Source organism: Siphonobacter sp. BAB-5385 (assembly GCF_002261125.1).
GTDB lineage: Bacteria > Bacteroidota > Bacteroidia > Cytophagales > Spirosomataceae > Siphonobacter.
This window is the reverse complement of the sequence record NZ_NMPS01000176.1, coordinates 1-52,699: the sequence shown is the minus strand read 5'-3', so window position 1 is coordinate 52,699 and position 52,699 is coordinate 1. Positions and strand designations below refer to the sequence as shown.

41 protein-coding genes and 1 pseudogene are annotated in these 52,699 nt (G+C 49.4%); 17 read left to right on the top strand and 25 right to left on the bottom strand.

Translation table 11 applies throughout. The annotated features are described in order from the left end of the window. Nucleotides 1-612: 612 nt before the first annotated feature. Nucleotides 613-1,620 carry a hypothetical protein gene (locus BWI93_RS17575; protein ID WP_094813612.1) on the bottom strand — a complete coding sequence of 336 codons (1,008 nt, stop codon included), beginning with the start codon at nucleotides 1,618-1,620 and terminating at the stop codon, nucleotides 613-615. A 128-nt stretch (nucleotides 1,621-1,748) separates the two neighbouring features. Continuing rightward, nucleotides 1,749-3,881 carry a DNA helicase RecQ gene (gene recQ / locus BWI93_RS17570; RefSeq protein ID WP_094813610.1) on the bottom strand — a complete coding sequence of 711 codons (2,133 nt, stop codon included), beginning with the start codon at nucleotides 3,879-3,881 and terminating at the stop codon, nucleotides 1,749-1,751. Between the two features lie 302 nt (nucleotides 3,882-4,183). Here recQ and BWI93_RS17565 point away from each other — a divergent pair, with 302 nt between their 5' ends. The 3 genes from BWI93_RS17565 to BWI93_RS17555 all read left to right on the top strand — a co-directional run bounded on the left by BWI93_RS17565 (nucleotide 4,184) and on the right by BWI93_RS17555 (nucleotide 6,513). After that, nucleotides 4,184-4,879: a response regulator transcription factor gene (locus BWI93_RS17565; protein ID WP_094813608.1), complete on the top strand. Its 696-nt coding sequence runs from the start codon at nucleotides 4,184-4,186 to the stop codon at nucleotides 4,877-4,879. A 109-nt stretch (nucleotides 4,880-4,988) separates the two neighbouring features. Then, nucleotides 4,989-6,041 carry a cell wall metabolism sensor histidine kinase WalK gene (locus BWI93_RS17560; RefSeq protein ID WP_094813606.1) on the top strand — a complete coding sequence of 351 codons (1,053 nt, stop codon included), beginning with the start codon at nucleotides 4,989-4,991 and terminating at the stop codon, nucleotides 6,039-6,041. Between the two features lie 79 nt (nucleotides 6,042-6,120). Next, nucleotides 6,121-6,513 carry a hypothetical protein gene (locus BWI93_RS17555; protein WP_094813604.1) on the top strand — a complete coding sequence of 131 codons (393 nt, stop codon included), beginning with the start codon at nucleotides 6,121-6,123 and terminating at the stop codon, nucleotides 6,511-6,513. 138 nt (nucleotides 6,514-6,651) lie between these two features. Here BWI93_RS17555 and BWI93_RS17550 read toward each other — a convergent pair whose 3' ends face one another. From BWI93_RS17550 to BWI93_RS17535, 4 genes are all read right to left on the bottom strand, one after another. Then, nucleotides 6,652-7,602 (bottom strand): energy transducer TonB, encoded by a 951-nt coding sequence (locus BWI93_RS17550; protein WP_176454261.1) that lies wholly within the window; start codon nucleotides 7,600-7,602, stop codon nucleotides 6,652-6,654. Between the two features lie 161 nt (nucleotides 7,603-7,763). Continuing rightward, complete coding sequence (locus BWI93_RS17545; RefSeq protein ID WP_094813600.1) at nucleotides 7,764-8,717, bottom strand: toxin-antitoxin system YwqK family antitoxin; 954 nt, start codon at nucleotides 8,715-8,717, stop codon at nucleotides 7,764-7,766. A gap of 102 nt (nucleotides 8,718-8,819) precedes the next feature. Next, nucleotides 8,820-9,155 carry a translation initiation factor gene (locus BWI93_RS17540; protein WP_094813598.1) on the bottom strand — a complete coding sequence of 112 codons (336 nt, stop codon included), beginning with the start codon at nucleotides 9,153-9,155 and terminating at the stop codon, nucleotides 8,820-8,822. 119 nt (nucleotides 9,156-9,274) lie between these two features. Beyond that, nucleotides 9,275-10,903, bottom strand: coding sequence for an ABC-F family ATP-binding cassette domain-containing protein (locus tag BWI93_RS17535; protein WP_094813596.1), 1,629 nt, complete (start codon nucleotides 10,901-10,903; stop codon nucleotides 9,275-9,277). A gap of 202 nt (nucleotides 10,904-11,105) precedes the next feature. On the opposite strand from BWI93_RS17535, the gene BWI93_RS17530 reads away from it, so the two are divergent. The 3 genes and pseudogenes from BWI93_RS17530 to BWI93_RS17520 all read left to right on the top strand — a co-directional run bounded on the left by BWI93_RS17530 (nucleotide 11,106) and on the right by BWI93_RS17520 (nucleotide 14,150). Next, nucleotides 11,106-11,579 carry an NUDIX hydrolase gene (locus BWI93_RS17530; RefSeq protein ID WP_094813594.1) on the top strand — a complete coding sequence of 158 codons (474 nt, stop codon included), beginning with the start codon at nucleotides 11,106-11,108 and terminating at the stop codon, nucleotides 11,577-11,579. A gap of 147 nt (nucleotides 11,580-11,726) precedes the next feature. Next, nucleotides 11,727-13,162: pseudogene (locus BWI93_RS17525) on the top strand (ATP-dependent RecD-like DNA helicase). A 193-nt stretch (nucleotides 13,163-13,355) separates the two neighbouring features. Continuing rightward, nucleotides 13,356-14,150 carry an O-methyltransferase gene (locus BWI93_RS17520; protein WP_094813592.1) on the top strand — a complete coding sequence of 265 codons (795 nt, stop codon included), beginning with the start codon at nucleotides 13,356-13,358 and terminating at the stop codon, nucleotides 14,148-14,150. Nucleotides 14,151-14,218: 68 nt separating this feature from the next. On the opposite strand, the gene BWI93_RS17515 is transcribed toward BWI93_RS17520, so the two are convergent. Then, a complete protein-coding gene (locus BWI93_RS17515) occupies nucleotides 14,219-14,737 on the bottom strand; it encodes a MarR family winged helix-turn-helix transcriptional regulator (protein ID WP_158242677.1) in 519 nt (172 codons plus the stop codon). Between the two features lie 454 nt (nucleotides 14,738-15,191). On the opposite strand from BWI93_RS17515, the gene BWI93_RS17510 reads away from it, so the two are divergent. The 3 genes from BWI93_RS17510 to BWI93_RS17500 all read left to right on the top strand — a co-directional run bounded on the left by BWI93_RS17510 (nucleotide 15,192) and on the right by BWI93_RS17500 (nucleotide 19,273). Then, complete coding sequence (locus tag BWI93_RS17510; protein WP_094813588.1) at nucleotides 15,192-16,235, top strand: HlyD family secretion protein; 1,044 nt, start codon at nucleotides 15,192-15,194, stop codon at nucleotides 16,233-16,235. Between the two features lie 93 nt (nucleotides 16,236-16,328). Further along, nucleotides 16,329-17,885 (top strand): DHA2 family efflux MFS transporter permease subunit, encoded by a 1,557-nt coding sequence (locus tag BWI93_RS17505; protein ID WP_094813586.1) that lies wholly within the window; start codon nucleotides 16,329-16,331, stop codon nucleotides 17,883-17,885. A gap of 86 nt (nucleotides 17,886-17,971) precedes the next feature. After that, nucleotides 17,972-19,273 (top strand): TolC family protein, encoded by a 1,302-nt coding sequence (locus tag BWI93_RS17500; RefSeq protein ID WP_094813584.1) that lies wholly within the window; start codon nucleotides 17,972-17,974, stop codon nucleotides 19,271-19,273. 524 nt (nucleotides 19,274-19,797) lie between these two features. On the opposite strand, the gene ald is transcribed toward BWI93_RS17500, so the two are convergent. Next, nucleotides 19,798-20,928 carry an alanine dehydrogenase gene (gene ald / locus BWI93_RS17495; protein WP_094813582.1) on the bottom strand — a complete coding sequence of 377 codons (1,131 nt, stop codon included), beginning with the start codon at nucleotides 20,926-20,928 and terminating at the stop codon, nucleotides 19,798-19,800. A 365-nt stretch (nucleotides 20,929-21,293) separates the two neighbouring features. Between ald and BWI93_RS17490 the strand changes: the two genes are divergently transcribed. Together BWI93_RS17490 and BWI93_RS17485 are read left to right on the top strand one after the other, a co-directional pair. After that, the gene (locus BWI93_RS17490) at nucleotides 21,294-21,752 is read left to right on the top strand and encodes an Lrp/AsnC family transcriptional regulator (protein WP_094813580.1); all 459 of its coding nucleotides are present in this window, start codon (nucleotides 21,294-21,296) and stop codon (nucleotides 21,750-21,752) included. A gap of 231 nt (nucleotides 21,753-21,983) precedes the next feature. Further along, nucleotides 21,984-23,309 carry a TolC family protein gene (locus BWI93_RS17485; RefSeq protein WP_094813578.1) on the top strand — a complete coding sequence of 442 codons (1,326 nt, stop codon included), beginning with the start codon at nucleotides 21,984-21,986 and terminating at the stop codon, nucleotides 23,307-23,309. A gap of 67 nt (nucleotides 23,310-23,376) precedes the next feature. On the opposite strand, the gene BWI93_RS17480 is transcribed toward BWI93_RS17485, so the two are convergent. The 4 genes from BWI93_RS17480 to BWI93_RS17465 form a co-directional block, all read right to left on the bottom strand. Then, the gene (locus tag BWI93_RS17480; RefSeq protein ID WP_094813576.1) at nucleotides 23,377-26,334 is read right to left on the bottom strand and encodes a glycoside hydrolase family 3 N-terminal domain-containing protein; all 2,958 of its coding nucleotides are present in this window, start codon (nucleotides 26,332-26,334) and stop codon (nucleotides 23,377-23,379) included. 170 nt (nucleotides 26,335-26,504) lie between these two features. Continuing rightward, complete coding sequence (locus BWI93_RS17475) at nucleotides 26,505-27,341, bottom strand: glutaminyl-peptide cyclotransferase (RefSeq protein ID WP_094813574.1); 837 nt, start codon at nucleotides 27,339-27,341, stop codon at nucleotides 26,505-26,507. Nucleotides 27,342-27,479: 138 nt separating this feature from the next. After that, complete coding sequence (locus tag BWI93_RS17470) at nucleotides 27,480-27,677, bottom strand: CsbD family protein (protein WP_094813619.1); 198 nt, start codon at nucleotides 27,675-27,677, stop codon at nucleotides 27,480-27,482. 83 nt (nucleotides 27,678-27,760) lie between these two features. Further along, nucleotides 27,761-28,444: an SDR family NAD(P)-dependent oxidoreductase gene (locus tag BWI93_RS17465; RefSeq protein ID WP_176454260.1), complete on the bottom strand. Its 684-nt coding sequence runs from the start codon at nucleotides 28,442-28,444 to the stop codon at nucleotides 27,761-27,763. Between the two features lie 175 nt (nucleotides 28,445-28,619). Between BWI93_RS17465 and BWI93_RS17460 the strand changes: the two genes are divergently transcribed. Continuing rightward, nucleotides 28,620-29,399: a porin family protein gene (locus BWI93_RS17460; RefSeq protein WP_094813570.1), complete on the top strand. Its 780-nt coding sequence runs from the start codon at nucleotides 28,620-28,622 to the stop codon at nucleotides 29,397-29,399. 68 nt (nucleotides 29,400-29,467) lie between these two features. On the opposite strand, the gene BWI93_RS17455 is transcribed toward BWI93_RS17460, so the two are convergent. The 4 genes from BWI93_RS17455 to BWI93_RS17440 all read right to left on the bottom strand — a co-directional run bounded on the left by BWI93_RS17455 (nucleotide 29,468) and on the right by BWI93_RS17440 (nucleotide 35,521). Then, nucleotides 29,468-30,472 carry a hypothetical protein gene (locus BWI93_RS17455; RefSeq protein WP_141217507.1) on the bottom strand — a complete coding sequence of 335 codons (1,005 nt, stop codon included), beginning with the start codon at nucleotides 30,470-30,472 and terminating at the stop codon, nucleotides 29,468-29,470. A 114-nt stretch (nucleotides 30,473-30,586) separates the two neighbouring features. Continuing rightward, complete coding sequence (locus BWI93_RS17450; protein WP_094813566.1) at nucleotides 30,587-31,249, bottom strand: HAD family phosphatase; 663 nt, start codon at nucleotides 31,247-31,249, stop codon at nucleotides 30,587-30,589. A gap of 98 nt (nucleotides 31,250-31,347) precedes the next feature. Continuing rightward, nucleotides 31,348-32,256 carry a glycerophosphodiester phosphodiesterase family protein gene (locus BWI93_RS17445; protein WP_094813616.1) on the bottom strand — a complete coding sequence of 303 codons (909 nt, stop codon included), beginning with the start codon at nucleotides 32,254-32,256 and terminating at the stop codon, nucleotides 31,348-31,350. Between the two features lie 64 nt (nucleotides 32,257-32,320). Then, nucleotides 32,321-35,521, bottom strand: coding sequence for a carboxypeptidase regulatory-like domain-containing protein (locus BWI93_RS17440; RefSeq protein WP_094813564.1), 3,201 nt, complete (start codon nucleotides 35,519-35,521; stop codon nucleotides 32,321-32,323). Nucleotides 35,522-35,675: 154 nt separating this feature from the next. Between BWI93_RS17440 and BWI93_RS17435 the strand changes: the two genes are divergently transcribed. After that, a complete protein-coding gene (locus BWI93_RS17435) occupies nucleotides 35,676-36,470 on the top strand; it encodes a polysaccharide deacetylase family protein (protein WP_176454259.1) in 795 nt (264 codons plus the stop codon). 268 nt (nucleotides 36,471-36,738) lie between these two features. Here BWI93_RS17435 and BWI93_RS17430 read toward each other — a convergent pair whose 3' ends face one another. The 7 genes from BWI93_RS17430 to BWI93_RS17405 all read right to left on the bottom strand — a co-directional run bounded on the left by BWI93_RS17430 (nucleotide 36,739) and on the right by BWI93_RS17405 (nucleotide 46,589). Further along, nucleotides 36,739-37,854, bottom strand: a complete 1,116-nt coding sequence (locus BWI93_RS17430) for an acyltransferase (protein WP_094813560.1) — start codon at nucleotides 37,852-37,854, stop codon at nucleotides 36,739-36,741. Between the two features lie 8 nt (nucleotides 37,855-37,862). After that, nucleotides 37,863-39,158 carry a hypothetical protein gene (locus tag BWI93_RS17425; protein WP_094813558.1) on the bottom strand — a complete coding sequence of 432 codons (1,296 nt, stop codon included), beginning with the start codon at nucleotides 39,156-39,158 and terminating at the stop codon, nucleotides 37,863-37,865. Beyond that, nucleotides 39,155-39,901: a hypothetical protein gene (locus tag BWI93_RS28975; RefSeq protein ID WP_255157936.1), complete on the bottom strand. Its 747-nt coding sequence runs from the start codon at nucleotides 39,899-39,901 to the stop codon at nucleotides 39,155-39,157. Before BWI93_RS28975 ends, BWI93_RS17425 begins: the two co-directional genes overlap by 4 nt. Further along, complete coding sequence (locus BWI93_RS28970) at nucleotides 39,862-40,425, bottom strand: hypothetical protein (RefSeq protein ID WP_255157935.1); 564 nt, start codon at nucleotides 40,423-40,425, stop codon at nucleotides 39,862-39,864. Before BWI93_RS28970 ends, BWI93_RS28975 begins: the two co-directional genes overlap by 40 nt. Before the next feature lie 351 nt (nucleotides 40,426-40,776). Next, nucleotides 40,777-42,087, bottom strand: a complete 1,311-nt coding sequence (locus BWI93_RS17415; protein ID WP_094813556.1) for an efflux transporter outer membrane subunit — start codon at nucleotides 42,085-42,087, stop codon at nucleotides 40,777-40,779. 95 nt (nucleotides 42,088-42,182) lie between these two features. Beyond that, on the bottom strand, nucleotides 42,183-43,247 hold the full coding sequence (locus BWI93_RS17410) for an efflux RND transporter periplasmic adaptor subunit (RefSeq protein WP_094813554.1): 1,065 nt from the start codon (nucleotides 43,245-43,247) through the stop codon (nucleotides 42,183-42,185). Between the two features lie 132 nt (nucleotides 43,248-43,379). Beyond that, the gene (locus BWI93_RS17405) at nucleotides 43,380-46,589 is read right to left on the bottom strand and encodes an efflux RND transporter permease subunit (RefSeq protein WP_094813552.1); all 3,210 of its coding nucleotides are present in this window, start codon (nucleotides 46,587-46,589) and stop codon (nucleotides 43,380-43,382) included. 815 nt (nucleotides 46,590-47,404) lie between these two features. On the opposite strand from BWI93_RS17405, the gene BWI93_RS17400 reads away from it, so the two are divergent. Further along, entirely contained in the window at nucleotides 47,405-48,076 is a 672-nt protein-coding gene (locus tag BWI93_RS17400) for a superoxide dismutase (protein ID WP_094813550.1), read from the top strand. 185 nt (nucleotides 48,077-48,261) lie between these two features. Beyond that, nucleotides 48,262-48,483 (top strand): hypothetical protein, encoded by a 222-nt coding sequence (locus BWI93_RS17395; RefSeq protein WP_094813548.1) that lies wholly within the window; start codon nucleotides 48,262-48,264, stop codon nucleotides 48,481-48,483. Between the two features lie 65 nt (nucleotides 48,484-48,548). Here the strand turns inward: BWI93_RS17395 and BWI93_RS17390 are convergent, their stop codons facing one another. Both BWI93_RS17390 and BWI93_RS17385 read right to left on the bottom strand, forming a co-directional pair. Beyond that, on the bottom strand, nucleotides 48,549-48,953 hold the full coding sequence (locus tag BWI93_RS17390; RefSeq protein WP_094813546.1) for a DUF983 domain-containing protein: 405 nt from the start codon (nucleotides 48,951-48,953) through the stop codon (nucleotides 48,549-48,551). Nucleotides 48,954-49,056: 103 nt separating this feature from the next. Continuing rightward, nucleotides 49,057-49,914: an AraC family transcriptional regulator gene (locus BWI93_RS17385; protein ID WP_094813544.1), complete on the bottom strand. Its 858-nt coding sequence runs from the start codon at nucleotides 49,912-49,914 to the stop codon at nucleotides 49,057-49,059. 225 nt (nucleotides 49,915-50,139) lie between these two features. Between BWI93_RS17385 and BWI93_RS17380 the strand changes: the two genes are divergently transcribed. Both BWI93_RS17380 and mnmA read left to right on the top strand, forming a co-directional pair. Continuing rightward, the gene (locus BWI93_RS17380; RefSeq protein ID WP_094813542.1) at nucleotides 50,140-51,129 is read left to right on the top strand and encodes an isopenicillin N synthase family oxygenase; all 990 of its coding nucleotides are present in this window, start codon (nucleotides 50,140-50,142) and stop codon (nucleotides 51,127-51,129) included. A gap of 158 nt (nucleotides 51,130-51,287) precedes the next feature. Next, nucleotides 51,288-52,400 carry a tRNA 2-thiouridine(34) synthase MnmA gene (gene mnmA / locus BWI93_RS17375; RefSeq protein ID WP_094813540.1) on the top strand — a complete coding sequence of 371 codons (1,113 nt, stop codon included), beginning with the start codon at nucleotides 51,288-51,290 and terminating at the stop codon, nucleotides 52,398-52,400. Nucleotides 52,401-52,699: the final 299 nt, after the last annotated feature.

Below are 52,699 nucleotides of genomic sequence, written 5' to 3'. Positions count from 1 at the left end.
ATGGCCCCCATGGAATGGCCCCCATGGAATGGTAAGCGGCTTGAAATTCCGGCATGGAATGCGATAGGACGGGGTTTGGTTTTATACCGTCCCTGTAGTTATCCGGCTATACTTTAACAACTAGCAACGAATAACCATCAACAAACAACTACTATACCCAGTCTGGGTGAATAGCGAAACTCAAAAAGGTAAAGCTTTTGATAGGATATGGTCCACTATCGAATGGGGTAAAGTCTCCAACCAGCCTAAACTCGGTCTGTTCAGCGACGTAAGTAAACAATCCTTTCTCCTGACTGCTTATAAACCTTCCTGTCAAGCAGCCAGTACCGGAAAAAACAGGAAGTGTATACTTACCTCATTTTTACAAAAAACCGACGGCATCGTTGACATTGATAGTAACGAATCGGCATGAAAAAGAATAGATAGCGAAAGGCCACAGGTCGCTGACGACGCTCGATGGACGTAGACTGGCAATAGGGGCATTGCCTCTGGAAAGTGATGGGAAACATGGTGAGATAAAGCGTTGGCGGATAGAGTGTAAAGCTATTAAAAAGCCGGAAACGTTTGTTTCCGGCTCAGCATATTTTCCCGTGATCTTTAATTAATTATCTTTTAATAAGTATTGGCCCACTCTAACACCTCAGGAGTACGCCCACTACTGGAAAGAATACCCAAACGAAGCTCACTCCCCAAGCCTTCGCTAGCGAGTGGAGCTACCTTGAAAACTGCCGCCCGGCGTCCCAGGGTTTGTTTGAGAGCCTGGATAATATTGCGAATTTCGTGCGTATTCAGGGCCTGAAGCGGATCATACTGTACGACGAGCAAAATACGCTGGGCTTCGTGCGGCAACGTACGCTGATTTCCAAACGTTTGCTTGATTTTTGCCACACTGGCTTCTAATCGCTGCTGACTGCCCTTAATCGATAATTGCGTGTAAAAGGCCAGACCGCTTGCTTCCAGTACCGTTTTCAGTTCCTGAATGTCCGAATCCGGAGTTTCGGAAGGTTTCAGAATATCCGGAACGATGCGAGCCGTCTGGCAAAGTAACTCATCGGCGGCGGCGTAAAACTCAGCGATACTCAGATCATCATTCAGATTCTCAGCAAGTTTATCCAGAGAAAAAGCCACCACTGAATCGCAGGACTGCGTGAGTTGCTTCAGACCCCGCTCGGCCATCTGCATCGTTTCGTACCCTTCGGAAGCAAAGGGCATCATCACACACGCTACCACCAATAGTCCTCGCTGCCGGGCCATTTCGGCAATGACCGGAGCCGCTCCAGCCACCGTACCATCCCCCAACCCACCTACCAGAATGACAATTTTTGTTTCTGGATTGAGCACGGAGCTAATGACTGCCTGCTGGTCCAGGGTCCACTGTCGGGCTTGCTCAGCCGTAAGTCCTAGTCCCAGATCCCGCATTCCGAGCGGAATGGCCTGTGGAAAGGTCACTAACTGCGTAAAGTCCGTGTGACAGGGAATCAGGTGTAAACCTGTATACGCCTGGTCGGCCATTTTTTTGAGGACCGAACAACCGGCCCCACCAATACCAATCATTTTCACGCCGTAGCAATTTGACACCGTTGGTAAGGCATCTTGCGAGGATAAAACCGTTTCTTCCACAACAGGTATAAGGCTTAGCTTTGGCGTAAATTACCGCAATTTTTTGAACAATTACTAGGCCGTTCGCGGGGGTAATCCATGTTCTTGCCGCCAGGCCTCCACGTCCATCCGTATCCCTTCGCCCGCAATCAAAAACGCCAGCCGTAGTTGCCAGGCTGATAGGTCTCCCCAAAACTTTCCAGCAAGGGTGCAATCGGAGCGTTTTCGGCAACGGGGATGTCCAGTTGCCGGGCCGCTTCCAGAATGGCCTCTCGCGTAGCTTCCGGCAGCAGTCGTTCGTAGGCAATGTCCTCTCCGTCCGTTTTCAGTTTGTGTAAGTGGCTCAGAATGGTCGTGGGCGTTAGGTTTCGTTCGGTAGCAATCCGTTCAATATCGTACCCTTGCTGGTAGAGTTGCAGCGTCTGTACGTAGGTCAGACCCTTGGCCATCTTCACGCCAGACTGATTATTTTCCTGGACAAAGGCCAGAATTTCATTGATGAATACATCCCCGAATTGCCGGTTTTTCTGCTCGCCTACGCCCGAAACCTGCAGGAACTGAGCATGATTGATCGGCCGTTTCTGAGCCATATCCGAAAGCGTAGCATCGCTGAATACCTGAAAAGGCGGAATCCCCAGGGAGTCGGCGAGTTGTTTTCGTAAAAGTCGTAACCGTTCGAACATGGCATCGCGAACCACCTCTCGTTTGCTTTTTGGAGCCTGTACGTTTTCTTCTTCCGCCCGGGCTCTTCGTTCTTCCAGGGGAATGAATTTCACTACGGATACGTTTTTGCCTTCCCGCAGTACCTGCTGACTGACCGCATTGAGTTTGAAGGCGTGTCCTTCATCGTAGGCAATGTCCATAATGCCCGAATTGAGCAGTTGACTGATGTACTCAGCCCATTCTTCGTACCGCAGCTCATGCCCTGCCCCAAACGTTTTTAGCTGATCGTAGCCGTGCCGAATGATATTCTGGTTTCGGCTACCCCGCAGGATGTCAATGAGGGTACCCATGGCTACTTTCTGCTGGGTACGGGCAATTGCCGAGAGTACTTTCTGAGCCATGACCGTCCCATCGATTTTGGTACGCGGATTGCGGCAGACGTCGCAGTTCCCGCAGTCTTTTTCTACCGTTTCATTGAAATAGCTAATGAGAATACGTCGTCGGCAGATATCCGCCTGAGCGTACTGCTTCATGCGGTCAAGCTTGGCAATGAGCAGATCTTTCTGGTCCTGGGATAGCTCCGATTTCAGAATCATGTCCGTTTGCTGGGATACGTCCTGGTAACTGTAAAAAAGTACCGTATCGGCGGGTAAGCCGTCCCGCCCGGCCCGACCGATCTCCTGATAAAAGCTTTCGACGTTTTTGGGCAAATTGTAGTGCATGACCCAGCGAACATTCGATTTATCGATCCCCATACCAAAAGCAATGGTGGCTACGATGATCTGAATGTCGTCCCGGAGAAACTCCGCCTGCGTATGGTTTCGGTACAGAGCATCACAACCGGCGTGGTAATGGCGGGCGTTGAAGCCCATGTACTGCAGATTGGCCGCTACGCTTTCGGTGGTTTTTCGACTGAGGCAGTAAATGATTCCCGGCTGGCCGGGATGGGCATTCAGAAAATCCACCATCTGCTCCATGCGTTTCCGCCCCGGCAGTACGGTGAGATTGAGATTGGGACGATCAAAACTGGCCAGAAAGGTACGAGCCTGCGGAATGGCGAGTTGTTGAAGAATATCCTTCCGGGTCACATTATCCGCCGTGGCCGTCAGTGCAATGATGGGTACGCGGGGGAAATGTTCTTTCAGTCGGTGCAGTTGCGTGTACTCGGGCCGGAAATCATGCCCCCAGAACGAGATACAGTGGGATTCGTCTACGGCAAACAGACTGATCTTCTGCCCCTTTAACCAATCCAGAAAGTTTCCCGAAAAAAGCCGTTCGGGTGAAATATAGAGAAGCTTCAGCTCGCCCAGTTTGATTTTCCAGATGACGGATTCCTGCTCGGACTGATTTAACGTAGAATTCAGAAAAGCGGCGGGTACCCCATTGGCTTTCAAACCCTGTACCTGATCCTGCATCAGGGCAATGAGCGGTGAAATTACCAGCGTTAATCCATCCAATACCAAAGCCGGCACCTGATAACAAACCGATTTCCCGCCCCCGGTGGGCATGAGTACCAGAGCATCTTTTCCGGCTAAAACGGTATCGATCACCTCCGCCTGCAAGGGCCGAAAGACATCGTACCCGAAATATTGTTTAAGAACTTGTTCCTTTGTAAGCATTCGTAATTCTTTTTACCAGAAATAATCAGACAGCATTCTGATTATCAACAGGTTTATTCATCAATAGAGCATACCTGTTGCACGGTTTAAGTTACACCATTTATGGGACTTTTCAAAGATATTTCTTCCCGGCCATCGACCTCACACCATTCCCTAAAAACTATACCGAACGGCCGTATTAAGTTTTTGTGAACTTTCTGTGTCTGAATTGTTAATCTTTACTTCCAGAAGCGGCACAGCAAGCCAACATTTCCTGTCAACCGTAAATTCACGTACTTTTGTATAAAGCAACAGACACCCCCATGAGCACTACGCCCGCCTACAAAATTTTACTGGTGGACGATGATCCCGACATCATTGAATTACTTCATTATAATCTTGAGAAAGAGGGGTACGACATCGAGTCGGCTTCGGATGGCCGCAAAGCCGTTGAAATAGCCCGGACGTTCGCTCCGGATCTCGTATTGCTCGACATTATGATGCCCCAGCAGGACGGCATTGAAACGGCTCGCCAACTACGGGAGTTACCCGAGCTGAAAGGTAGTTACATTCTTTTCCTGACGGCCCGTTCGGAAGAGTACTCCGAAATTGCCGCTTTTGAAATTGGAGCCGACGATTACATCACCAAACCCATCAAGCCCCGGGCTTTGATGAGCCGTATCAAGGCTCTGTTTCGCCGGGAAGCCCAGAAAACCGATCCAGGTGACCGGATCGAGACGGCGGGACTGTCGATCAACCGCCAGAATTACACCGTCACGGGCGGTTTTGGTTCGGTCGTACTGCCTAAAAAGGAATTTGAATTACTGTTTTTCCTGGCCCAGCACCCCGACAAAGTATTCAATCGCGAAGAACTCCTCCAGCGAATCTGGGGAGCGGATATCTACGTACTCGAACGTACCGTCGACGTTCACATTCGGAAGCTTCGCGAAAAAATTGGCGAAACCTATATCAAAACGCTCAAAGGCGTAGGGTATATGTTTAATGGCGAAGGAGAATAAGGATAGTTATCCGTTTGCTGTTTTCAGTTGACAATTGAATATCACTCAGCCTTTGCCGAGCACCGATTACAACTGAAAACAGTAGACGGACAACTGAGAACTCGTACCCATGTCCCCTTTAAATCCCAAAGTAATTTCTGTTATTCTGGCCCTGTTGATTTCGGCCATTACGAGTGGTTTTCTCTGGTTCGTGCCGGGTACGCCCGGTGGTACCATCTTCATTGCGGGAGCCACTACCTTCTTCGCGACGCTCATCCTGGTTTTCTACGTACTGGATTACCTGATTTTCGAAGAAATCAATAAAATCTACGATACCATTCAGCGGCTGAAGCTGAAAGATTTTAACCTCTCCCGTAAAAAAATTACCAAGAGCGTCAACCCCCTGAAGAAACTCAACAACGAGATTTTCGTATACGTTGCCAAAAAGCAGCGGGAAATTGATGAGCTCCGACGCATGGAGCAGTTTCGGCGGGAGTTTCTGGCCGATATTTCGCACGAACTCAAAACCCCCATCTTCGCCGCTCAGGGCTTCATTCATACCCTCATTGACGGAGCCAAGGACGACGAACGGGTACGGGATAAATTTCTGCAAAAAGCCGCAAAAAGCCTCGATGGCCTCGACGCTCTGGTGGCTGACCTACTCACCCTCTCGCAAATTGAAGCGGGCGAAATCAAGATGCACCGCGAGCGGGTGGATCTGGTAAAAGTTACCCACGAAGTCATTGAACAGCTGGAACCCCGGGCCAATCAGCGGGAAATTAAAGTAAAGCTTCATACCCCGCAGGATCAGATCTTTGTGAAAGCCGATGCCTATCGCATTTCCCAGGCTCTCACTAACCTCATCGACAATGCCATTAAATACGGTCGCGACGGTGGGAAGGTGAATGTGACGTTTACGGAGGATAAGAAAGACTGGGAAATTGAAGTGAAAGACGACGGTCCGGGCATTCCTCCCGAGCACCTCAACCGGATTTTCGAACGCTTTTATCGGGTGGAAAAGTCCCGTTCGAAAGAAAAAGGTGGTACAGGCCTGGGATTGGCCATTGTCAAACACATTGTCAACGCCCACAAATCCAAGATTACGGTCATGAGTCGCGTGGACAAGGGTACGACCTTTAGCTTCAAGCTGGATAAAATTGAAGAGAAACTGGCCGGATTTTAAGCACGCACGGAATACCCGAACCTTCATTTTTTGCGGGTGGTATTGATTTTTCATAACGGCTAGGTAAACACACACTGCTATGAAAACAGAAACCCTTCAAAATGTCGCCCGTATTGGTTTAGGAAGTATGCTGGTTTTTGCCGGCGTCAGTCACCTGACTTTCGCCCGAAAAGAGTTTCAGGCTCAGGTTCCTGACTTTGTACCTTTGGAAAAAGATGATACGGTGGTCTACTCGGGATTAGCCGAAATCGCTCTGGGTGCCAGCCTGATTTTAGCCGGAGAAAAACGCAAGGAAGCCATTGGCAAAATCGCGGCTTCGTTCTTCGCGGCCGTTTTTCCCGGTAATATTTCCCAATACACCAACGAACGCGACGCCTTTGGTTTGAATACCGATAAAAAACGATTTACCCGACTGTTTTTCCAGCCTGTACTCATGTACTGGGCTCTCAAGAGTACGGAAAAGAGCAAGTGATTTTGCTTAAAAACCAAACCGGCTGTACCGATGGGTACAGCGGTCTGGTTTTTAAACGGTTCGGGCTACCTGGCCTCAACTATCAGTAGTAATCTTATTTTTCTCTTCAGTAGCTAATACGGTCGCCTTTACCAACAATTAAATCAACTTGAAAGGAATCGGAATGGTGAACCGATTCGCTACGGCTTTCCCCCGCTTCGTCGCTGGTTTCCACTTGCCTTTACTAAGCTGGATGACCCGTATGGCTTCTTTGGTCAGAACGGGGTCGGGCGAAGAACTGACCCGAATATCCTGTGGTACGCCCTGCGTATCGATCAAAAAATTCAGGATGACCGTACCCTGGCTTTCTGCCCGCTGAGCCGCTGCTGGGTAGCGAACCGAGGAGGCAATGAAATTCACAACTCCCTCTGCATCAAAACCAATGGGCGTTTCCAGAGCCGTATATGGATAGGTTTTCCCCTGGGCATCGAAACTGCGGCCTTCCTGTAATACGCCTGCAACATAGGTTTCTTCGTAGGCTTTAATTCCATTTTCCTGATAACCTACCCATACGGAATCTTTCAAGCCTTCGTGATAGGAGCCTACTTCCTGCACTCTTCCCTGCGGATCATACAGGCTCACGGTTCCGTGGCCCTGCGTTACCAGCATCTGGCCCGTACTATCCGCGTAAGTAGTTAGAAGATAACGCAAGGGGGCTTCGTAAGGTCGGGGATTTTTTGACCATACGCCCATTTCCTGAAGTTTCCCATTGGGATAGTACGTTCGCCAGATGCCCATCGGCTGATTTCTGAAATACCGACCTTCGCGATGCTTTTGTTGATTCGGATAGAAAGTCGTATACCGATCATGTCTTTCCAGCATGGGCGTAATTCGGATCGCAAACCCTTCCGCCCGTCGTACGCCCGCTTTATCATATTCCGTGTATTGATACAGGGTATCGCCCTGTACGGTTAGGTCGAGATAAAAACGGGCGGAATCAGGAGTACTCGTAGCCACTTGCGTATCCAGGTAATAAATCCGGGTGACGTTTTGAGCGAAAAGGAAGGGAGTAAGGAAAGCGATTAAGGCGGTCAGGAGGTATTTCATCATCTTCATTTATTGGATGCTTTTAACGCAGGACTTTTCTAGTGGTAATTCATCTAACGTTATCTGGAAGTAGATCCGTTCATTCTTTTGGTGTACTGTAACTTCTCGTGAGTAACACGATGCTAAGTACCAACAAAATACTAAACAAACGCAGCTAAATGGCTTTAAAGTCGAACAGGAATATGAAGTTGGGTACTTGTGCATTGGCCGCGATGTTTAGAAGCCTGCCACTTGCCATTCATTCGATTCATAATTCGAATGATTTCTTCCCTTACATAGCGATCACGCAAAGAAGGAACCTGCACTTCCGTAATGTTTCCTTTCGTATTAACAACGCATGATACTAAGATTTCTCCCCTAAAACTACGGGTCCGGATCGTCAAAGATTTAGTAAAGGCCCGGCGTAGAAATGCTTCCAGCGTTTTTTCCTTCCCCGTAAATACGGCGACTTCATCCAGCTTCTTATAGCGATACGGCTGAGCCAGAGCATCGTAGCTAATGCCTTGTGTTAGTACACCTTTTTCGTAGATTTCATTGTAAAAAATAATCGATTGCTCACTGGGATATCCCTCCCATACGCCATCCTTTAACCCATTGAGGTATACGCCTTCTTCAATCAATTCCTCCGCTTCATTCCATCGGCTACACGGCCCGGTACCTTTTTCAACCACTAGCTTACCTTTGGTATCGAAATAGCTTTCAATTTGATAGCTCGTAGCATACCTACCCTTTTCGTCTACCGAATTGCTGTCTTTTACCCAGTAACCTACTTCCTCCAGTTTGTGGTCTGAATAATATTTTTTTTGTAAACCTTCTGGTTGACCGTTTTTGTATTCCGTTTCTTCTCTGATGGTTTGATTGGTATCGTAAACAATGTACTTGCCTTCTCGTATTAGGGGAATAATTAAGTGGGTATCTCCCTCGCATTCTTTCATTCCATTCATGGCGTATTGAACGAAATGAAACACCTTATGATCCTTTATGGAATAATCCCTGAAAAACTGGGCAATATCGGGGTTTAACGTTTCCTCGCCATTTTCCTTAAAATAATGTCGTTCAAACGATTGAGCCTGTAAAGCATGGATTGCTAGTAGAAAAAAGAATAAATAGTACTTCATCCAAATTGGTTTTAATCACAATAATAAAAAAAACGGCTAGTATGAACTAGCCGTTTTTTCTCAGATAAATGAAAAATAATTTATTTTCAGAACGCCCAAATCTTACCCTACTTTCTTCGCCTTATATCCTTTTTCAATCAACCACTTTAATACCTTATCCCGCTGATCGCCCTGCACTAAAATTTCACCGTCTTTGGCCGAGCCTCCTACGCCACAAAGCGTTTTCAATTTCTTGCCTAGATCCGCTAAGTCGTCTTCCGTACCGATGAATCCAGTAATCAAAGTAACCTGCTTCCCACCGCGTTGTTTCTTATCCAGTTGTACCTTCAGATTCTGCTGGGCAGGGTGCAAAGTGTCCACTTCGGACGGCTCGTCGTTCTGGTATTGAAAATCCGGATCGGTGGAATACACCACACCCGTATAGTTTTTCTTAGCCATGCTGGTTTGGTTGTTGGTTAGTAGTTGTTAGTTGATGGTTATCTGATCCTTATTTACCAAATATCCTGACGTAGAATCTGGTTAACGAACCATCTAGCAACTAACAACTACTAACTGCATTATACTTTCTCTCCGTACAATTCTTCCCGTTGCTCCTTAATACGGTTATCGGTCAGGTAATCGTCGAAGGTCATGAGTTTATCCAGGCAACCTTTAGGCGTTAATTCCACAATACGATTCGCAACCGTCTGCGTCAACTGGTGGTCATGGCTGGCAAACAACATCACGCTGGGGAAATCCTCCATGCCTTTGTTCAAAGCCTGAATGGATTCCAGGTCCAAGTGGTTGGTCGGCTCGTCCAGCAGCAGTACGTTGGCTCCTGAAAGCATCATTTTCGAGAACATACAGCGTTGTTTCTCTCCCCCGGATAATACCGTACACCGTTTCAAAGCTTCTTCGCCCGAGAACAACATCCGGCCCAGGAAGCTCCGAATAAAGGTTTCATCCTTTTCAGCGGAGTACTGACGCAGCCAGTCTACCAGATTCAGACTGGCATCCGAAAAATATTTGCTGTTGTCGTTCGGCAGGTAGCTCTGCGTCGTCGTTACGCCCCACTTGAAAGTACCCGTCGTTGGTTGGCGTTCGCCCATTAAAATGTCAAACAGAGCAGATACGGCCAGACCATCTTTGCTCAGGAAAGCAATTTTCTGATCGTTCATCACGCTGAACGTCAGGTTTTTGAACAGTACCGTACCATCTTCCAGTACGTAGCTCAGGTTTTCTACATTCAGTACCTGATCGCCAATTTCACGTTCGGGTTTGAAACCAATGTAGGGATAGCGACGGCTGGAGGGTTTAATTTCATCCACCTGAAGCTTGTCCAGCATTTTCTGACGGGCGGTCGCCTGCTTCGATTTAGCCACGTTGGCCGAGAAACGGCGGATAAACTCTTCAAGCTCTTTCCGTTTTTCGTCGGCTTTCTTGTTCTGATCCGCTTTCTGACGGGCCGCCAGCTGACTTGATTCGTACCAGAAAGTATAGTTACCACCGTAAATCTGAATCTTGGCAAAGTCAAGGTCAGCAATGTACGTACAAACGTTATCCAGGAAGTGACGGTCGTGGCTGACCACAATTACCGTATTCTTGAAACTCATCAAAAAGTCTTCGAGCCAAAGGATGGAATCAATGTCCAGGTTGTTGGTAGGCTCATCCAGCAACAGAATATCGGGGTTACCAAACAGGGCCTGAGCTAACAGTACCTTCACTTTTTCGGAAGGGTTCATGTCAGCCATCAGCGTGTAGTGGCTTTCTTCCTTGATACCCAAACCCGAAAGCAGCGAAGCCGCGTCGGATTCGGCTTCCCAACCGTTCATTTCAGCAAACTCGGCTTCCAGATCAGCGGCCCGGTTACCATCTTCTTCGGTGAAATCAGCCTTCGCGTAGATGGCGTCTTTCTCCTGCATTACTTTATAAAGCTTGTCGTTCCCCATGATGACCGTGTTCAGTACGGTTTCGTTATCATAGGCATTCTGGTTCTGGTTCAGAAAGGACATCCGCTCGCCCGGATCGAGCGATACTGAACCCGTAGTGGGTTCAATTTCACCGGAAAGAATTTTAACGAAAGTAGACTTACCGGCTCCGTTGGCTCCAATGAGGCCGTATACGTTGCCCGGTACAAATTTTAAGTTAACGTCTTCAAAAAGAACCCGCTTCCCAAAGCGGAGCGAAATATTACTTACGGATAGCATTCGTATATCTGGTTTTCTAGTTGCAAAGGTACGGATTTTCAGGCGTTTTTCGGGCAGAAAATGGATTTACTACCGTTCGCCAAACCGCATTTTTATTGATTTTTAAAACGTTTTCGGGCTTACCAGGGTACCCCCTAAAATCTAGGTGTTGTCACTTTTGTACCCAGCAAACGTATATATTGCCCGAAAAGACGATCTTACGATGAGTACCGAAGTTTTAGAGAAATTTGGAGGGTACGTACGGGTACGGGTCTGTGGTATTGCCGTGGAGGACGACCGAATCTTACTCATTCGCCATAAAGCCCTGTTTGAAGATGGCCCTTTCTGGGCTCCACCGGGCGGTAGTCTGGAGTTTGGCGAATCCATCCCTCAGGCTCTGGTACGGGAATTCAACGAAGAAACGCAGCTTCAGGTTCGCGTGGGCGAGCTTTTGTACGTCAATGAGTTCATTCGCTCCCCTTTACATACGCTGGAAGTCTTTTTCCGGGTGTTTATTGAATCCGGTCAGTTGCAGTTGGGCCACGACCCCGAATTTCAGCAGCAGATCATGGAAGAAGCCGCCTGGCTTTCCTGGGAAGAACTTCAGGCCCTCCCCGATGCTCAGGTGCATTCCGTCTTTCGAAAGTATACGCAGCTATCGGATTTGTTACGACCAGGTGGTTACGGATTACAGTAACGGAACTTCACTATTTGCCCGAAAATGACGATCTTTACGTAGTAATTTTTTGTTTCTGAAAACCATACGTCAGCCCCAAGGTGAGGCGTTGGTACGCAGGAGACGCATCGTTGAACGACCGTACGCGGCTCGTTTACTACTCGTTATTTGATTGTGAATACATCCGATACGCCCACCCCCGCGTTTCTGTTACGACAGAAATTTCCCTTTCAGCCCACGAAAGGTCAGCTGGAGCTATTCAATCACATGGAGAAATTTCTTTCCAATGATGATGCTCAGACTTTTTTGCTGAAAGGATACGCCGGTACGGGGAAAACTACGCTCATTAGTACGCTGGTCAAAAGTCTGCCCAAACTGGGTTTCCGCACGGTACTGCTGGCTCCAACCGGACGAGCGGCCAAAGTGATGGCGACCTACTCCCGGAAAAAAGCCATGACGATTCATAAAAAAATCTATCGTCAGGTTGCCAATAAGTTTACCGGAGCCCTGGAATTTCGCCGCCAGAATAACTACCATACCAATACGGTTTTCATCGTGGATGAGGCTTCCATGATTCCCGATGAAGCGGATTTTGGCGGAATGAATGGCCTGCTTACCGACCTGATCGAATACGCCTTTGGGAACGAGGAAGGCGGACCCAATAAACTGCTGTTCGTGGGGGATCTGGCCCAGTTGCCGCCCGTCGGTAAAGACGACAGTCCGGCTCTGGATGCCAAGTACTTGCGGGACAATTTTCACATGGACGTCATGGAAGTAGAAATGACCGACGTCATGCGGCAGGACAACGATTCGGGCATCCTGGCGAATGCCACGCGATTACGCGAAATTCTCTGGGACAAAATTCCGGAGATCCGACTCAGTACCCGTGGCTTCCGCGATTGCTTCCGCATGACGGGTGAAAAACTCGAAGACGGCATCAATTACGCCTACCGCAAATACGGCGAGGAAAACACCATTGTCATTACCCGTTCGAACAAAACGGCCGTAGCTACAATCGTTACATTCGGACTCGCATCAAATACCAGGAAGACGAAATCTCGACGGGCGACCGTCTGATGGTCGTCCGCAATAACTATACGGCACTCGATGAGGATTCGCCCGCGGGCTTTCTGGCGAACGGCGATTTTGTGGAAGTGCTGAAAATTCGTGGGTACGAAGAACAGTACGGCATTCGCTTTGCCAACTGCTTGTTACAACTTTCGGACTATCCCGATCAGCCGCCCTTCGACGCAAAAATTACGCTCAATACCCTCGACAGTGCTTCGCCCTCGCTAACCCGCGAAGAAAGTAAAGCTCTGTACGACGGCGTCGCGGCGGATTACGAACACATCGCCTCTAAACGCGAGCGTATGCAGGAAATCCGGAAAGATCCGTATTTAAATGCCTTGCAGGTGAAATTCGCGTATGCCCTCACCTGTCATAAATCGCAGGGTGGGCAATGGAGTGCGGTTTTCATTGATCAGGGCTATCTGACCCTTGAACAGGTCAATCAGGAATTTGTGCGATGGCTATATACCGCTATGACCCGGGCCAGTCTGGAGGTATTTCTGGTCAACTTCCACGGTGATTTTTTCGAATCCTAACATCGGCCGGTACACATGTACCGGCTTTTTTTATGCCTTGTGTTTCATTGTTTTAGAATCAGGATTTGTGTGATTAAATCCTTTCCGTATTTTAGACACCTGATCAATCTATAAGGAACTAATCGTAGTACAACCGCCAGCTTTCATTGATTTTCAGTTTTAGTAAGAATCCAAGACCTCTACTTTGAAATTCATGAATACAGCTTTGTTTACTTTGTATCTGGGAGTATTTAAACGCATCGCCCGCACGGCTGCCCTTAGCCCTTTTGACGCCCAGGAACGCCATCGACTCGGCGAGCTGTATGCTCTGTATAGTCCACCCGCTCCCAGCTCAGACCTGCCCGAAGACCCTTATAAACTGCCGAAAACGGATATTTTGGAACTGGCTCACCTGGACAAAAATCTTCTCCTCGAAGGGGTGAACGAATGCGGTTTCGGACACGTGACTGAATTTGAGGTAAAGGTGATCAGTCAGTTAGTTAATCAGTTACAGCCCCGACGGATTTTCGAAATCGGTACCTTTCAGGGGAGAACTACGTTAAATATGGCCCTGAATAGCCCGGCGGACGCCCAAATCGTGACGCTGGATTTACCGCCTTCGGAACTGAGCCAGACGCAGATGCAGATTGAAAAAACGGAGGAGATGTACGTGAAGAAAGCCGAATCCGGCGAACGCTTCAAAGGGCATCCGTTAGCATCCAAGATTACCCAGGTCTTCGGCGACTCCGCTACGTACGATTATTCCCCCTACCATCATCAGATGGATCTGGTTTTCATTGATGGCTCACACGCTTACGAGTACGTGCTGAGTGATACGGAAAACGCTCTGCGGCTGGTTCGCAAGGGCGGCACCATTCTCTGGCACGACTATACCAACTGGGAAGGCGTTCGGCGGGCTCTCAATGACTATTATCAGTCCGGAAATCCAGTGTTCCGAAACCTTCGGCACATTGGCGGTACGAGCATTGCCGTACTGACCGTTTCCTGATCCGTACTTCATAAAAAAAGCGGCTCTTCGAAGGAGGAGCCGCTTTCGTATTCGACAAAGCTTGAGGGTTATTTCTTCTTCGTGGATTGCAGCGGATAGTTAGCCGTTTTCTGCTGTAACATATCCAGCCACTGAGTACGCCGGCCTTCCGAGGCTTCCGTCAGTTCTTCTTTGAGTTTATTTTCGTGATAATCCGCCAGATCCAGCAGAATGTCCTTGAGTTGTTCGAGGCGTTCCGTACCGAGGATTTCTTCAAATTTCTGATCTACGACTTTCGTACAGTACTGCCATTCCAGGGTAAACCGAGCCCCTTTATTGGTAATCTTCACGAGTACCGAGCGGGCATCATCGGGATGTTTCTCGGTTTCCACGTACCCCTGCTCCTGCAGTTCCTTCACGATTTTGCTCACGGCCTGCTTGGTAATGCCCAAACTCGCCGCCAGTTCATTAATCGTAGAGCCATCCACCTGAATATGTACCATCAGCACCAGATGACTGAGCCGATACGACTCGTAACCTGCTTCTGCCAGTTTCTGACTTGATACGTCTACTACAATCCGAAAGGCCCGGCTCAGGAGTCGGCCCATAATCCGGTTTCGCTGAACTTTAAACGCTTCAAGCTTTTTTCTTAGTTCCTTATCCATCATTCTCGTCGTCCAAGAAAGAAGTCGAAGTGTTCTTCTCCCCTCCCTTTTCCATTTTAACGTAAATTTAATACAAATTAAAAAAGTACAACATCTCGCCCATACATTTCAATTTGTTTTTAGTAGTCTAACGCATAAAATAGTCAAAACATTATCCACAAAATACTAAAAACCAATAACTTAACCCTAAATCTCTGTGAATTATTCTAAAATAATTCGGGTTATCGTATTGATTAAGTGACTATCTCCATGCAAAAATAGTTATAAAAAAATAATAGTCAACTAACTTGACTTTTTTAGTCAACTAAGTTTACATTTGCATCGTCAATTTAGTTGACTAACTCCAAACGACACGGGTCCGCATCCCATTTGATCACCACTAATAAATAATTGAATCATGGCTACGCCAGAACAATCTTCATTCCGTAAAATGTTACCCCGGATTATCCTGCTTGTTGTGCTAGGTGTGGGAGCATGGTTCGGATTTTCCGCTTACCAGCACGCCCAAACGCACGAAGAAACCGACAACGCCCAGATCGAAAGTTACATGGTGCCGGTACTACCCCGTATTGCCGGATACGTGAAAACGGTGGCCGTTAATGACTACGACAAAGTAGAAAAAGGTCAGTTGCTGATGGAAATCGACGACGCTGAATATCAGCTGCAACTGGCTGAAATGGAAGCGACGTATCGGCAAATGCAAACCGATGTCGAAAACGCTAAAGCCAGTCTGCGTAACGCGGAACTGACCATCAAAGCTCAGGAGTCGAACCTGAAAGCAACGGCCCTGCGTCGCGATAAGGCCAAATCGGATGCCGAACGCGATGCCCGTTTGCTGGCCGATAAAGCCATCACCCGGAAGCAGTCGGACGACAGCCGCAACAACTCCGAAGTACTGGAACAACAATACGTAGCTGGTCAGGCCGATGTACTGGCCTCCCGCTCCCGCCTGGACGTGCTGCGTTCGGCTCTGCACAAAGCGGAAGCGTCTCTGGATGTACAAAAGACGCGTATTGATCAGCAGAAACTAAAGCTGACCTATTCTAAAGTATACGCTACTTCATCGGGCCGGATTGGCCGCAAGAGCGTAGAGCCTGGCCAGTACATTCAGAATGGTCAGACGACGATGACCATTGTACAGGACAGCACGCTTTGGGTAGTTGCCAACTTCAAGGAAACGCAGGTAGAGAACTTACGCATTGGTTCAGAAGCTACAGTGACCGCGGATGCCTTCCCGAATACACCCATGAAAGGTAAAATCGTATCCTTCAGTGAAGCGACGGGTGCCAAATTCTCCCTGCTGCCCCCCGATAACGCCTCCGGTAACTTCGTGAAAGTAACGCAAAAGATTCCGGTGAAAATCGAGATTGAGAACTTACCCCAATACCGCAACCTCCTCCGGGCCGGTATGAACGTAGAAGTGAGTGTAAAAACGAAATAGTTTTCAGTTGTCGGTTTGCAGGAATCAGTTCAGACAATACCGTTGATCGCTGAACCTAAAAACCGACAACTAACAACTGCAAACTAAACACACATGGCAACCTATCCAACCGGATTTAAGCGGGCTATTATTGTGGCTACGGCCATTTCCGCTGCCATCATGGAGCTGATTGACACCACCATTGTCAACGTAGCTCTGAACCAGATGGCCGGATCGCTGGGAGCAACCATCGAGGACATTGCCTGGGTAGTGACTTCGTATGCCATTGCCAACGTTATCATCATTCCGATGACGAGCTTCCTGGCCGAGTACTTTGGCCGGAAAACCTATTACCTGGGTTCCATCATTCTCTTTACCATCGCTTCGTACTTCTGCGGTCAGTCGACGGATTTATGGGAGCTGGTATTCTGGCGGTTCATTCAGGGGGTAGGCGGTGGTGCCCTGCTTTCGACCTCGCAAGCCATTATTTTCGATGCCTTTCCGCCACAGCAACGCGGGATTGCCTCGGGTATTTTCGCCATGGGTATCATCCTGGGTCCTACGTTCGGTCCTGTACTGGGTGGGATCATCGTGGAAGATTACCACTGGGCGAATATCTTCCTGGTGAACATTCCGGTCGGTATTCTGGCCTCTATTCTGACGATCCTTTACATTGATAAAAAGGAAGGAGAAGGTCAGCATAAAGCAGATATCAAAATTGACTACGCGGGTATCCTTTTGCTCATGCTGGGCGTAGGTTCGCTCCAATTCATGCTTGAAAAAGGCGAATCCGAGGACTGGTTTGAATCCCGACTGATTGTATACACGGCCATTGCCGCGGCCGTCGGTATGATTGGGTTCATCTGGCGGGAACTGACCACGGATCACCCCGTCGTGGATCTGCGGGTGATGAAACGGGGTACCTTGGGAATTACGACTATTTTCAGTTTCGTCGCCGGGATTGGTCTGTTTACGGCCATGTTTGTCTACCCGGTGATGGTACAGCGAATCATGGGTTATACGCCCACGATGACTGGTCTTTCGCTGCTTTGGCCTACGCTGATTGGCGTATTCATGATGCCCATCGTAGGTCGGCGGCTGTCGGCGGGAGCTTCTCCCCTGCCGTTTATCATTTCGGGTATTTTGCTGATGATTGCCTTTGGATTCTATGGGGGTACATTCAACGCCGACGCCAGTCAATGGCAGTTTTTCCCGGCACACATGCTACGGGTATTAGGCATTTCGCTGTTACAGCTCCCCCTGACGAACCAGGCCGTAGCCGGTCTTTCTCCGAAAGAATACCCGAATGCCATTGCCATCAATAATATGATCCGGCAGTTGGGCGGTGCCTTTGGTGTAGCCCTCGCCAACAACTTTGTGGCGATTCAGTACGCCCAGCACCGTTCGGATCTGATGGCGAATTTGTACCCCGGCAATCCGCTGCTGACGGAACGCTTGCAGTCGATGGGCGGAGCCAGTATGCGGGCCTACCGGATGCTCGAAGCCGCCGTCGATAAACAGGCGTATCTGCTTTCGTACCTGGATACGTTCCGGATTGTCGGTTTCTTCTTCGTGCTCATCCTGCCCCTGACGGTCATTCTTCGTCAGAAAAAGAAAAAGACTCCCGAAGAAATTGCAGCAGCGGCAGCAGCCATGGCCGAAGCCCATTAAGGTGTTATCAGTTTACCGTTGTCAGTTTTCAGAATATTCGCTGAAAACTGGCAACTGAAAACTAAAACTCATTCAATTCTCCCAACATGAAATCCATATCAGTACTGGCCCTCGCGTTGCTTACGAGTTCGCTGGCCTTTGCTCAGCAGCAGCCCAACGACGAGGTGCTCAACGGATTAATTCGTCAATCCATTCAATACTACCCCCAGTTAAAACAGCAACAGCAAGCCCTTTCCCTGAGCGAAAGCCGTACGCAGATGGCCGAAGCCGCTCGTAAGCCTTCCGTGAGTGGCGACGCTTCGTATCAGTACATCTGGCCTTTGCAACGCGTAACGTTCGAAATTCCGGGTCTGGGTTCGAATGCGATTCAGTTTGCTCCGCGGAATAACTACAACGTGGGTGTTTCGGTGAGTCAGACCGTCTACGATTGGGGAAAAGATGCGGCTAACATCGACAAAGCCCGCACCGAGAGCCTACTTTCCCAGCAAAACGTTGAGTTGGCCACGCATCAGCTGGCCTATCAGGTAGCTCAGGTTTACTTTAGCATTGTGTACCTGCAGAAAGCCATTACCGTACAACGGGCCCAGGAATCACTCGTGGGTGAGACGGCTAAAGTGATCGAAAACCGGATCAAGAGTGGCGATGAAATTGATTACAATTTGGTCGCTACGAACGTTCGGTACAAAAACGTCCGGACGCGTATCGTTGATCTGCAGACGCAGCTCGATCGGCAGTTCATTCTATTGAGCTCGCTGGTGGGTAAAGATGTTCGGTCTACAGTCAACGCTGAGGCTGGCTTTTCCTGGTCTTCGCTGGTTACGCCCCAGGATTCATCGAATGTGAATAACAACTGGGATTTGCGTTTGGCCAAAACCCGTGAGTTAGTCGCTGAAAAAGACATTCAAATTGCGAAAGCAGCGAAATTACCCACTTTTTCGTTCAACGGATCGACGGGTTTCCGCAACGGTTTCCAGCCCGAAATCCAGGAGTTTCGCTTTAATGGCGGGTTAGGTTTCCGTCTGTCGGCTCCCATTTACGCGGGTGGTCGTCACCAGATTCAGGAAGACATCGCCCGCAAAAACCTTCAGTTGAGCCAGTACGGAACGGAAACGGCTTCCGTACAAATTCGTACCCAACTTGAACAGGCTCAGTCCGAATTACGTTCTACGACCGAGAAGCTACGTTTGTCAGAAACGCAGCTTCAGGAAGCTCAATACGGCCTTCAACTTGCGAATGTTCGCTTCCAGAATGGAGTCATTACCCAGCTTGAAATCCAGTCGGCACAAACCGCTCTGGAGGAGGCTGAATTCCAGCGAATTCAGTACCAATATCAGCAGGCACTGGCCCGTCTGGAATTAAATCGTCTGATTGGTACCAAAATTTGGTAATGGATTTATCCGTGGTACGAAATTTTGATCTAGTCTATGTAAACTATTTTTTTAGGAGATACGTTATATAACTGAGTCTCCCGTACAAGCCATAAATGATTAAAAGTGTCATCGTTTCGACGATCATTTCATCAAAACGGAGCACTTGAAGAAACCTAAAGTTTTTTTTACGAAGTCGAACTTTTGAAAATAACTTTAGGTTAATACTTTAGAAATGACTGAGTTAGTAAGAAGAATTAAGTTTTAATTCGACATACATATACTCGACGGATCTTCGTTTTAACTACCCCAAAGGTAGAGTCCCCACGGGGGTCGCGGAGCGAAGTTTAGTCCTCGAAAGCATTAAAAAAAAGAAAAGACAGATAGGTTGAAGGTTGAACGATGATTACCGGCCTGCTTTGCGGGCCGGTAATTTTGTTTATATACGTTTCAGTATCACCCGCCTATAAAAAAACCGCCCGAAAACATCCGGGCGGCTAGCGGTTTTATAGTTGCTGATTTGATGAATATCTTGACTGAATGATCTAAGCAACAATTACTTTACCCAGTACGTCATCTACGGGCGTCAGTGGCAATTCCCAGGCATCGGCTACTCCTTTGTATACCGTCTTGCCGTGTACCACGTTCAAGCCTTTTTTCAGCTCTTCGTTTTCGCGGCAGGCTTTCTTCCAGCCTTTATTCGCAAGTTGAATCGCGTAGGGCAAGGTTGCGTTGGTAAGAGCCAGCGTGGAGGTGTACGGTACCGCACCAGGCATGTTTGCCACGCAATAATGTACAATACCTTCCACGACAAAAGTTGGGTCTTCGTGCGTCGTTGCGTGTGAGGTTTCGAAACATCCCCCCTGATCGATGGCCACGTCCACCATTACCGTACCCGGACGCATCAGGCTGAGCATATCCCGCGTAATGAGTGAAGGAGCCTTAGCACCTGGAATCAGTACGCCACCAATGATCAGATCCGTCGTTTGAACCAACTGACGAATGTTGTATTCATTGGAGATAACCGTATCCACGTTCGCAGGCATGATGTCTTCCAGGTAACGTAAACGCGGCAGGCTAATATCTACAATGGTTACATTCGCTCCTAGTCCCGCCGCCATTTTAGCCGACTGCGTTCCTACGATACCGCCACCCAGTACGAGTACGTTGGCGGGTTTCACTCCGGCCACGCCGCCCAACAGGATACCCCGGCCACCCATGGGTTTTTCGAGATACTTGGCACCTTCCTGTACGGCCATCCGACCGGCCACTTCGCTCATAGGAACCAACAGGGGCAGGCTACGATCCGTTTTCTCAACCGTTTCGTAAGCCAGACAGATGGCACCACTTTCCAGCATGGCGTGCGTCAGTTCCTGAGAAGACGCGAAGTGGAAATACGTGAAGAGTAACTGATTGGGTTTAATGAGAGCGTATTCGGAGGCAATGGGTTCTTTTACCTTTACAATCATCTCCGCGATTTCGTATACATCCTCAATCGTCGGCAAAATGGTTGCTCCAGCGTGCACATACTCGGCATCCGTGATTCCACTGCCTAAGCCAGCCGTCGCCTGTACGTAAACGTCGTGACCACTTTTCTTGAATTCGGCCACACCCGCGGGCGTTAAAGCCACACGGTTTTCGTTGTTTTTAATTTCTTTGGGAACCCCGATAATCATAGTTTTTTGTCGTTAGTGCTGCTTGTACAATGGACGCGTCAGTGGAATGGCTGGCAGGCGTGAAACTTTTTACAAAAATCGCTATTCAGAATAGTTTTCGTTCTTAATACTATAAATAAGAAATTTGTTTTATTATTAGGTCTATTCAAAGTTCATTTTACTGTAAATAATACTCAAATGAAGCTTTCTACCGAAAAAATTTCTGTACGACTCAACCGATGCTCCACTCCGCTTGCGGTGGAGTAAGCCACACACTAATTTCGGAATCTGATCTTTTCCGTGTATAATGCATAGCTTTCAAATTTTCCTTTGCAAATACGTTCTTCCCTGACTGACTTTATCTTCACTCGAATCGCGAAAAACGTATGGAATTAGATACTATTGATCGCCAACTGCTCAATCTCTTGCAGGAAAATGCTCTGCTCACGGTACGTGAACTGGCCGAGCGGGTACACCTCAGTATAACGCCCGTTCATGATCGAATCAAAAAACTTGAGAATCAGGGGATTATTGAAAAATACGTAGCCCTCATCAACCGTAAACGCATTGGCCGGGGGATGATGGTGTACTGTTTTATCACGCTCGATAAACAACGACAGGAAAGCTTCCAGGAATTTAACGAGGCCATTCGAAAACTCCCTGAGGTACTCGAATGCAGTGTTGTATCGGGCAACTTTGACTATTTACTGAAAGTCATTGTTTCCGATATGGAGGCGTATAACACGTTTTACCAGAGCAAACTGAGTGTCTTGCACAGCGTTTCGCACATGAGCAGTTCTTTCGTCATGGAAGAGGTAAAAAGCACCACCCAAATTGGATTGTAACGCAATGAAGCACCCCTACCCTCCTATCATCATTCTGGATTAACGTAAGTTCTTGGATACTTTGGGCTTAGCTCTTAAATCTTCGTCGCCACTTTTGCTTGATTTATCTCAGATTCCTGAACTACGGCTTCCCGGACGGCTAACTTCGTGGAAGTAGTCGTTTTTTGTGAGAAACTAGACCAAAATCGGGACGGAGGATGTATTGACACGGTCCCGTATCTCTTAACCCCCATGTATAAAAAAATAGCCCTCTTTGCCAGCTGTTTTACGTTTTGCTTTTCTCTTTTTGCTCAGACGGCTCCCGAATCTTTATCGCTGGAAGACGCCATCACGCTGGCGTTGGAAAAGAACTATTCGATTAAAGTCGCCAAGAATCAGGTACGATTGGCCGAAAACGACAATACCCGGGCGGCGGCCGGTATGTTACCCCTCATCACGGGGCTAATACAGCCGAATGGACTTTTTAACTTTTCCAATCAGCGGTTTTTTGACGCCGTACGACCGCCCCTGGTTCAACAAGGAATCTTTAACCGAAACGTGGCCGCCAACGTCCAGTTAACCTGGACCATCTTCAACGGGCGAAGTATGCAGATTACTAAGGCCCGGCTGGAAGAACTCGTTCGGGCGGGTGAATCGCAGGCTCAGGTGACGATTGAAGGGACGATTGCTCAGGTTACCAACGCGTATTATTCGGCCGTTCAGCAAAAACAACAGTCTCGTTCGCTGGAAGATGCCCTGACCATTTCGCGGGAACGGCGGCGGCTGGCCAAAGATCGTTACGACATCGGGCAAGGCTCTAAAGTGGAGTACCTCACCGCTCAGGTCGATTTCAATGCCGATACCGCGGCCCTGATTGCTCAGAAACTGACCTACGTTAACACGAAAACGCAGCTTAATCAACTATTAGCCCGTTCGCTGAATGTGGATTTTGTGCCGAATGACACCTTGTTGTTGAACCGTGATCTGGTGTACGAATCGTTACGGGATCAGACCTTACGGGAAAACCCGCAGCTCCTGCTGGCCCGCAACAACAGTCTGATTGCCAATCTGGACGTTCGGAATCAGAAAGCCTTACTCTGGCCTACGGTCAACGTGGTGGGCGGCTATACCTATAACCTGCTCCGCAACGGCGGTTCCGGCTTTGGGGTACGAAGCGGATACAATGCGAACTTCACGGGGGGCGTTCAGGTCGCGGCCGTCATTTTCGACGGGCTGAATCAACGGCGACGCATTCAGGGAGCCAAGATTACCGAAGAAATTACGAATCTACAGGAAGCCGACGTGAAAGTCCAGATTGAAGCGGCCCTGCAACAGACGTATCAGAACTACCGAAACAACCTGAATCTGCTCGACCTGGAAGCCCTTAATGTCAAGACCGCCGAGCAGAACGTTAGTATTGCTCTGGAGCGGTACAAGATTGGCGTGGCCACACCCCTGGAATTACGGGAAGCCCAGCGAAATTTTATCGCCGCTCAGATCCGACTCATTCAGGCTCAGCTGACGGCCAAAACTTCCGAAATTGAACTGTACCGACTGAGTAGTAACATCATGAAATAAGATTCAAATGACTATAAAAAGCGAGACAGTATGCTTCGGGGCTTTTTTATAGCTACTGTTCAAACGCTTAAAATCCTACGACTGCAGACTGGCGGATGGCTTCGTAAATCATCTCACCAAATTGGGTGCGGATATTCAGCTGGCCAATCTTCGAATTATTCCGCGTGGGATATACGCGGTTCGAAAGGAAGATGTACAGCATTTTTTCCTTCGGTTCGACCCAAACGAACGTTCCGGTGAAGCCCGAGTGACCAAAGCTTGCCGGACTCGCCGAGGGAGGCCCGGACAAACCGGGACGATTGCGGTCGGGCTTATCAAAACCAATGCCCCGACGACTGTTTACTTCCACCGGGAAAGGATACGAGGTCCATTGGTGTAAGGTTTTTTCGCTGATGAATCGCTGATTGCCGTATACGCCACCGTTCAGGTACATCTGGTACAGTTTAGCCAAGTCATTGGCGGTACCGAATAAACCGGCATGGCCCGAGATACCTCCCAACAACGTAGCTCCTTCATCGTGTACCCGACCTTGAATGAGTTCTTTCCGGAACAGCGAATCATACTCCGTAGGGATGATGCGGTCAAGCGGATAATGTTCCCGTGGATTGTACGTGAGCGTCGTTGCACCCATGGGCCGGTAGAACGTATTTTTCAGGTAGTCTTCCCATTTTTCACCCGTCAGCTTCTCCACAATCTGCGGATAGAGATAGTACGATAAATCGCTGTACACGTAGCCCTGCTTGGGTTTAACGGGCGACTCTTCAATTTGTCGTAACAATTCCCGGCGGTAACGGCGGTGCAGAAACAAGTGATCAGCGACCGCAATCGGATAGCGACGGCTTTGCTCCGTGCTGAACGTACGCGGTTTCCAGCCACTTTCGCTGGTAGAGTCCAGAGCCGTTTGCCAGAACGGAATCCAGGCTTTCAGGCCCGCCTGATGGGTTAGAATATCAATCAGCTTCAGGTCGGCTTTATTGGAATTTTTCCATCTGGGGAATAGCTCACCCAGCGTCATATCCGGACGAAACTTGCCTTCATCCTGCATCCGCATCAGAGCCAGTACCGAGGTGCTGACTTTCGTGACCGAAGCCAGATCGTATAAATCGCCTTCCCGAACCAGTTGTGAACTTTCGTAGGTCGGTTTTCCGTAGACTTTCTTGAAGATCACTGCTCCATCTTTAGCGACCAGTACCGAAGCTCCGGGGTAGGCTTTGGCCATGAGCCCCTGATTGACAATGGAATCGAGTTTCGCATTCAGAATACGGGAATCGATGCCCACCATTTCGGGCATTGCGTACTGAAAACGTCCCATCGGCTGCACCCGTAAGCCATCGCCAAACTTGAAATTCGGATTTACCGTAACGGGCAACTGACCGTTGGCTCCGATCCCTCCGCCCACCAGCTGAGCGGCCAGTTCCTGCATCACCGCCGTTTCCTGATACGTAACGACCAGGGCTTTGGCTTGCTCAATTCCCGGCAATTGATTCAGTACGTAGGGATTACCGAAGAACAGGTACGCAGCATTGGACAGACCCGTAAAGTTTCGGGCGAGTTTCAGGCTCGGCTCGGGCCAGGCGTTCGCCGATCGCATAAAGGGACTATGCAGCGACACCAGTACCAGATCGTATCCGGCCAGTTTTTCTTTGATTGCCGTCAGTTGAGCCTCCGGGGTTTTCGCATCCACGCGGAAGGTATCGACGGGCAGATAATTCATCAGCATGGACTGAAAAGCCGTTGGATTGGCAGGCCCCTGAGCGGGCGTCCCGACGCTGATGGCAGCCACTTTGGTATGCATCAAATCTTTGATGGGCAGGGTACCCGCTTCGTTCCGCAGGACCGTGATGCTGCCTTCGGCCATCTTACGGGCTAAAGCTTCCGCACGGGGCTGGTTCAAGTCTTCGCTCAATCGGGCCAGCGGAGCCGGTTGGTATTTGTCCAGACCTAGCCAGGCCTTGGCCCGCAGAATCCGGCGTACTTTATCGTCCAGATCGGCCTGGGAAATTTCACCCGATTGCAAGGCTTTTTTTATCGCCTGAAACATCACCGGCACATCGGTAAACGTCTCCAGTACATCATTCCCGGCTAACAGGGCTTTTACTCCCGCAACACCCGGCGGATAATGCTTGGCCACGCCCTGCATTTCCATGGCATCGGTAAAAATGAGTCCTTCAAAACCCAGTTCTTTCCGTAACAAATCCGTTACGATGGGCTTGGAAAGCGTCGAGGCCTGATTCGGCGTAGGATCAAGGGCAGGAATACTCAGGTGAGCGATCATAACGCCATTGAGGCCCCGTTCAATCAAATGCTTGAACGGATACAGTTCCAGCGAATCCAGCCGAGCCCGTGTATGATTAATGATGGGCAGGTCCGCGTGAGAATCAACGTCGGTATCACCGTGACCGGGAAAGTGCTTGGCCGTCGTAATCAGTCCCGCATCCTGCATTCCCCGCATATAGGCCTGCGATTTCCGTAGGACTTCCTCCCGGTTTTCACCAAACGAGCGGAAACCAATCACGGGATTTTTGGGATTGTTATTCACGTCCGCTACGGGAGCGTAATTGATGTGAATCCCCGCCCGGCGACACTGCTCCCCAATTTGCTTGCCCATGCGGTAAAACCAGTCGTCGTTCATCCGAATGGCTCCCAGCGTGAGTGCATACGGGTAGCGAACGGTACTGTCGAGTCGCATGGTTAGGCCCCATTCCAAATCCTCGCCCATCATCATGGGTACGGTGGAAATGGCCTGTAAGTCGTTGATCATCGACGTTTGTCGGTAGGGCTGATTGGCGAACCAGACGAAACCGCCGACTTTGTAGTCGCGTACCCAGCTTTTGAGTTTTTCCTGATCGTAAGGCTGATTGGTAAAATTGGCCCGGGGCATCATGAGCTGGCCAATTTTTTCATCGACGGTGAGACGAGCAAAGACCGAGTCGGCCCAGCGTTGATTACCCGTCGTAAAAGGTTTTTGAGCGTACGAGGCAAGCGATACCAGAAGAGCGGTACCCAGAGGAAGCAAACGTTTCATAGATACAAAAATAGAGCATTGCCCGAAGTTTGCGGGAGTACGGAAATTTTTCTACGTAGGAAAAGATAATTTTTGCAAATAAGCCTTTGAAAGTGATTTATTAGGCGAATACTCATTTCTGAAAAAGATCCGTATTAGTCATTGGCTTTCTGCCAGAGGAACGGCCTTGGTTAAGGAGTCACCTTTATTTCGTAAATAGTTGACCAGAGTTTTCCCGTCACATACCAGTTTCCTGAGGAAGAGTCAAAAGCAATTCCGTTCATCTCCAGAGCTTGTGGGTACTTCGTTCTTGCATCCTGTTGTAAGGAGCTTAAGTCCATTTTACCCATTACCTGACCCGTTTGCGGATTGATTTTCACAACCGTAGCAGTCGTGTACACATTCGCATAAATATAGCCTTTGACGTATTCCAGCTCGTTCAGATTAATCACGGCACCCTGTTCATCGGTTACCGTTAGTACTTTTACAACCGTGAAAGTAGTAGGGTCCAGATAGGTCAGGTTTTGCGTACCATCGCTCATGATCAGGTACGTACCATCGGTGGTCAGCCCCCAGCCTTCTTTACTGGGAAAGCTGAACGTCCCCAGTTGCTTGAAAGTCCGGGCATCGTAGACAAAACCCTTTTTTGAAAGATAGGTCAATTGGTAAAGCTTGTCTTTTAAGAAGACAATTCCTTCGCCGAAGTATTGATCGCGGTCCAGCTCAACTTTGGTTTGTATTTTTCCTGAAGATAAATCCACTTCGCCAACGATGGACTCCGTCTGGGGCAATTCTTTCGGCGAGCCCGTACTTTCATACAGTTTCCCGTCGTACATCTGTAAACCTTCAGTAAACGCATTCGTATCGTGCGGATGCGTTTTGACGACGGTATAGTGCAAAACCGACGTGGCTGCCGGACTGTCTTTTGCTTCACTAGAAGATTTTGGAGCATCATTGCAGGCCGTTAGTACACTGCACCCGAGGAAAATAAGAATGGACTTTTGAAGGACTGATTTCAAGCGATTCATTACGTTAAACGTTTCCAGAACAATTTATCGGTATTGCAGCGATTCACTGGGCGTACCGGGTACGAACTTACACGTTTATTGATTGATCTTCTCTCCGTACAAACAAAAAGCCGGAACCTCCCGGCTCCGGCTTTTCAACTAAAAGTATTTACTACAGATCAGCAATTTTTTGTTGATCTCGTCTTTGGTCTTACCCGTTTTTTGCTGGAGTCGGCCCCAGAGTTCGTCTTCTTTACCTTCTTCGTAAGTCAGATCATCGTCGGTGAGGTCTCCGTAGGCTTGTTTGATTTTGCCCTTCAGTTCGTTCCAGTTTCCTTTAAGCGTTGTCTCGTTCATGACTGTATTCATTTTAAGGTTAAAGCGTAATTGCTGAATAGTATTACCAAAAAACTCATTCCAGCCAGAGTCTGACCCCAATTTCAGGCCTGCCCGTACGCTTTTAGGACCGGTTCGCGTAAGGTCTTTCCCGCTCCCAGGCTCACGAAGGCGATCATTTCCGCGAGTTCAGCCGGATTGATCCAAGTTTTAAAATCCGCATCGGGCATGTCTTTCCGATTGCTGGGCGTATCGATGGTACTGGGGGCGACAACCGTCGCAACCACATTTTTCTTCTTGCCCGCGGCGTTAATCAAATCAGCCAGACTGTTCACCAGCGATTTCGACAAAGCATACGCCACCACGTGCTGTCCCGCCGTAGGGTCCAGAGCCGGACGCGAACCAATCAGTACAATGCGGCCACCGTTGGCCTGCTGACTCATCTGCTCAAAGACGGGGCGTGCGACCTGATACGCCGACTGAAAGTTAATCTTCAACTGAGCTTCCACGGCGGCGTAATCCGTATCAAGTAACGTCCCCATCGCAAAGCCACCCACTAACAGTACTGCTACATCGATGGCTCCGTGTTCTGCTACGGTGTTTTCGACAAACTGCCGACAAGCCTGTTCGTCCGATACATCCAGGGTATACGGATGCAAGCCTTCCTGCGTAGGCATGCTCTGTGGATCGCGTACGGCAGCCACCACCGTATGGCCCATCTGAAGAAATTGCTGCGTTACGCTGCGGCCCAGGCCACCCGTCGCTCCGGTAATTAAAACAATTGCCATAGCAATGCGTATAGTTAGAATTATAGGACTGGTTTCACGTTGCCAACACCCAAAAATAAAACTTTCATAAACCGTTCGGGCGGCTTTGCCGTAAATTGATAGGTAGGCGTTTGCTTCTGCCTGCTTTTTCCGACTAAGTAGCCGGTACATTCTTTCAACTTTATCAAAGTACGTTATGAAATCATTTGTTCTACTCGGATGTCTGAGTATGGTAAATTTCTCCCTGCTGGCTCAGAGCCAACCCGCTAGCCCCTCTTCGCGACCAGTGACGAAGGAAATGCAGGAAATTTACGACCGGGCCAATGCCAAGCCTACGACTTCGATCATTACCACTCCTACCAGGACGGAACCTACTCGCTCAAAACCCGAGAAAACCAGTTTTGCCACAACGGGTGATTTCCGCGGCAGAAGTTACATCGGGATCAAAGCGGGGGGTAATTATACAACGCAACTCAATAACAATACGGATGCCGAACTGAGTTTTGCTCCGGGCTATCATGCGGGCATTGTATTCAATGCTGCTTTGGGAAATGTGGTCTCCTTCCAGCCGGAAATTCTCTATAATCACAATGCTTTGAAGGCGAAACAATTCAATGATACCTACACGTTTACGTCTTCCAGTATAGACATTCCCTTACTGTTTCGTTTTTCATTCGGTAATCAGACGCAGTTTTTTGTCAATGCCGGGGTAATGGGAAGTTATGTACTGAATACAACTTCTGAACGGGCAGGAACGAAGTTCAAAAATGACCTATCTGATTGGGATTTCGCCGAACGTACCCAATTTTCGGGCGTAGCCGGTATTGGCGTAGCCCATAACCTGCCGAAGGGACAGATTTTCCTGGAAGCCCGTGGTCATTATCTGTTAGGGGATTTTTCGGAAGGTTTTTACAAGTCGGATGCCCTCGGTGACTTGCACGCAACCTTGTCTCTGGGTTATCTGATTCCTTTTTAATTAAAACAGAAAACGGACCGCTTCACCAGCGGTCCGTTTTCGTAAGGAGTAGCGGAATTTTATCCGATTTAGATTTCCAGTCGGTAAACCTTACCCGGTTTTATACCCACCAGATTTCCTTCCGTATCGTTGAAAATCCGTAAAGACTGCTCCATCTGCGGATAGATCCACTGCCCGTAGGTACTGTAGTAGTACGGAACGCCATCGACGTTCATCCACAAATTACCCTTTGCATCCAGCACAAAATCGGTAACGGATCGCCCGGAATCGTAATTACTCACCGGAATCAGAGCTAATTTTTCCAGCGTTTGTCCATTGAATTTCATCAGTACCCCATCCCAACGGCCATCCTTCACCACTAACCATAGCGTACGATTGGCGTCTTCGAACACACCAAACAAGGAATTTTTAATGCCTTTACGCGTGTAGAGAAATTGCGACAAATCGTACTCCGCCACCGGCTGGGATAGGTTTGTATTGCTGTAAATCTGTAGTTGCTGATTATCGGATTTTAAAGAAAAGTTTTTCGTAAAAAGTCGTTCACTGGTTTCTTCCACCAGGTGGCCTTTCTGTTCCTTCACATCCCAAATTACCAGACCCTTGTTAGTCCGAAACCAGTGTTCTTCAGCAGTAGCTTTCACTACTTCGTTTAAATATAACTTTACATCAAAGGGTAAGTTTCCTTCTTTTACCCAGGCTCCTCCGGTGTAGCGATGTAGGCTATAACCTACGGTAGCGTCCATGTCGATGGCCCATATCGTTCCTGCATCATCGGAGAACAAAGCTTCCAGCGGCTGCTTAGCAGGTTGCGTAGACTGGGGAAAACGGCGAAGGGCATACGTCACTGAGTCGGAAAGCATCAACGCATACGGAGTGATGATCAGGGCTCTGGTCCCGGTTAACGACAGGGTATCTATTTCCTTAAGGGCAATCGGTTTACTCGCCAGCGTACGGGCTTTAGGTCCATTCAGCTTCGTGGGGCTGGGCGGATAATCCGTTGGTTCAAAAAGCGAAAGATCGCAACTGGTCAGTAGCCCAAGCAATAGCAGAGCCCATAGAGAAGAAAGTTTCATAGCGAGCAGATGAGATGGAATCTGGGCAAAGGTACGCGGACTTTGCTTTCACCCAATGACAAAAGGACGAGTGGTACTACTCGTCCTTTCTGAAAATGAACGTTCAGTACGTTCCTATTCCGTTACAATCGCCCGGATTTTTTCGGCGTTCAACTCCGAAAAATGGTTAATTACCTGATTGGCTTCGCTCAAATCCTGCAGGGCCGTATGCTCGCTGTTGTAGCCAATGCAGTAAATCCCCGCCGCCCGAGCCGCTTTTACGCCGTTATTCGAGTCTTCGATGATGATACACTCCGATTTGGGAGCTTTAGACAGAGCGGCCGCGTGCTCAAAAATCGCCGGATCGGGCTTCGATCGAACGAAATCTTCGCCACTCACCTTGTCCGAAAAGTACGGGTCCAGACCAAAACGTTTGAATACCCGGGCAATCGTCACCTTGGCCGCCGAGGAAGCGAGAATGAGCTGAAACCCGTGTTCGTGCAGGTCTTCAATCAGCGTCCGTACGCCGTCGAGCAAATCCAGATCTTCTTTTTCATCAAACGCATCGTTGAAAATAGCCCGCTTCCGCAGCACGAATGATTCGATATCTTCCCCCAGGTTGTAGGCTTCATTGAGTTTCTGGTAGACGTTGCGGGTAGAAAGGCCCGTGAAGGTGGCGTATTCTTCGTCGGTAATGTGCAGGCCTAATTCGTCAAAATGCTTGAAAAAAGCGTAACGGTGAACGGGTTCGGTGTCAACAATCACCCCGTCCATATCAAAAATAACGGTTCGTATCATGGAAAAATGGTCTCACTGAAAAAGACGAAGGTACGGAAAAGGCCGGGTTTTGTTAGGAAAGGATCAATCCCAGACGGTTTTTAAAGCGAGACCATTCCTTACTTAAAAAACGCATCCTTATCACTCCTCTTCGGAAGCATCGGCTGTATCCCCTGATTCGCCTGGATCGGCAAATCAGTTTCGATCAGGTCGGCTCCTGCTTTTAGAATCGTCTGATACACGTCTGTTTTCCCAGCTTTGTATTCCTTGTCGTATACCGGACCAGCGGCAACCATCACCATCACCCCGCGTTGGTGTAACTCTTCAATCAGAGCCGGGTGTTCGGGTTTGGTCTGGGAGCCGATGTACGCCATGACCTGCTTCCAGGGAATACCCGCGGCTTCGTATTCGTGCAGGGCTTTTTCCGTGTGAACAAAGGCTTCGAAGAGAATGTCCGGGTTTCGCTGGTGGTAGTATTGAGCGTCTTTAGCGGTATGAACCGTCACCATCACGAAGGCCTCGGCTTGGTGTTTACGAATGATTTCCAGCGTTTTATCGAAAGGCACGTCCTTGTAATCCAGAATCAGTACCGTTTTCCCGCGGGCCCATTCAATGGCGTCCTCCAACGTAGGAATTCGAAAATCCGTCAGCTTGCCTTCCGAATCTTTCAATCGAAATTGCTGCACTTCCTGCCAGGTATAATCCCGGAGTTTACCCGTTCCGTTGCTGGTCCGGTTCAGCGTAGCATCGTGCAGGAGTACGATTACATTGTCTTTCGTCAGGCGTGGATCAATCTCGAAGGTCGCATACGTATGTTCGAGCGTGTTTTCGAACGTTTCCAGGCAGTTTTCCGGAAAGCCGGGCCGGGCTCCCCCCCGGTGTGCACTCAGAAAAGGCCGGTGTTGGGGCGTGTAGTGCCAGAATTCCTGAGCTTTGGCTACCGTTGGGATAGCAAGTTTGTGCAATTTTTTCTGAGCGAAACCCGTAACACACAGGCCCACCAGTACGAGGCTAAGCAGCTGTTTCATCGAATAAAAAGGCAAATCCGCCCGGACTCGAAAGCCCGGGCGGAAATTAAGATCTGTTGAATACTTACTGAAACGAATACCGCAGGCCAAGCTGAATCCGCCAGGGTGTACCGCCAATCGGACGCGTACCCAGGTTCTGTACGGCGTAGCCATACTGACGGGTTGCCTGATTGAAAGCGTTAATATTCAGCAGGTTTGTATTACCACGGTTATAATTCCGGCCCCAGTCCCGGTTGAGTACGTTCATGAAGTTAAAGACATCCGCCGAAAACTCCAGCTTCTGACCTTCGGCGAGTTTAAAAGCTTTGTTCAAGCGTAAATCCACCGTCGTGGCAAAGGGGTTGATTCCGCCGTTTCGCTCGGCCACTTTACCCAGACTGGATTTGATGTAGTCTTTCACACTTTGGTCTACCGAGGGGTTGTTCAGCAGATCGCCCATGCCCTGGCGAACGTTTTCCGGCGTTGTCGGACTATTCGGATCGAATACAAAGGCCAGATCATTCGTCAGTACAAAATCACCGTTCAGACTCGTACCGCCGCCTACCAGGAAGTTATAACGGGTACCGCCCACGCCAATTACCGTAGCCCCGAGCTGGAATCCTTTCCAGGAAGGCGTTGCTCCATTTACCACGATTTTGTTCCGGAAATGCGTATCGGCGTAGCCATAACTCAAGCTCCGTGGATCATCTTTCACGGGCAGGAACGTTGAGGTATTCGCCACGCAGCAGCTATAGGAAGAGTTATCTTTCGTGGAGTTGAGTGTATAACTCATGTTCACGTAACCGTCTTTTCCCAGTTTGATACCCGCGTCGGCCACCAGGGTAAACTGATCGGAAATACCCGTCGAGATCAATTCCAGTACCCGCCCTACTTCGGTCGTTTTCCGGGAATTCTGCCAGTCCGTGATTCCCTTGGCCGTAATGGTTTCGGCGGGAACGAAAACGCCGCGATTGTCTTCATTGGCAATTCTGAATTCCGGATTATCCTTCAGGTTACGATCCACGTAGACGTAGTTATGAATCGTTTTTGCCCAGATGGCGTTGAGTCCCACCCGGATGCGTTCGCCGATAAAGTGGTTGAAGTTCACGTTACCCTTGAACGTCGTCGGTACTTGGAAGCTCGGGTTAACGGCGTTGATGGTAGACACGTACTTTCCACCCGCCGGAATACCCGGCACCGTCGAAACGTCCTGACGGTACTTACTAAATTCCGGTACGGGAACCTGAGCACCCGTTACATCCACGGAACCGACCATCAGTCCACTGTTCTGAATGTTGTTGACCTGAGCGTAGTAGTGCGGTTGAGCGGAGAATAACCCGCCTCCAATTTTCAGGACATTCTGACGCTTGCCCCCAATATCCCAGGTAGCCTGAAAACGGGGTTGAATGTTGTTCCAGTCCTCGGGTTTCACGTCCGTGCGAATGCCCAGCGTTCGTTTCACGGTTTCGTTGAGCTGTCCACCCGTCAGAAACGCCGTCGCATCGTAGCGTACGCCCAGAGCCAGGTTCAGGTCCGGATGCGGGTAAAAATCAGCTTGTCCGAAAACGGAAATATCCAGTACACTCTGATTCACGATGGGTTGCCCCTGCAAAGGCACTTCGCGGGCGTACCGATACGGCCGCAGAGCCTCCAGATCATCAATGCTGTTGAAGAAGAATCGACCGTTTTGTTCACTCGACAGATACGTCTCCATGGTGGTAATCATGTTGTCCGTACCAAAGGTGAAGTTGAATTTATCCGTATTCCAGTAGGCCGTATTGCTCAGGTGTAACTGGTGCATCCGGTTAAATTCGGGGGAATATCGTTGTCCGCCGAACTGTACCGTTTTCGTCTGCGTGGCGTTAGGATTGGATTCCGTGGGGAATGGCGAGGTAACGTTGACAATCGCCCGGGGAATATTCTGAAACGGCAGATAACCCTGGGGCGTAACGGGTTTGTAGGAATACAGGTACTGCACCTTGAATTCGTTCGTCAGTCGAGGTTTCAGCGTGGAACGCAACGCCGCCATGGCCGTTACCGATACGTCTTTCAGGTTCGCGTAGGATTCCAGCAAGTTGATGTTCGAGTTGTCACCATCGTTCAGCGGAGCCACGTAGTGGGTCATGTTGCCGCGTAGCGTCAGTTTGTGCTTGGCATTGAGCTGCCAGTCGAGGCGTGCAAAAGCCGTATTGGCCGTTGACTTCTTGGGAAACTGGCCGAATTGCTGCCCCGTAACGCCGTATTTTTCCTGGGCTACCTTCACCAGCCGTTCCAGATTGGTTTTTGTGATGCCGTACCGTAGCTCATCCGCGGATGAATTGATGTCGGCAATAATGAGCGGCTCGCTGGCATCCTGCCGATCGTAGGCTACGAAAAAGTGAAGTTTATCCTTGATGATCGGGCCACCCAGGCTGAATCCCGACTGAAAATTGGTAAAGTTCTGCTTGCGATCCGCTCCCTGAATGGTGTACTGGCTCGACAATGTGTTGTTACGGAAGTACAGGAAAGCCGAACCTTCCAGTTTGTTAGTTCCGTTTTTGGTGACGGCACTCACGGCCCCGCCCGACTGACGGCCCTGCGTAACGTCGTAATCGTTGGTGATGACTTTGTATTCGCGAATGGCTTCCAGCGAAATGGCATAAGGGCCAGCGGAAACCTGCCCGTTAGTCCAGCTATTGCGGGCATTCATCCCGTCAATGGTCACGTTAGTACCCGTCGAACGCTGGCCGCCGAAGCTGAAATTATCGCCGCCCTGCAGGGGAGACAGGTTGTTGAGTCGTGTAAAACTCCGGCCTTCATTGGGTAAGTTTTTGATCTGAGCCGCTGTAATCGACGTAGCTGCTCCCGCCTGCCGGACTTCCTTGGTGTAGCCGCGTTCGGAAACTACGATTTCTTTCAATTCCGTATTAGACGATTGTAGACTGACGTTTACGTTCAGGTTATCGCCATAATTGAGTGAGTACCCCGTTTCTTTCACCGTTTGTAAGCCAATGAAGGTTACCGTGACGGTGTAGGGCTTACCCAGCGGCAACTGCCGAAGGGCGTACTCCCCTTTCGCATTGGTCAGCGTACCCGTGGTAAAACCGGTTGCTTCGTTTCGAACGGTTACGGCGGCCCCGGGCAGGGCCTCGCCTTTTTCATCTTTCACAACGCCGGAAATGGAAGCGTCGGTAGCCTGAGCGGCCAACTGGAAATAGATACTAGTGCCGAGAAAGAAAAGTAAGCACAAAAAACGTCCGGTCCAGCCCTGGCGAGGCTGGTGTTTTTTCAACCAGAGTAAAGTCATAGTGAGCGTAACAGATTGATTGGTTCGTATAGGCCGGGCAAATGTATAGAGGCGTAAACCCGATCAAGCTGTTGCTTTTGCGATGTTTATATAATCTTTACATGAACCGGATTTTTCCGCAAAATCCTTAACATTTGCCTAACTAATGCTTCACATGGGCCGCTGGACTTTTGTTGTTATACTGCTTTTTTTATTGCCCGGCTGTCAATCCACAACCCAGCATCCGGAACGGGCGGGGATTGCCCTTTCCTTCGACGATCGCTTTTTCAGCGACTGGATGGCTTTACGTCCCTTACTGAATCAATACCAGGCTAAGGTGACGTTCTACGTAAATTGTCCGGATTCGCTGACGAATGAAGAAGTGAGGATACTGAAAACGCTTCAGCAGGATGGGCACGAAATTGGTTTTCACGGTACCATTCACGGCATCTCCACGGAAATGATACAGAATCTGGGCGTAGAAGGTTATCTGAATACGGAAATTCGGCCCGGGATTTCGTATTTGCAACAAGCGGGCTTCCACCCTACTTCGTACGCTCATCCCGGCGGCAATCATAATGCCCGCGTCGATTCCGTACTGGAGGCTTCCGGTTTTCGAATCCTGCGGGACGTGGCCCTGGCAGAACGCTCCTACAAAGGCTTCCGGCTTTATCATCTTTCCCCCCAATGGCTACCTCAGATTTATTATGACTTTGATCAGCAACGCAGCGTGGATGCCCTGCTGTTCGATACCAGTGCAAATTTGAGTGTAGCGGAACTTCGGTCGGCTCTGGTTCGGGCCAAAACGCGGGGAAAAGCCGTGTTACTCTTTGGGCATCAACCCTTTTTCTCGCCCCCCAAGCCGGAACAATACGGTTTTGATGTACAGGTACTTCGGCAAATGCTGCAAACAGCCGATTCACTGCACCTGAAATTTTATCGCATGTCGGACTTACCAGTGATCCAGTAAAGGGAGGATGTTTCAGCGTTCACAAGGGCCGCTATTCTGCTTCTGAAGGGTAGCCTTACTACGTTTGATTCATCTTCGGAATTCCGTCTCATTCTACACCCAGTACGCTATATGATCTAATCTAAGTAGTACGACCCTCTATAATAGAAAAATAATGGACTGATTCTAAGGGAGTAGACAGGCGTTAAGCTGAATTACTTACTTCGCTTAGGAAACGGAGCTTTCCTACGAAAGCCTTGGCTGTATTCCGACACGATAGAATGAGCCCCTAACGTCCGTATCGCTTGTCTTTGAAAACGAGCAGCGGTTTTTCCAGATACTCGTACGAGAGGTAAGAAACCAGAATGGACAAGCCGAATACAGCAGGGTACAAAATCAGGTTGTAGGCCGTAGTAGACAAACCCGGAGCATACGTATTGAGGACATTAATCAGGAATACCGAAATGGCAACATGGTAGAGATATAGTCCGTAAGATATCTTGCCGATGTAGCTGACGACCGGGTTTTCCAGCGAAATAATACTGTCGGGATTCGTCGCCACATTCAGTACGAAAAAGCAGAAGAAGAAGGCATACACTTCCATGAAAGCCGGAATGTGTACCCCCGACAAAAAGCAGATCAGGAAGAGTACGTATACCGTAACCTGCACATTTTTCCGGTAAAGAACGGACAGGAATCGCGTCCGATTGGTATACACCAGATAAGCTCCACCCCCACCCAGGGCCATGATGAGTAAGCGAAACTGGCCAATGAACGTCAGTACGGAATCTTTCTTCTGGGCTTCGGTTCCATCCAGCAGGTATACGCCTAAAGCAAGTAATCCGACGGTCGCCAGCATGAAGAGGGTTACAATCAAAAAGGTCCGTTTGGGGTATTTGATGATCCAGGGCCAGAGGTAATAAAACTGCTCTTCCACCCCAATCGACCAGGCCTGAGCGGCCCAGTAGGGAATGTTATACAGGACGAACGCGTAGTTGGGCAGTACCAGAGCCAGTAGCGTGATTCGTTCCGCAACGTGCTGGGAAGCGACTTCGTTGGCTCCGGGAAAATACATCAGGGGCACATGCGGAAAGACAAACAGGGCTAGTCCGACGATCAGAAAGTAAATGGGCCAGATCCGGAATACGCGTCGCAGATAAAATTTGGGAGCAGAAATGTCGCCAAAATTACCTTTTTCCTGCAACAGTAGATACGTGATGAGAAAGCCACTGAGTACGAAAAAAAGACCTACGCCCAAACGGCCCGCGTGTTTGACAACCGTCAAATGGTAAATATTGGGCAGGTCAAACGCTTCCTTCGCCTGTTCGAGGTGATGGATCAATACGGACACCGCCGCAATACATCGTACGCCGTTCAGATTGGGGAAATTACGTTTCTGACTCATGCCAACAACTAAAGAAAGGTCTCGCTTATAGGGAATGTATGGGAGGTACTATTGAGCGGTGCTGTACTTTTTTTTTCGGAGCGGGGAAAAGCTACGTTAATGAAATAGCCCGTTAATACCACAACGCCCACCTGAATCACGTAATCAATGGTGCGGGCTTGCAGGCCGAAAATATCGGCAGGAGTCGCGTAGTTAGGCATGCCCATCCGCCACCAGTACGAGGGGTGAATCACCGACAATACGTTAAAGATGAACAGGAGAATGACCTGTCGAAGGTTAGCCCAGTCCATTACTTCAAACACCAGCGGCAACAAAAACAGGAACAGATAATTACTATACGCACTTTGCTGGGCAATCATCATCAGACCATACATGGCTACCCAGAGGTGGGCCAGCATCACATTCACCGGCTGATTCCGCATCCGCCAGGCCGTCAGACAACCGATGCTAATGGTGGCTACCAGTCCGAGCCAGTTCCAGGCTTTCGCTCCGGTACCAATCGAATCAAACGTCCAGGGATTGATGACCGAAAGCAAGTTGGGAGCCCGTAATACATTCGCTTCATCGAGCGGCTGCAAAAATTCCAGTTTTACCAGATGATACAGAATGGCTACCGACAGGGCTCCAATCAGTGAGATGGGAATCAGAAAACGGATTTTTTCTTTTTCAATGAGAAAGAGCGGGAACAGAGCCAGTCCAAAAATGGCCTTGGTGGTTAGTACACCCAGAGCCATGACGAGGCTGTAACCAATGACCCCCCAGCGTTTGCGAACCAGAAAGGCCAGTACAACAAACAGCCACATCCAGATGTCTTCCTGGGCTCCAACCACGCACAAAACGAGTGAGCCGGGCAGTAACAGGTACAGGAGGGCCTTGAAGAGTAAATCTTCCTTACTGTAGCGGTCTTTATAAAAGAGATAAGTCAGTACCAAAGCAACCCCGTCCATCAGAGCCATGGTCAGGACAATCATGCGGGGATTGTACCAGATTTTCAGCCACATACCTAAGAAATAGGCATACAAAGGGGAATACGGGGACCAGAAATCGCGGTATACCATTTGGCCCATCGAAGCTTTACTACCTTCGTCCCAGAAGCCGTTCACATCGGAAGTAGGCTCCTGATTCGCCCATAGATAAATCACCAGAAAGGGAAACACCCGGAGCAGCAGCCAGCTCACGCCGAGTACACCGGCTACAGGTTTCGTTTTCAGCCCTGCCGTAATTGGGGGCCTGAAGTACAGCACAATACCTACCAGCAGAATACAGCCCAGGCTAATAATCAGTTTGGCCAAAACAACACTCATGCTGGCGTCAAATGTTTAGGAGTAACAATTTTAGTGGCCGTTCGGGAAACCAGCCAGAAAAAACAGGCTACGTTGAGTACCTGTAGCAGCCAGTCGAACAGATATACGGGATTGGTCAGCATACCAAACCGGGTATAATCCGGTTGCTTAATGTATACGTTTACAAAGGGCTGTACTACCGTGAGCCAGCTCAGTACTAACAAGATTGTGAGGTGTTTGTTATTCCGCAGGTCAACAATATCGAAAACGACAGCCAGCAGATACGCAATGAGGTACGCTCCGGGGGCACTGGCCTGAAAGATCATCATACAGGCAAATGTGGCAATGAACAATGCAGGTAGCGTGTGCGTCAGCGGATTAACGCGACCCCGATACGCCAGATACGAAACCAGGAGCATGGTGGTGATTAGTCCCAGCCAGTTAACCAGAGTCGAATTACTGGTATCAATGTGCACGAAAAGCTCGATGACAGGCCGGGTAATGGAAAACAGGTTCGGCGTCATCAGTTGCTCGGTATGCTGAATGGGCATAAGGAATAAGTCGCCGATTCGCCAGTAGAGAAACGCCAGAGCGGGTAATCCGATGGCGGCCATGACCAGCAGCATTTTGATCGGACGGCGTACGCTAATGAGCAGCGGGGGCAGGAAAAAGACAAACGTCGCTTTGGTGGTCAGCAGGGCGATGGCAAAAATGACGCCCAGCCCTACTTCGTAATCCTCGGAATTTTTTTGACGTGCCGCCACATGAGCAGAGCCAAACCCCAAAACCAGACTTCCTCCTGTCCATCGATAAGGATGTACATAAACGACGCCGGTAACATCCAGTAAATCAGGCTGGCCTGTAAGGCATTCGACTTTTCGGGTTTGTAAGTCCGGTACGTGCCCCACAAAATGAGCGTTTCCATCAGGACCATCAACAGAACAATGGCTCGGGAATTATGCCAGAGCCAGAGCGGCAGACTGATGATGTACGCAAACAAGGGAGCGTGATACGACCAGAAATCCCGGTACACAAATCCTCCGGCCTTTGCTCCTTCGGCTTTATAGAAAAAGAAGGGAACGTCTCCACGAGGCACCTCATTGATCACGAGAAAAATCATGACCCAGGGAATCAGCCGCAGGATAAGAAAACCCAGACTAAAGGCAAGGGTGTCGTTTTTTTGCTGCCATTGCTGAATGAGGGTTGCTTTCTTAACCGTCCAGATGATTCCGGCGGTTAATCCTACGTTCAAAAGCAGTTTAATGTAAAAAACGGTAAGAATTGACATTTATAGGATCGTTCATTCGGTGGGCCGAAGGTTCAAACGGCGGGTAAGACCATTCTGCTGGTTAAATCTATTAAGAGAAAAAACGCGGTGTTTTGACACGGATAGGTACGTTTTTTCTTCCGACCTGCAAAAGTATTTAATGTAATCGATTCGACCAACGCCTTCGGAAGATTAAGCGTTTCCCTATGGATAAATACCATTTTTTCTGAAAAATACTTAACCCTTTTGGTATTAAAAAAGGACCGAAGCGAGCTTCGATCCTTTTTGTTGCTTCCTCCCTACCCTTGGCTAACGACCAAGAGCCGTAGGTTTGATTTCTTTCATAGCCATGGATTTCAGTCTAAGGCCAAGCTACTGTCCACCCAAAGCCTTCCACAAAGCCACGGCGTATACCAGCCGTTGTCCCTGTAACTGAGCCAGTTGTCGTTCAGCATCCAGCGACGTACGTTGGGCATCGAGTACGTCGAGGTACGTCGTCAGACCTTTTCCGTACACTTCCCGCACGAGTTGCTCGGTTTTACGAGCCGTTTCAATGACGCTTTGCTGATTGCCAATCTGGGTTTCCAGATCACGGATGTTATCCAGGGCCACTTCGGCTTCGCGTTGGGCCGTCACCACTCGCTGATCCACCGACGTGCGGGCCGTTTGTATCTGCTGCTGGGCTAAGTTAATGTTTTCCCGGTTTCGCCGACCTTCATAAATCGGGAAACTAGCCGTGGCTCCAACCGTATACGTATAGCTGGACGGTAGCACCAGATCACCAATCCTACCACTGATCAGACCACCCGAACCGCCTACGTTGATCCGAGGTTTCAGGGCTTTTCTTGCTATATCCGCGTTAATATCTGCTGCCGATACCTGTACATTCGACTGCTGAATGTCAGGACGGTTCTGTAGTAAATCAACCGTAATATTGGCGTACGTTGGCGTTGGGTATGGGGGTAACGTAGCCGGCGGCAGGGTGAAAGTCCCTGCATCCTGACCCGTTAGAATGGCTAGTCCATTGGTTAACTCGTGACGACTCCGTTGCAAAGCAGTACGTTGAGTTTGCAGATTACCAATCTCCGTTTCGGCCCGGCGGACGTCGATTTCGCTGGTCAGGCCAATCCGGAATCGTTCGCGAACCACCGCCAGTACGGAATCCCGGGCGGACAAGGTTCGCTCGAAAACTGTTTGTTCGGCATCGTTGGAGCGTACCAGAGCATAGAGACGGGCAATTTCGGCGGCTACCGCCAAACGGGCAATCCGAACATCGGCCTCACTCAGTTGCGTCTGCACTTCGGAAAGACGCACGGTCTGCCGGATTCGTCCGAATAAATCCAGTTCGAAACTGGCATCAATGGGAATTTGAAACGTCGTCAGTTGTACCCGCACCGCCCGTACGTTGGTAAACTGAACGGGCCGGTTGGGCGAAAGACTTTGCGTCTGAATGCCCGGATTCCCCCGAACTACAGGTCGCAGGTACGACTCGGCCACCCGTACGCGTACGCGGGCTTCCTCGACCCGACTCAGGGCATTTCGTATATCAGGATTGAAATTGAGTCCGGCCTCGATGAGTTTATCCAGTTCCGGATCGGCAAAAGGTCGACTGGTGGGCGTCTGTGCCGTAACCATACTGGTCACCAGCAAAAGCAACCCACTGATTTTCAATAAACAATTCATACGTTCGGTAAAAACTTTGGGAAGTTGAGGCAGTTTTCAGTTTGCGGTTTGCAGGTGAGTATTCCACTGAAAACAGAAAACCGCAAACTGAAAACTTATTTTACGCGTACCATGCCTCCTTCTTTGAGGCCGTCGGATGGGTTGGCTACCAGGCGTTCGCTGCCCTGTAATCCATCCAGTACTTCCAGGCTCGTACCAAAATCGCGTCCAATCGTGATGGGCTGAAAATGCACCTGACCGTTGGAAGAAACAATGACGACCCGGGAGCCTTCGGGCGTAACCAGCAGCGTGTTGGCCGGAATCCGTACGGGAGGGTTAATCGCCCGTACGTCCAGCGTTACCTGTCCGTACAAACCAGCAACTAACTCGCCAGAGCGATTGGGAATGGCTACTTCCGTCAGCAACGTACGCGAGGCCGATCGAAGCGTACCCGAGGTACGCACCACTTTACCCGTGAAGCTTTTACCCAGTTCGGGCACCTTCACCGTAGCGGGCAGTCCGATTTTTACGAGTTGGTAATACGTCTGAGGTACGTCGATGTACACCCGCAGGGTATCCAGTTGAGATACCGTAAACAGGGGAATATTGCCCGTATTAATCAACGCTCCTACGTCCGCATTCCGGGCCGTTATAATTCCATTGAAAGGAGCCCGTACCTGTTGCAGACTCTTCAGGGCTTCGAGCCGACGTAACGCCGCCCGGCCTACTTCGTAGCCCGCCTGACGGGTATCCACATCCTGTTGCGAAACGGCTCCGGGAAGCGTCACGCTTTTCACGCGATCCAGATTCACCTGAGCCAGTTTCATATCCGCCTGAGCTTTCAGAATGTCCTGATCCAATTCAGGAGCTTCAATCGTGGCCAGTAAGCTGCCCCGGTTTACTTTCGATCCAATATCGACCAAACGTTGCCGCAAAAAACCCTGCGTACGGGCGTATACCTGCGTTTCGCGGTACGGCATGATCTGTCCGGGCAAGGTCAGTCCCGTGGTGTCGGCGGTACGTTTCGCGATGACGACGTTCACCAGGGGCAGGCGATTTTTGGCAGCGTCGCTTTCGGCGTGCAGTTCCTGCTGATTTCTGATTCGGGGTAATACGCCTACGAAGAAGAATAAAGCCAATAATCCCACCGGAATCAGCCATATCCAGAGATTTCTCTTCATGATCTATATACTAGTTTTCTGTTTACAGTTTTCTGTTTTCAATGGGTAGATTTCATGACTTACCGTTTCTGTTTAAAAAATTTGTTGCTCTCGCAGGTAACAGAGAACGGTAAACTGAAAACTGCCCACTCATCAAACTTCCATCTCAGCCAGTTCCTTCTCTTCGGCCATTTCGGCTTCGGTGCGGTTTTTCGCCAGATAGCTAAATACGACGGGTACGAAAAGCAGCGTCGTAAAGGTGGCCAGTAACAACCCGCCAATCACGGCCCGCCCCAGCGGAGCGTTCTGCTCACCGCCCTCGCCGAGTCCTAAAGACATCGGCAACATCCCGATGATCATCGCCAGGGCCGTCATCAAAATCGGACGTAAACGGGTACGGCCCGCTTCCAGAGCTGACTCATACGGACTCATGTGCAGATCAAACACCTGCTCCTGAGCGAAGCTTACCAATAGAATGGAGTTGGCCGTAGCGACCCCCACACTCATGATCGCCCCCATCAGCGAAGGAATACTGAAGGTGGTCTGACTCAAGAACAACAGCCATACTACCCCGCACATCGCTCCGGGAAGAGCCGTAATAATGATGAACGGGTACAAAAAGGACTGGAAGTTGACGACCATCAGCATGTACACTAGAATGGCCGCAAACAACAAACCAATGCCTAACCGCGTAAAGGCTGAATTCATACTTTCCACCTGACCGCGTACTTCGATTTTATTTCCCGGCTTAAGCTGTTGCTGGTATTCCTTGACGCTCTCGGAAAGTTTTCCGGAAACGCTTCCCAGATCCGTCCGTTCCACCGAGGCGTACACATCAAACATGGGTTGCGTATTCATCCGATTCACCACCATCGGCGTTACGCGACGTTCGACCTTGGCCACGTTGGCCAGGGATTGCGGCGTCAGTTCGCCGGTTTGCGTCACTAGAGGCGTTTGCAACAGTTTATCCAGCGTATTGAGTTTATACGGCGGCGTCTGTACGGCTACCAGATACGGGAAGCCCGTAACCGGGTCCGGCCAGAAGTTCGGGTTTACCTGCGTGGTACCACTCATGGAAATCATCATGTTGTTGGCCACCTTGGTTTCATTGAGCCCCAGCTGATTCGCTCGCTCGCGGTCAATATTCACGAATAATTCAGGAGCGTTCATGACCTGATGCAGGTGCACATCGACCGTACCGGGTATCTGAGCTACTTTACTGCGGATTTCCTGAGCAATGCGTAAGTTATTCTTCCGGTCGAAACCCGTCACCTGAATGTCAATGGGTGCGGTCAGACCGAAGTTCAGAATCTGCGTTACGATATCGGCTGGCTGGAAGAAAAAGGTTACCTGCGGCAGAGCCTCAGCCAGCTTGGCCCGAATTTCCCGCATGTATTCTTCCGTCGGACGACTTTTCTCTTTTTTAAGAGCTACCAACAATTCCGCATCGGCAGAACCCAGCGATGAGTTGTCCTGAAATACGAAGTTGTACCCTTCGCTCGTCAAACCAATGTTGGCAATAACCGTTTCGATTTCATTCGCCGGAATGATCTGCCGGATCACTGCCTCAGCCTGACCCGCCGTACGCTCCGTAGCTTCCAGTCGGGAACCCGCCGGAGCCCGCATGTGCAGTCTGAACTGGCCGGCATCTACGCTGGGGAAGAAGTCACGACCCACGAAAGGAACCATTACCGCCGTAACCATCACAACGACCAGGAATACCCCCAGTACCGTTTTTCGGTGCCCCAGATTCCATTGCAATACCCGCAGATAGCGTGCTTGAAAACGGTCGAAGCCCCGGTTGAAGCTTTGGTAAATACGGGCAAAAGGATTAGGTTTTTTGGCCTGACCGTTCAAATGTCCCTCCTGGTGATGTGGCTCGGATTTGAGCAACAAGTCGGCCAGCGTGGGTACCAGGGTACGTGAAAGGATATACGAAGCAATCATGGCGAATACCACCGATAAAGCCAGCGGACCGAACAGGAAGCGGGCCGGACCTTCCAGAAAGAGTACCGACACGAACACAATACAGATCGTTAACGTGGCGACCAGCGTCGGCGTGGCAATCTGGTGTGCCCCCACCATAATCGCCCTTCGCAGGGGCAGACCTAACTCTTCATTTCGGTGAATGTTCTCAATCGTTACCGTCGCGTCATCCACCAGAATACCAATGGCCAGAGCCAAACCGCCCAGCGTATTGATGTTCAGCGTTTCGCCCATCAGATACAAAACGGCGAGCGAACTCAGAATCGAGAGGGGTATGGAAATAGCAACAATCAGCGTACTCCGCCAGCTACCCAGGAAGAGCAGAATCATGGCGGCCGTCAGCAGGGCCGCAATCAACCCTTCCACGACTACCCCGTGAATCGAGGCTCGTACGAATACGGATTGGTCAAAAAGTTCAGTAATCTTCAGGGAAGCCGGAGCGGCTCCGCGAACCGCCGGGAGTACTTCATTGCGGATTTTATCGACGACTTCGGTCGTTGAGGCATTCCCGGTTTTTACGATATTGAGCAATACGCCCCGTCGGCCATCCTGCTTGACTACGTTCGTTTGTACAATTGATCCATCATGGACGTTAGCCACATCGCGTAAGTGCAGGACCACGCCGCCGGGCAGCGTTTTCACCGGAATATCGTTCAACGCAATGATGGCGTCGGGCTTGGTGTTCAGGCGTACGTTATATTCTCTTTCCTCCAGCCGAAGCTGACCACTCGGCAGGGTCAGGTTCTGAGCGGATACGGCATTGACTACATCTTCGGGTGATACGCCGCGAGCCGTAAGCAATTCAGGATCAAGGTCCACCATCACCTGACGGGCTTTTCCGCCGAACGGCTGCGACAGACGGCTCCCCTGTACGGTCGAAATCATGGGCCGTATCCGGGTCGTAATATAGTCGGTGATTTGGGATTCCGTCAGACTGTCCGAGGATATACTCAGCTGCAGAATGGGAACGTCCGTAGCGTTGTACCGCACAATAATCGGCGGTTGCGTTCCAGGCGGCATCCGTACCCGAATCGTCTGCGAAATGGCCGTAATGGAAGCCAGGGCCTCCTCAATTTTCACCGTGGGCTGAAAGAAGATTTTCAGTACGGCCACCCCATTGTAGGTCTGGGATTCCACCCGCTGGATGTCAGAGGCGTTATTGATGACCGACGTTTCGGAAAAGTTGGTAATCATCTTTTCCATTTCGTCCGTCGAAAGTCCCCGGTACGACCAGATTACGGAAATAACCGGAATGTTGATACGGGGAAAAATGTCGGTGGGCATCTGACGAATGGATACCACACCCATAATCAGGATCAGCAGAGCCAGCACCGCAATGGTATACTTCCGCTGTAAAGCTAATCGAACAATCCACATAACAAGAGGGGGTAGTGTCTAACACTCTATCAATTAAAGCTCTTTGTAAGTGCGTCTTACAGTCGATCACTGGAGCCTATACACGCCAGGGACAAGCAATGGAGAATCGTTCTGTTCATTTAGTTGCCGCATTTCCCGGATAAATCTAATTACAGAACCAATCTAGCTCCCTGCTCCTCTTGGCTAATTTCGCCAGTACTGGTAAAGTTCTGAAAGATCAGAGGCAGATTTTTAAAAATATTTGGCAAAGGGCGGCGAATGCCATTCGGATTTTGCACAAATCTGGGTGAGAACAAAACTAGTCATAGCAAATGGGAAGAAATGACGTATGTATTAAATAAGTACAAATCTCAGAAAAGGGCTGGCGGAATACTTTGACCTAAATCAAACAATTAAAATTAAAGCTTATTTTAATGTAGCGATCGCGAAAATCGACTTACTGTTCAATTCTAAAGACATTTCGGGGCGATCTCCCGCCAGTATCCTTTGCTGTTACAAAGGTCCTCCCTGCCCGCCTGTAACTTCATATCCATACGAAAGATTTTTGTATGAAAACGAAAGATCCATCGCTCATTCGGATTCTGAGGGCCGGCTGTCAGGGATAAATCATCGTTTAAACGCTATACAGACGATCTTTTGCCGCCGGGCCTTCCCTGGCCTATCCGTTGAAAGCACGGTTTGGGCGTTGACCAGCGTAGCTCCCAATCCATAAAAGTTTATCACCGAAACGCTTGTAGCCTGAAATGGTACAGATATTTTTGCCTTTGAGCTGCACCTAAGCAGTGTTTCAGATCCTTAAGAAACCATTTTCAACCATGAAATTTAAATCCCTTTTGGTAGCCGGCCTGCTGGCTTCGGCTTTTCAGGTTTCGGCACAGTTTACTCAAGCTCCCCTGCCTTACGCCTTCGACGCTTTAGAACCAAGCATCGACAAGCAAACGATGGAAATTCACTACGGCAAACACCACAAAGCGTACGTTGATAATCTAAACAAAGCCGTAGAAGGCAAACCCGAAGCTTCACAGACCATTTTTCAGGTGGTGAAGAAAATTGATAAAAACACGGCTCCGGCTATCCGGAACAACGCCGGTGGTCACTGGAACCACACCTTTTTCTGGAATACCATTGGCCCCAAACGCGGTGGCAAACCTTCCGGTGAATTAGCGGACGCGATTACGAAATCGTTTGGTACCTACGATAAATTCGTTGAGGAATTCAATAAAGCGGCTACGAGCCGGTTCGGTTCAGGCTGGGCCTGGCTGATCGTAACGCCGGATAAAAAACTGGCTGTTGTTTCAACGCCTAACCAGGACAACCCCTTGATGGCCCTGGCCGAAACGCCCGGTACACCGGTGATTGGTCTGGACGTATGGGAGCACGCTTACTACCTCAAGTATCAGAACAAACGTCCCGACTATATCAAAGCGTACTGGGACGTAGTAAACTGGGAGGCAGCAGCTAAAAACTACGCTGACGCGGTGAAATAAGCTTTCTCAAGCCCAAAAAAGGATGGTTTCGTCAATACGGAGCCATCCTTTTTTTGTTGCATGTAGGTGCTCAACCTCACTTTGGTACGGTAATCAGGGCCTGCTTCCGATGGTGGAAAGCTTTTTTCGGGTGTACGCAGAAATGCTTCCCTTTGTAGCGTCATTCTCGTAAAAGCCCTATCTCTATGTTTAATCTCATTTCCATCCTGCTCGGCATCGTAGCCTTTGTGATTGCTTTGGCGGGACTCATTCCCTTCATTGGTATTGTCAATTGGGTCGCCCTTCCCGTTGCGTTTATCGGCCTGGGCTTTGGAGCTTTTTCGGAAAGTAAAACGGGTCGTAACCTCAATATCTTCGTACTCATTGTGGCCATCCTCCGGCTCATGCTGGGTGGAGGCATCCTGTAAGGCGATATAAAAAAGACCTCCCATCGCTGGGAGGCCTTCTGCAAACAGGTACTACGCAATAAACATTAGATCGCTGGTTTTAAATCCACGGCTTTCTGTTTGGCTTTGGCGGGGTCGTAATCGACGAACAGATTAAGCCAGGTCCGACGGGCCAGCCGGAAAAACCAGGGCATCAGCAAAACCAAAGTCGGAACCAGAAAGACCAGGAAATAATCAAGGTCCAGTTTCAAGACGTACGTATAGACGACGAAAGCGGTCAGACACCAGGCTACGTACAGAGCATAACTCACGTACAAAGCTCCCCAGTAAAAACCGGGCTCGGGTACCAGCGTTTCGTTACAATGCGGGCAATGGTGGTGAATTTCGTCAAAATGACGCTGGAAGGAAGTCTTGGTTTTGAAGAAATCTCCCTGGTGGCATTTTGGACATTTATTAAAAGCGATGCTATATAATTTCGAATTAAGTGCCATGATCGTGAAGGTTCAGAAGAAAATCCCTTTCTGATTCCTGATACAAAGATAATTTCTTCTTTCTTTTCACGTAAGGTATGAATACGGACAAGAATGGTACAAATCAACGATTTTGTGATTCTCGAAAATCTAATGGCGTTTGTCCCGTATGCGTTCGGAAAAAACGAACGAAGTACGAAGGGTCTTCAAAATGCAGCAGGTAGCCGATTTCCTTGATGGACAGAGCCGTATGCGTCAGCAGACGTTTGGCCTCAATAATAATTCGTTCGTAAAGCAACTGGCTGGCCGTTTTGCCCAGTAGCGTTTTACAGATATTGTTGAGGTGGTTGGGGCTGATGTGTAATTGTTCAGCGTAGGTTTTTACTTCCCGCACGTCCAGAAACTGCTCTTCCAGTAATTCTTCATACTGCCGGATCCGGTCGTAGTAATGGGTCGATTCACCCGGCCACTGGTTTTGATAGACGCGGTTCGCCTTTTCCAGGATAATATGTAAGTACGACAGAAACACCTCCGATCGATTGACTTCAGCCGCCGTATATTCCTGATACATCAGCTCGTACAGGGACACGAACGTTTCATCTGTTACTTCCAGTAAGGGTCGATGCTGGTGGGAGTGATAAAAAGGATACGCAAACAATCGATTAGGAAAGCGGCTACGAAAGTAATTGGGCTCGAAAAAGAGATTATAGCCTTTAATATCCGGTGAAAGCTCCCAGCTGTGTACCTGACCCGGCGTTAGAAAATACAATTGGTGAGGTCCTACCTCATAGGTACGAAAGTCGATCGTATGCGTTCCATGTCCTTCCTTGATCCACATCAGCAGATAAAACGTGTGGGAATGTGATTTATCGATGCCTTGGAATTCACGCACCAGTTTTTCGAGTGGAGTCATGAAAAAGGGTACGTCGGGTTCGTGCCGCTGGAAGGCTTGAATATTATAGGTAGGAAATTCGGTGCTCATACGTTTCAGTTCAGGTGTAGGGATATCAACCGAATAGTCGATATCATTGGCAATGTTCGGGATAAAAACGCCGGAGGCAAGGTTATTCGGTGAATTTAGCGGTAAGCCAGTCTCCTAATAGAGCTCCTGCCCGGTAGCGATTGATTTTCATTCACTAAACGCAAAATCGCAGCACCTAAGCCTAAACTTGCTTACTTTTGTACAACACTTTATCCCTAGTACATCATGGAAAGTCTTCAAAATGACGCTCTTTTGGACGAAATCCCATCGCTGGACTTGGCTGATTTTACCTCGGGTAATGCCGAGCGAAAAGCCAGGTTCGTAGCTGATCTGGGCCGGGCGTTTAACAATATCGGTTTCGTTGCGATCAAAAACCACGGCCTCACGGCTGAGTTGCAGGACCATCTATATGCAGCAGTGAAGGAATTTTTCTTTAAAGCTGACGACTACAAGAAACAATACGAAGTGCCGGGCATTGCCGGACAACGGGGTTACGTAGGCAAGGGAAAGGAAACCGCTAAAGGTTTCAAAGTAGCGGATCTGAAAGAATTCTACCACGTGGGCCAGCCCCACCCTACTACCGACGACGGTGATTCCGTTTGGGCAGATTATCCAAAAAATGTATTTCCAGAAGACCTTCCGGCTTTTGAACAGTATACCGTACAAACGTATCAGACGTTTGAACAAACGGGAAAAACACTCTTGCGGGCCATTGCTCTGTATCTGGAATTACCCGAGGATTACTTCGAGGATAAGGTGAAGCACGGTAACAGCATTTTACGGGCTCTCCATTACTTCCCGCTCGACCCCAATGTAGTGGAACCGGGAGCCGTGCGGGCCGCGGCTCACGGTGATATTAACCTGATTACGCTACTGATGGGAGCTAGTGCCGAAGGACTCGAGGTTCTGCGTCGGGACGGAGCATGGATTGGTATTACGGCCTTGCCCGACCAGATCATCGTCAATGTAGGGGATATGCTCGACCGCCTTACTAATCACAAGCTGAAGTCGACGATTCACCGGGTAGTCAATCCTTCGCGGGAAAAAATGAACACCTCCCGGTTTTCGATTCCTTTCTTTATGCACCCTCGCTCAGAGATGGATTTGACTTCACTGGAAAGTTGCATTGATACGCAGCATCCTAAACTTTATACGGACATGACCGCCGGAGAGTTTCTGGATGAACGCCTGCTGGAACTAGGCCTTAAAAAGTAGTACGTTTCAGGAGCAGTACTCGCATTACTGCTCCTGAAATTGAACTTTCACCCAAGGGTTTGGGTTGAAATGCACTCCCTTAGATTTACCAGTACCTTTTTGTAGTGATACATACTACATCACCAATCGCAGGGCTTTGAACCCTGGTCGGATTCATTATGAGCAAACACGGACGTATTCTGGTCGCCATGAGTGGCGGCATTGATTCTTCACTGGCAGCGGTTCTGCTGCACGAACAAGGTTACGAAGTCATTGGTATGACGATGAAAACCTGGGACTACGCCAGTTCCGGGGGTACGAAAAAAGAAACGGGCTGTTGCAGTCTCGACAGTATCAATGATGCCCGTAACGTAGCGGTACAGTTGGGCTTTCCGCACTATATTCTCGACATTCGGAATGAATTTGGAGATTACGTGATCGACCATTTCACGGGTGAGTACCTGGAAGGACGTACGCCTAACCCCTGCGTTTTGTGCAATACGCACATCAAGTGGGACGCTTTGTTACGGCGGGCCGACAAGCTCGATTGCGAGTTTATTGCTACAGGTCACTATGCCAACCTGCGGGAAGGCAACGGCGGTCCGTCGCACGGTCGTCATATCGTATCGAAGGGTTTGGATACCTGGAAAGATCAGAGTTACGTACTCTGGGGGGTATCACAGGACAGTCTGGCCCGTACCAAGCTTCCCCTGGGTAATTTCCGTAAAAGTGAAATTCGAGAAATGGCCAAAGAACGCGGTTTCTTTGAGTTAGCCAGCAAGGCAGAAAGCTACGAGATCTGCTTTGTACCGGATAACGATTATCGCGGTTTCCTGAAACGCCGTATTCCTACCCTGGAGGCAGAAGTAGCCGGCGGTAACTTCGTCGATCAGGAAGGGAAAGTACTGGGCACGCACGAAGGTTATCCGTTCTATACCATTGGCCAACGCAAAGGCCTGGGTATTGCTCTGGGCTACCCCGCTTTCGTTACGGAAATTCGGAAAGACAGCAATGAAGTCGTACTGGGCCGTGACCGCGACCTGGAACGGACTGGTATGATGGTTAGTCAGCTGAATATGCAGAAGTATGCCGAACTGACGCAACCCCTGGAAACAGTCACGAAAATTCGTTATAAGCACGAGGGAACACCGGCCATCATTACGCAAACTGGTGGGCAAATGGAAGTACGCTTCCATGAACCCGTAACCGGCGTAGCTCCCGGTCAGGCAGCCGTTTTTTACGAAGGCGACGACGTAGTAGGCGGCGGCTGGATTACCAAAGCCCTGCGGTAGAGATAAGCTTTCACTACATAAAGAGCCAAGGAATGTGCCGCAAGACATCGTTTAATCGCTGTCAACATACGGTAAATTCCTTGGCTCATTTTGTAAGAGAACGGATTTTGAGACAATAAAAATAAAGTCCGCAGCAGTGAGACTTATGCAGACTGGTAGGCACAACCTACCAATTTTTGCGTCTGTAGTAAACGGTGCGGGCAACCCGCCCCGCTAATGTTAATCGAGTTTGACTAGCCAGAACACAAGCGGAGCAGTCTTCTCCTTTACCCAGCACTTAACCCCGAAGGGGTTCAATG

Bases quoted from the DNA above. Each gene is read 5' to 3' on its own strand.
- BWI93_RS17490 (WP_094813580.1), top strand. From the start codon at position 21,294: ATGGAATTAGATACTATTGATCGCCAACTGCTCAATCTCTTGCAGGAA.
- BWI93_RS17550 (WP_176454261.1), bottom strand. From the start codon at position 7,602: ATGATGAAATACCTCCTGACCGCCTTAATCGCTTTCCTTACTCCCTTC.
- BWI93_RS17515 (WP_158242677.1), bottom strand. From the start codon at position 14,737: ATGGGCCGACTCCTGAGCCGGGCCTTTCGGATTGTAGTAGACGTATCA.
- BWI93_RS17425 (WP_094813558.1), bottom strand. From the start codon at position 39,158: ATGAGTGTTGTTTTGGCCAAACTGATTATTAGCCTGGGCTGTATTCTG.
- BWI93_RS17430 (WP_094813560.1), bottom strand. From the start codon at position 37,854: ATGAGTCAGAAACGTAATTTCCCCAATCTGAACGGCGTACGATGTATT.
- BWI93_RS17415 (WP_094813556.1), bottom strand. From the start codon at position 42,087: ATGAATTGTTTATTGAAAATCAGTGGGTTGCTTTTGCTGGTGACCAGT.
- BWI93_RS17385 (WP_094813544.1), bottom strand. From the start codon at position 49,914: ATGAGCACCGAATTTCCTACCTATAATATTCAAGCCTTCCAGCGGCAC.
- BWI93_RS17535 (WP_094813596.1), bottom strand. From the start codon at position 10,903: ATGCTATCCGTAAGTAATATTTCGCTCCGCTTTGGGAAGCGGGTTCTT.
- mnmA (WP_094813540.1), top strand. From the start codon at position 51,288: ATGAGCAAACACGGACGTATTCTGGTCGCCATGAGTGGCGGCATTGAT.
- BWI93_RS17510 (WP_094813588.1), top strand. From the start codon at position 15,192: ATGGCTACGCCAGAACAATCTTCATTCCGTAAAATGTTACCCCGGATT.
- BWI93_RS17520 (WP_094813592.1), top strand. From the start codon at position 13,356: ATGAATACAGCTTTGTTTACTTTGTATCTGGGAGTATTTAAACGCATC.
- BWI93_RS28970 (WP_255157935.1), bottom strand. From the start codon at position 40,425: ATGTCAATTCTTACCGTTTTTTACATTAAACTGCTTTTGAACGTAGGA.
- BWI93_RS17475 (WP_094813574.1), bottom strand. From the start codon at position 27,341: ATGAATCGCTTGAAATCAGTCCTTCAAAAGTCCATTCTTATTTTCCTC.
- BWI93_RS17530 (WP_094813594.1), top strand. From the start codon at position 11,106: ATGAGTACCGAAGTTTTAGAGAAATTTGGAGGGTACGTACGGGTACGG.
- ald (WP_094813582.1), bottom strand. From the start codon at position 20,928: ATGATTATCGGGGTTCCCAAAGAAATTAAAAACAACGAAAACCGTGTG.
- BWI93_RS17465 (WP_176454260.1), bottom strand. From the start codon at position 28,444: ATGGCAATTGTTTTAATTACCGGAGCGACGGGTGGCCTGGGCCGCAGC.
- BWI93_RS17470 (WP_094813619.1), bottom strand. From the start codon at position 27,677: ATGAACGAGACAACGCTTAAAGGAAACTGGAACGAACTGAAGGGCAAA.
- BWI93_RS17435 (WP_176454259.1), top strand. From the start codon at position 35,676: ATGGGCCGCTGGACTTTTGTTGTTATACTGCTTTTTTTATTGCCCGGC.
- BWI93_RS17450 (WP_094813566.1), bottom strand. From the start codon at position 31,249: ATGATACGAACCGTTATTTTTGATATGGACGGGGTGATTGTTGACACC.
- BWI93_RS17410 (WP_094813554.1), bottom strand. From the start codon at position 43,247: ATGAAGAGAAATCTCTGGATATGGCTGATTCCGGTGGGATTATTGGCT.
- BWI93_RS17455 (WP_141217507.1), bottom strand. From the start codon at position 30,472: ATGAAACTTTCTTCTCTATGGGCTCTGCTATTGCTTGGGCTACTGACC.
- BWI93_RS17440 (WP_094813564.1), bottom strand. From the start codon at position 35,521: ATGACTTTACTCTGGTTGAAAAAACACCAGCCTCGCCAGGGCTGGACC.
- BWI93_RS17480 (WP_094813576.1), bottom strand. From the start codon at position 26,334: ATGAAACGTTTGCTTCCTCTGGGTACCGCTCTTCTGGTATCGCTTGCC.
- BWI93_RS17390 (WP_094813546.1), bottom strand. From the start codon at position 48,953: ATGGCACTTAATTCGAAATTATATAGCATCGCTTTTAATAAATGTCCA.
- BWI93_RS17485 (WP_094813578.1), top strand. From the start codon at position 21,984: ATGTATAAAAAAATAGCCCTCTTTGCCAGCTGTTTTACGTTTTGCTTT.
- BWI93_RS17560 (WP_094813606.1), top strand. From the start codon at position 4,989: ATGTCCCCTTTAAATCCCAAAGTAATTTCTGTTATTCTGGCCCTGTTG.
- BWI93_RS17565 (WP_094813608.1), top strand. From the start codon at position 4,184: ATGAGCACTACGCCCGCCTACAAAATTTTACTGGTGGACGATGATCCC.
- BWI93_RS17460 (WP_094813570.1), top strand. From the start codon at position 28,620: ATGAAATCATTTGTTCTACTCGGATGTCTGAGTATGGTAAATTTCTCC.
- BWI93_RS17540 (WP_094813598.1), bottom strand. From the start codon at position 9,155: ATGGCTAAGAAAAACTATACGGGTGTGGTGTATTCCACCGATCCGGAT.
- recQ (WP_094813610.1), bottom strand. From the start codon at position 3,881: ATGCTTACAAAGGAACAAGTTCTTAAACAATATTTCGGGTACGATGTC.
- BWI93_RS17380 (WP_094813542.1), top strand. From the start codon at position 50,140: ATGGAAAGTCTTCAAAATGACGCTCTTTTGGACGAAATCCCATCGCTG.
- BWI93_RS17505 (WP_094813586.1), top strand. From the start codon at position 16,329: ATGGCAACCTATCCAACCGGATTTAAGCGGGCTATTATTGTGGCTACG.
- BWI93_RS17395 (WP_094813548.1), top strand. From the start codon at position 48,262: ATGTTTAATCTCATTTCCATCCTGCTCGGCATCGTAGCCTTTGTGATT.
- BWI93_RS17445 (WP_094813616.1), bottom strand. From the start codon at position 32,256: ATGAAACAGCTGCTTAGCCTCGTACTGGTGGGCCTGTGTGTTACGGGT.
- BWI93_RS17405 (WP_094813552.1), bottom strand. From the start codon at position 46,589: ATGTGGATTGTTCGATTAGCTTTACAGCGGAAGTATACCATTGCGGTG.
- BWI93_RS17545 (WP_094813600.1), bottom strand. From the start codon at position 8,717: ATGAAGTACTATTTATTCTTTTTTCTACTAGCAATCCATGCTTTACAG.
- BWI93_RS17500 (WP_094813584.1), top strand. From the start codon at position 17,972: ATGAAATCCATATCAGTACTGGCCCTCGCGTTGCTTACGAGTTCGCTG.
- BWI93_RS17555 (WP_094813604.1), top strand. From the start codon at position 6,121: ATGAAAACAGAAACCCTTCAAAATGTCGCCCGTATTGGTTTAGGAAGT.
- BWI93_RS17400 (WP_094813550.1), top strand. From the start codon at position 47,405: ATGAAATTTAAATCCCTTTTGGTAGCCGGCCTGCTGGCTTCGGCTTTT.